Source organism: Rhodanobacter panaciterrae (assembly GCF_014651895.1).
GTDB classification, from domain to species: domain Bacteria; phylum Pseudomonadota; class Gammaproteobacteria; order Xanthomonadales; family Rhodanobacteraceae; genus Rhodanobacter; species Rhodanobacter panaciterrae.
Genome location: NZ_BMXT01000001.1, coordinates 1,539,767 through 1,596,281 on the forward strand (window position 1 = coordinate 1,539,767; position 56,515 = coordinate 1,596,281).

General features: G+C 63.5%; 57 protein-coding genes and 1 pseudogene (2 of these 58 cut by a window edge). 22 read left to right on the top strand and 36 right to left on the bottom strand.

Going from position 1 to position 56,515, the window contains the following annotated elements; translation table 11 throughout:
* The 5 genes from folC to IE071_RS07155 all read right to left on the bottom strand — a co-directional run.
* Positions 1–811 carry the 5' portion of a bifunctional tetrahydrofolate synthase/dihydrofolate synthase gene (gene folC / locus IE071_RS07135; protein WP_189440381.1) on the bottom strand. Its footprint begins 485 nt before the window's first position, so 811 of the gene's 1,296 nt are visible here — the first part of the coding sequence; the start codon lies at positions 809–811; its stop codon lies off the left edge, out of view.
* Between the two features lie 80 nt (positions 812–891).
* A complete protein-coding gene (locus IE071_RS07140; RefSeq protein ID WP_189440382.1) occupies positions 892–1,056 on the bottom strand; it encodes a hypothetical protein in 165 nt (54 codons plus the stop codon).
* A 322-nt stretch (positions 1,057–1,378) separates the two neighbouring features.
* Positions 1,379–3,967, bottom strand: a complete 2,589-nt coding sequence (locus IE071_RS07145; RefSeq protein WP_189440383.1) for a heavy metal translocating P-type ATPase — start codon at positions 3,965–3,967, stop codon at positions 1,379–1,381.
* Entirely contained in the window at positions 3,967–4,389 is a 423-nt protein-coding gene (locus IE071_RS07150; RefSeq protein WP_189440384.1) for a MerR family transcriptional regulator, read from the bottom strand. Before IE071_RS07150 ends, IE071_RS07145 begins: the two co-directional genes overlap by 1 nt.
* Positions 4,390–4,485: 96 nt before the next feature.
* Positions 4,486–5,457, bottom strand: a complete 972-nt coding sequence (locus tag IE071_RS07155; RefSeq protein ID WP_189440385.1) for a transporter — start codon at positions 5,455–5,457, stop codon at positions 4,486–4,488.
* Positions 5,458–5,567: 110 nt separating this feature from the next.
* On the opposite strand from IE071_RS07155, the gene pdxR reads away from it, so the two are divergent.
* Complete coding sequence (pdxR, locus tag IE071_RS07160) at positions 5,568–7,049, top strand: MocR-like pyridoxine biosynthesis transcription factor PdxR (protein ID WP_189440386.1); 1,482 nt, start codon at positions 5,568–5,570, stop codon at positions 7,047–7,049.
* 21 nt (positions 7,050–7,070) lie between these two features.
* On the opposite strand, the gene IE071_RS07165 is transcribed toward pdxR, so the two are convergent.
* Positions 7,071–7,532 (bottom strand): GNAT family N-acetyltransferase, encoded by a 462-nt coding sequence (locus IE071_RS07165; RefSeq protein ID WP_189440387.1) that lies wholly within the window; start codon positions 7,530–7,532, stop codon positions 7,071–7,073.
* 97 nt (positions 7,533–7,629) lie between these two features.
* A complete protein-coding gene (locus IE071_RS07170; protein WP_189440939.1) occupies positions 7,630–9,471 on the bottom strand; it encodes an ABC transporter ATP-binding protein in 1,842 nt (613 codons plus the stop codon).
* Between the two features lie 183 nt (positions 9,472–9,654).
* Here IE071_RS07170 and IE071_RS07175 point away from each other — a divergent pair, with 183 nt between their 5' ends.
* Together IE071_RS07175 and IE071_RS07180 are read left to right on the top strand one after the other, a co-directional pair.
* Positions 9,655–12,066, top strand: coding sequence for a DUF3772 domain-containing protein (locus IE071_RS07175; RefSeq protein ID WP_189440389.1), 2,412 nt, complete (start codon positions 9,655–9,657; stop codon positions 12,064–12,066).
* Between the two features lie 38 nt (positions 12,067–12,104).
* A complete protein-coding gene (locus IE071_RS07180; protein WP_189440390.1) occupies positions 12,105–12,533 on the top strand; it encodes a VOC family protein in 429 nt (142 codons plus the stop codon).
* 59 nt (positions 12,534–12,592) lie between these two features.
* On the opposite strand, the gene IE071_RS07185 is transcribed toward IE071_RS07180, so the two are convergent.
* The 4 genes from IE071_RS07185 to IE071_RS07200 form a co-directional block, all read right to left on the bottom strand.
* A complete protein-coding gene (locus tag IE071_RS07185; RefSeq protein ID WP_189440391.1) occupies positions 12,593–13,093 on the bottom strand; it encodes a DUF3761 domain-containing protein in 501 nt (166 codons plus the stop codon).
* Between the two features lie 205 nt (positions 13,094–13,298).
* Positions 13,299–14,936 carry an alpha/beta hydrolase gene (locus tag IE071_RS07190; protein ID WP_189440393.1) on the bottom strand — a complete coding sequence of 546 codons (1,638 nt, stop codon included), beginning with the start codon at positions 14,934–14,936 and terminating at the stop codon, positions 13,299–13,301.
* Between the two features lie 77 nt (positions 14,937–15,013).
* A complete protein-coding gene (locus IE071_RS07195; RefSeq protein WP_189440394.1) occupies positions 15,014–15,751 on the bottom strand; it encodes a nuclear transport factor 2 family protein in 738 nt (245 codons plus the stop codon).
* Between the two features lie 93 nt (positions 15,752–15,844).
* Positions 15,845–17,521 (bottom strand): serine hydrolase, encoded by a 1,677-nt coding sequence (locus IE071_RS07200; protein WP_189440395.1) that lies wholly within the window; start codon positions 17,519–17,521, stop codon positions 15,845–15,847.
* A gap of 175 nt (positions 17,522–17,696) precedes the next feature.
* Here IE071_RS07200 and IE071_RS07205 point away from each other — a divergent pair, with 175 nt between their 5' ends.
* Both IE071_RS07205 and IE071_RS07210 read left to right on the top strand, forming a co-directional pair.
* The gene (locus IE071_RS07205; protein WP_189440396.1) at positions 17,697–18,509 is read left to right on the top strand and encodes a phosphatase PAP2 family protein; all 813 of its coding nucleotides are present in this window, start codon (positions 17,697–17,699) and stop codon (positions 18,507–18,509) included.
* Entirely contained in the window at positions 18,506–19,351 is an 846-nt protein-coding gene (locus IE071_RS07210) for a DUF72 domain-containing protein (protein WP_189440397.1), read from the top strand. Before IE071_RS07205 ends, IE071_RS07210 begins: the two co-directional genes overlap by 4 nt.
* Positions 19,352–19,374: 23 nt before the next feature.
* On the opposite strand, the gene IE071_RS07215 is transcribed toward IE071_RS07210, so the two are convergent.
* On the bottom strand, positions 19,375–19,743 hold the full coding sequence (locus IE071_RS07215; protein ID WP_189440399.1) for a VOC family protein: 369 nt from the start codon (positions 19,741–19,743) through the stop codon (positions 19,375–19,377).
* Between the two features lie 124 nt (positions 19,744–19,867).
* Between IE071_RS07215 and IE071_RS07220 the strand changes: the two genes are divergently transcribed.
* From IE071_RS07220 to IE071_RS07230, 3 genes are read left to right on the top strand one after another with little or no spacing between them, the layout of a single operon-like run.
* Complete coding sequence (locus tag IE071_RS07220; protein ID WP_189440400.1) at positions 19,868–20,302, top strand: guanyl-specific ribonuclease; 435 nt, start codon at positions 19,868–19,870, stop codon at positions 20,300–20,302.
* Positions 20,299–20,742, top strand: a complete 444-nt coding sequence (locus tag IE071_RS07225; protein WP_189440401.1) for a barstar family protein — start codon at positions 20,299–20,301, stop codon at positions 20,740–20,742. Before IE071_RS07220 ends, IE071_RS07225 begins: the two co-directional genes overlap by 4 nt.
* 41 nt (positions 20,743–20,783) lie before the next feature.
* Positions 20,784–21,011 carry an RNA-binding S4 domain-containing protein gene (locus IE071_RS07230; protein WP_189440403.1) on the top strand — a complete coding sequence of 76 codons (228 nt, stop codon included), beginning with the start codon at positions 20,784–20,786 and terminating at the stop codon, positions 21,009–21,011.
* Here IE071_RS07230 and IE071_RS07235 read toward each other — a convergent pair.
* Positions 21,008–21,835, bottom strand: a complete 828-nt coding sequence (locus tag IE071_RS07235; protein ID WP_189440404.1) for an arylamine N-acetyltransferase family protein — start codon at positions 21,833–21,835, stop codon at positions 21,008–21,010. The genes IE071_RS07230 and IE071_RS07235 overlap by 4 nt on opposite strands.
* A gap of 226 nt (positions 21,836–22,061) precedes the next feature.
* Here IE071_RS07235 and msrA point away from each other — a divergent pair, with 226 nt between their 5' ends.
* The 7 genes from msrA (at position 22,062) to IE071_RS07270 (ending at position 29,383) form a co-directional block, all read left to right on the top strand.
* Entirely contained in the window at positions 22,062–22,772 is a 711-nt protein-coding gene (msrA, locus tag IE071_RS07240; protein ID WP_189440406.1) for a peptide-methionine (S)-S-oxide reductase MsrA, read from the top strand.
* Between the two features lie 89 nt (positions 22,773–22,861).
* Positions 22,862–24,709, top strand: coding sequence for an ABC transporter ATP-binding protein (locus IE071_RS07245; protein ID WP_229792784.1), 1,848 nt, complete (start codon positions 22,862–22,864; stop codon positions 24,707–24,709).
* A 65-nt stretch (positions 24,710–24,774) separates the two neighbouring features.
* The gene (parE, locus tag IE071_RS07250) at positions 24,775–26,664 is read left to right on the top strand and encodes a DNA topoisomerase IV subunit B (RefSeq protein WP_189440407.1); all 1,890 of its coding nucleotides are present in this window, start codon (positions 24,775–24,777) and stop codon (positions 26,662–26,664) included.
* A gap of 95 nt (positions 26,665–26,759) precedes the next feature.
* Entirely contained in the window at positions 26,760–27,320 is a 561-nt protein-coding gene (locus IE071_RS07255; protein WP_189440408.1) for a sigma-70 family RNA polymerase sigma factor, read from the top strand.
* On the top strand, positions 27,317–28,042 hold the full coding sequence (locus IE071_RS07260) for an anti-sigma factor (protein ID WP_189440409.1): 726 nt from the start codon (positions 27,317–27,319) through the stop codon (positions 28,040–28,042). The genes IE071_RS07255 and IE071_RS07260 overlap by 4 nt, the downstream gene beginning before the upstream one ends.
* A 123-nt stretch (positions 28,043–28,165) precedes the next feature.
* Positions 28,166–28,750 carry a fasciclin domain-containing protein gene (locus IE071_RS07265; RefSeq protein ID WP_189440410.1) on the top strand — a complete coding sequence of 195 codons (585 nt, stop codon included), beginning with the start codon at positions 28,166–28,168 and terminating at the stop codon, positions 28,748–28,750.
* A 111-nt stretch (positions 28,751–28,861) separates the two neighbouring features.
* A complete protein-coding gene (locus IE071_RS07270; RefSeq protein ID WP_189440412.1) occupies positions 28,862–29,383 on the top strand; it encodes a 3-hydroxyanthranilate 3,4-dioxygenase in 522 nt (173 codons plus the stop codon).
* Here the strand turns inward: IE071_RS07270 and IE071_RS07275 are convergent.
* Complete coding sequence (locus tag IE071_RS07275; protein ID WP_229792785.1) at positions 29,380–29,895, bottom strand: NUDIX hydrolase; 516 nt, start codon at positions 29,893–29,895, stop codon at positions 29,380–29,382. The two genes, IE071_RS07270 and IE071_RS07275, sit on opposite strands and share 4 nt — an antisense overlap.
* A gap of 205 nt (positions 29,896–30,100) precedes the next feature.
* On the opposite strand from IE071_RS07275, the gene IE071_RS07280 reads away from it, so the two are divergent.
* Both IE071_RS07280 and IE071_RS07285 read left to right on the top strand, forming a co-directional pair.
* Complete coding sequence (locus tag IE071_RS07280) at positions 30,101–31,585, top strand: amino acid permease (RefSeq protein WP_189440414.1); 1,485 nt, start codon at positions 30,101–30,103, stop codon at positions 31,583–31,585.
* Positions 31,586–31,658: 73 nt separating this feature from the next.
* Positions 31,659–33,116: an amino acid permease gene (locus tag IE071_RS07285; protein ID WP_189440416.1), complete on the top strand. Its 1,458-nt coding sequence runs from the start codon at positions 31,659–31,661 to the stop codon at positions 33,114–33,116.
* Between the two features lie 464 nt (positions 33,117–33,580).
* On the opposite strand, the gene IE071_RS07290 is transcribed toward IE071_RS07285, so the two are convergent.
* Positions 33,581–33,913, bottom strand: a complete 333-nt coding sequence (locus tag IE071_RS07290; protein WP_189440417.1) for a high-potential iron-sulfur protein — start codon at positions 33,911–33,913, stop codon at positions 33,581–33,583.
* 167 nt (positions 33,914–34,080) lie between these two features.
* Here IE071_RS07290 and IE071_RS07295 point away from each other — a divergent pair, with 167 nt between their 5' ends.
* Genes IE071_RS07295 through IE071_RS07310 form a run of 4 tightly spaced genes read left to right on the top strand, consistent with a single transcriptional unit; the run spans position 34,081 to position 37,031 of the window.
* A complete protein-coding gene (locus IE071_RS07295; RefSeq protein WP_189440419.1) occupies positions 34,081–34,731 on the top strand; it encodes a methylthioribulose 1-phosphate dehydratase in 651 nt (216 codons plus the stop codon).
* Positions 34,728–35,291, top strand: a complete 564-nt coding sequence (locus IE071_RS07300) for a 1,2-dihydroxy-3-keto-5-methylthiopentene dioxygenase (protein ID WP_189440421.1) — start codon at positions 34,728–34,730, stop codon at positions 35,289–35,291. Before IE071_RS07295 ends, IE071_RS07300 begins: the two co-directional genes overlap by 4 nt.
* Positions 35,288–35,974, top strand: coding sequence for an acireductone synthase (mtnC, locus tag IE071_RS07305; RefSeq protein ID WP_189440422.1), 687 nt, complete (start codon positions 35,288–35,290; stop codon positions 35,972–35,974). The genes IE071_RS07300 and mtnC overlap by 4 nt, the downstream gene beginning before the upstream one ends.
* A 22-nt stretch (positions 35,975–35,996) precedes the next feature.
* The gene (locus IE071_RS07310; protein WP_189440423.1) at positions 35,997–37,031 is read left to right on the top strand and encodes a C13 family peptidase; all 1,035 of its coding nucleotides are present in this window, start codon (positions 35,997–35,999) and stop codon (positions 37,029–37,031) included.
* 22 nt (positions 37,032–37,053) lie between these two features.
* On the opposite strand, the gene IE071_RS07315 is transcribed toward IE071_RS07310, so the two are convergent.
* From IE071_RS07315 to gltX, 21 genes and pseudogenes are all read right to left on the bottom strand, one after another.
* Positions 37,054–37,710 carry a DUF2894 domain-containing protein gene (locus IE071_RS07315; RefSeq protein WP_189440425.1) on the bottom strand — a complete coding sequence of 219 codons (657 nt, stop codon included), beginning with the start codon at positions 37,708–37,710 and terminating at the stop codon, positions 37,054–37,056.
* Positions 37,703–38,350 carry an OmpA family protein gene (locus IE071_RS07320; protein WP_189440426.1) on the bottom strand — a complete coding sequence of 216 codons (648 nt, stop codon included), beginning with the start codon at positions 38,348–38,350 and terminating at the stop codon, positions 37,703–37,705. Before IE071_RS07320 ends, IE071_RS07315 begins: the two co-directional genes overlap by 8 nt.
* Positions 38,347–40,443 (bottom strand): DUF802 domain-containing protein, encoded by a 2,097-nt coding sequence (locus IE071_RS07325; RefSeq protein ID WP_189440427.1) that lies wholly within the window; start codon positions 40,441–40,443, stop codon positions 38,347–38,349. The genes IE071_RS07320 and IE071_RS07325 overlap by 4 nt, the downstream gene beginning before the upstream one ends.
* 10 nt (positions 40,444–40,453) lie before the next feature.
* Positions 40,454–41,197 (bottom strand): DUF3348 domain-containing protein, encoded by a 744-nt coding sequence (locus IE071_RS07330; RefSeq protein ID WP_189440429.1) that lies wholly within the window; start codon positions 41,195–41,197, stop codon positions 40,454–40,456.
* Positions 41,198–41,367: 170 nt separating this feature from the next.
* The gene (locus tag IE071_RS07335) at positions 41,368–42,630 is read right to left on the bottom strand and encodes an ABC transporter permease (RefSeq protein ID WP_229792786.1); all 1,263 of its coding nucleotides are present in this window, start codon (positions 42,628–42,630) and stop codon (positions 41,368–41,370) included.
* Positions 42,631–42,640: 10 nt separating this feature from the next.
* Positions 42,641–43,969, bottom strand: a complete 1,329-nt coding sequence (locus tag IE071_RS07340) for an ABC transporter permease (protein ID WP_189440430.1) — start codon at positions 43,967–43,969, stop codon at positions 42,641–42,643.
* Between the two features lie 193 nt (positions 43,970–44,162).
* A complete protein-coding gene (gene hisIE, locus IE071_RS07345) occupies positions 44,163–44,795 on the bottom strand; it encodes a bifunctional phosphoribosyl-AMP cyclohydrolase/phosphoribosyl-ATP diphosphatase HisIE (protein WP_189440432.1) in 633 nt (210 codons plus the stop codon).
* 20 nt (positions 44,796–44,815) lie between these two features.
* Positions 44,816–45,586: an imidazole glycerol phosphate synthase subunit HisF gene (hisF, locus tag IE071_RS07350; protein WP_189440434.1), complete on the bottom strand. Its 771-nt coding sequence runs from the start codon at positions 45,584–45,586 to the stop codon at positions 44,816–44,818.
* Between the two features lie 190 nt (positions 45,587–45,776).
* Complete coding sequence (gene hisA / locus IE071_RS07355; protein WP_189440436.1) at positions 45,777–46,505, bottom strand: 1-(5-phosphoribosyl)-5-[(5-phosphoribosylamino)methylideneamino]imidazole-4-carboxamide isomerase; 729 nt, start codon at positions 46,503–46,505, stop codon at positions 45,777–45,779.
* On the bottom strand, positions 46,502–47,092 hold the full coding sequence (gene hisH / locus IE071_RS07360; RefSeq protein ID WP_189440437.1) for an imidazole glycerol phosphate synthase subunit HisH: 591 nt from the start codon (positions 47,090–47,092) through the stop codon (positions 46,502–46,504). The genes hisA and hisH overlap by 4 nt, the downstream gene beginning before the upstream one ends.
* Positions 47,092–48,156, bottom strand: a complete 1,065-nt coding sequence (gene hisB, locus IE071_RS07365) for a bifunctional histidinol-phosphatase/imidazoleglycerol-phosphate dehydratase HisB (protein WP_189440438.1) — start codon at positions 48,154–48,156, stop codon at positions 47,092–47,094. Before hisB ends, hisH begins: the two co-directional genes overlap by 1 nt.
* Positions 48,153–49,265, bottom strand: coding sequence for a histidinol-phosphate transaminase (hisC, locus tag IE071_RS07370; RefSeq protein ID WP_189440440.1), 1,113 nt, complete (start codon positions 49,263–49,265; stop codon positions 48,153–48,155). Before hisC ends, hisB begins: the two co-directional genes overlap by 4 nt.
* Positions 49,262–50,535 (bottom strand): annotated as a pseudogene (gene hisD, locus IE071_RS07375) (histidinol dehydrogenase). The gene hisC and the pseudogene hisD overlap by 4 nt, the downstream one beginning before the upstream one ends.
* A 10-nt stretch (positions 50,536–50,545) precedes the next feature.
* Positions 50,546–51,439, bottom strand: a complete 894-nt coding sequence (hisG, locus tag IE071_RS07380) for an ATP phosphoribosyltransferase (RefSeq protein WP_158753384.1) — start codon at positions 51,437–51,439, stop codon at positions 50,546–50,548.
* Positions 51,436–51,774 (bottom strand): YerC/YecD family TrpR-related protein, encoded by a 339-nt coding sequence (locus IE071_RS07385; protein ID WP_189440441.1) that lies wholly within the window; start codon positions 51,772–51,774, stop codon positions 51,436–51,438. Before IE071_RS07385 ends, hisG begins: the two co-directional genes overlap by 4 nt.
* 316 nt (positions 51,775–52,090) lie before the next feature.
* Complete coding sequence (locus IE071_RS07390) at positions 52,091–52,252, bottom strand: 30S ribosomal protein THX (RefSeq protein ID WP_007805033.1); 162 nt, start codon at positions 52,250–52,252, stop codon at positions 52,091–52,093.
* A 65-nt stretch (positions 52,253–52,317) separates the two neighbouring features.
* Positions 52,318–53,262, bottom strand: coding sequence for a cation diffusion facilitator family transporter (locus IE071_RS07395; protein ID WP_189440443.1), 945 nt, complete (start codon positions 53,260–53,262; stop codon positions 52,318–52,320).
* 74 nt (positions 53,263–53,336) lie between these two features.
* Positions 53,337–53,771: a MerC domain-containing protein gene (locus IE071_RS07400; protein WP_189440445.1), complete on the bottom strand. Its 435-nt coding sequence runs from the start codon at positions 53,769–53,771 to the stop codon at positions 53,337–53,339.
* A 97-nt stretch (positions 53,772–53,868) separates the two neighbouring features.
* Positions 53,869–54,354: a transcriptional repressor gene (locus IE071_RS07405; RefSeq protein WP_189440447.1), complete on the bottom strand. Its 486-nt coding sequence runs from the start codon at positions 54,352–54,354 to the stop codon at positions 53,869–53,871.
* Positions 54,355–54,410: 56 nt separating this feature from the next.
* Positions 54,411–54,689: a hypothetical protein gene (locus IE071_RS07410; protein ID WP_189440448.1), complete on the bottom strand. Its 279-nt coding sequence runs from the start codon at positions 54,687–54,689 to the stop codon at positions 54,411–54,413.
* Positions 54,690–54,722: 33 nt separating this feature from the next.
* Positions 54,723–56,123 carry a glutamate--tRNA ligase gene (gene gltX, locus IE071_RS07415; protein WP_189440450.1) on the bottom strand — a complete coding sequence of 467 codons (1,401 nt, stop codon included), beginning with the start codon at positions 56,121–56,123 and terminating at the stop codon, positions 54,723–54,725.
* Between the two features lie 94 nt (positions 56,124–56,217).
* On the opposite strand from gltX, the gene IE071_RS07420 reads away from it, so the two are divergent.
* Positions 56,218–56,515 carry the 5' portion of a transporter gene (locus IE071_RS07420; protein ID WP_229792787.1) on the top strand. The gene runs 452 nt beyond the window's last position, so only the first 298 of its 750 coding nucleotides appear in the window; it begins with the start codon at positions 56,218–56,220; its stop codon lies beyond the right edge, outside the window.

Genomic DNA, 56,515 nt, shown 5'->3' on the forward strand with positions numbered 1-56,515 from the left:
CCCACAACGCGTGCAGGGCGGCAATCGCTGATGCCGCATTGGCAAACTGCACCGGTGCCGCCAGCGCGGGATCGGGCAGTTCCATCGCAGTGCCGTCGCGGTGTTGCCAGCGCCAGCCGTCGGCGTGGCGTTCAACGTGGAAATCGAGTCCGGCGCGCTCGACCCGCGCACCGCATGCTGCCAGCGCATCGAGCAAGCCCGCCGGCGGATCGAGCTCGCCCACGATCACAGGCCGCCCGGCGCGGGCGATGCCGGCCTTCTCGCGACCGATGCTGTCCCGGTCCGGCCCCAGCCAGTCCATGTGATCCAGATCCACTGTGGTCACGATCGCCACGTCGGCATCGATGATGTTGACTGCGTCCAGCCGCCCACCGAGCCCCACTTCCAGCACGGCCACGTCCAGTCCATTCCGATCAGAGTCAGCACGCGCAAACAGATCCAGCGCCGCCAGCGTGCCGAATTCGAAATAGGTCAGCGGAATCGCTTTGCGCGCGGCCTCGATCCGCTCGAACGAAGCGATCAGCGCCGCGTCATCGGCATTTTTGCCGTCGATCCGTACGCGCTCGTTGTAGTCGAGCAGATGTGGCGAGGTGAATGCGCCGATGCGCAGGCCAGCGGCTGTCAGCATCGCCTCGAGCAGGGCCACGGTGGAACCCTTGCCATTGGTGCCGCCGACCGTGATCACCTTTTTCGCGGGAGCAGGCGCACCCATGCGTTGCCACACCTCGCGCACGCGATCGAGCCCCAGCTCGATGCTGTGCACGTTGACATGTTCCTGGTACGCCAGCCATTCGGCGAGATTGCGGGTCATGCAGTGACTTTGTGCCTGTGGAGCGGAACGGCGTCCGCACAACCGCGCGGACGAACGAGCGCAAAGTCTAAAGCATCACCTCAGCCAAACAGATGAACACCGCTGTAGTGCAATGCCATGTACATGCCGAACACGGTCCAAAATGTTTTCTTCAACGCCTTGCCGGCCAGAAAGGCCACCAGCAGGCCAAGCAGCAACGGCATGTGTTTTTCCAGCGTACTGCGGGTGTCATTGACGACGTTCATGAGCGTTCTCCGGCAGCAAAAGTGGCGCAGAGCGCCTGCTGCAATGGGTGGTGGGTGAGTGAGCTGTGCGGATCCGTGCTCAACCGTGCAACGACGCACTGGCATACAGCGACCAGCAGAAGCCGAACACGATCGAAGCGGTGGTCAACGTGGCGAGCAACGCCGGCATGTACTTTTCCATGGCCGCGTACTTGATGAAGGTATTTATGTCAGTTCTCCCTGCACCGTCTTGGTGTGGGAGAAATGATCCTTCGATGGCGCCAACGAAAGCAGAGGCAGTCGTCAAGCATCGCCGGTGACAATCGTCACCAGTGCAGTCGTCTCACAACCGCGCATGCCGCAACCGCAGCGCATTGCTCACCACCGACACCGAACTCAGGCTCATCGCCAGCGCGGCGATCATTGGCGATAGCGTGATGCCAAACCACGGATACAGCGCACCCGCCGCCAGCGGCACGCCAACCGCGTTGTAGACGAAGGCGAAGAACAGGTTCTGGCGGATATTGCGCACCGTCGCCTGCGACAGCTTGCGTGCGCGCACGATCGCACCCAGCTCGCCTTTCACCAGGGTCACCTGCGCGCTTTCCATCGCCACGTCGGTGCCGCTGCCCATCGCGATGCCGATGTCGGCCGCGGCCAGTGCGGGCGCGTCGTTGATGCCATCGCCGGCCATCGCCACGCGGCGACCTGCGGCACGCAAGGCATTCACCACCGCAGCCTTGTCAGCCGGCGACACATCCGCATGCACCTCGTCGATGCCCAGCTCGCGCGCCACCGCTTGCGCAGTGGTGGCGTTGTCGCCGGTCAGCATCACGATGCGCAAACCAGCCGCGTGCAGCGCCTTGAGCGCCGCCGGCGTGTCAGGTTTGATCCGGTCGGCCACCACCAGCAACGCAGCGAGCGCGCCATCGATGGCCAGGAACATCACGGTGGCACCCTGCCCGCGCCGTTGTTCGGCGCGTGCACTCGCATCGTCGTTGATCGCAACGTGCGATTCCTCCATCAGCTTCGGATTGCCCAGTGCCACGATGCTGCCATTCACCGTTGCGCTGACACCACGACCGGTCAACGAACGGAAGCCCGTGGCCGCCAGCATCGGCACACGCTCTGCTACCGCCGCGATCACGATCGCTCGCGCCAGCGGATGTTCACTCGGCCGCTCCAGCGCAGCAGCCAGCGCCAGCAGATGCTCGCGTGGTTGGCCATCGAGGCTTATCAGCTCGGTCAGCGCCGGCTTGCCCATGGTCAGCGTGCCGGTCTTGTCCACCACCAGCGTGTCTATCCCGCGCATGGCCTCAATCGCACTGGCATCCTTGAACAGCACGCCGTTCTGCGCGCCACGACCACTGGCGACCATGATCGAGATCGGCGTGGCCAGGCCCAGCGCACACGGACAGGCGATGATCAGCACCGACACCGCCGCGATCAACGCGTGCGTAAACTGCGGCGACGGTCCCAGCAGTGCCCATAGCGCAAACGCCAGCAGCGCGATCGCCACCACCGTCGGCACGAACCACGCCGCCACCCGATCGGCTACGCGCTGCAGCGGCGCCTTGCTGCGTTGCGCCTGTGCCACCAGCGCCACGATCTGCGCCAGCATGGTCGCGCCGCCAACCTTCTGCGCATGCATGGTCAGCGCGCCGTCCTGATTCACCGTGCCTCCGGTGAGCGCATCGTCCTTCGCCTTGGCCACCGGCATCGGCTCGCCGGTGAGCATCGACTCGTCGACATGACTCTCGCCATCCAGCACCACGCCATCGACCGGCACCTTCTCGCCGGGGCGCACGCGCAACACGTCGCCAGCATGCACTTGATCCAGCGGCACATCAGCTTCGCTGCCGTCGGCGGCAATCCGCCACGCGGTCTTCGGTGCCAGGCCTAACAACGCTTTCAATGCCGCACCGGTACGGCGACGCGCGCGCAGCTCCAGGAAATCGCCCAGCGTGACCAGGGTGACGATCACCGCCGCCGATTCGAAATACACCGCGACGTTGCCGTGCATGTCGCGGAAGCCTGGCGGGAAGATCCCCGGCAACACGAACGCCACCGCGCTGTATAGCCAAGCCACGCCGGTACCCAGTGCGATCAGCGTGTACATGTTCGGATGCCATGGATGCAACGAACGCCAGCCGCGCGCGAAGAACGGCAGGCCGCCCCACAGGACCACGACCGTTGCCAGCAAGGCCTCGACCCAACCAGCCATGCCGTCCCACGGCATCGGCAGATGCCAGCCAAACAGATGCGGCCCCATCGCCAGCACGAACACCGGCAGCGTCAACGTCAGCAGCGTCCAGAAACGCCGCGTCATCGACGACAGCTCACCACCGTCGTCCTCATCCAGGCTCGGCATCATCGGCTCCAGCGCCATGCCGCACTTCGGGCAATCACCGGGGCCGAGCTGCTGCACTTCAGGGTGCATCGGACAGGTGTAGATCGCGCCGGGCTCTGCTACAGGCGGAGTCACGCGACCTTCCAGATAAGCAGACGGCTCGGCCACGAACTTCTCGCGGCAACGTGCGGAACAGAAGTGGTACGCACGACCGTCGTGTTCGGCGTGATGCTGCGTGGTATGCGGGTCCACCGTCATGCCGCAAACCGGATCCTTCACTGTGTGCGTGTGGTCGTGATGCGGATGATCGAGATGAACGTGCGCATGATCGTGGGCCGCCGCAGGCTTCGCGGCACAGCAGCCTGCCGATGCCACCTCCAAGCCCGATACGCTCAGATATGTCGCCGGTGTCGCCTCGAACTTCACCTTGCAACCGGCGCAACAGAAATGGAACACCTGCCCATCGTGCGTGGCCTGATGTTTCGACGTGGCCGTATTCACCTGCATGCCGCAGACCGGATCAGTCGCCATCGCACCCTGCATTTTGTCGTTGCCTTGGCAGCAGGAGGCGCGCTCGTCCATCACGACACCGCCTCATCGCTCAGCGCGCGCAGGATCGGGCATTCCTCTGGCTTGCCATGTCCCGGGCAGGACTCGACCAGCTGCGCCAGCCCATCGCGCACGCGCTGCAGTTCAGTGATGCGCAGCTCGATCGCCGCCAGCCGCTGCTGCGCCCGCTGCTTCACCGCCTTTACCCCGCGCTGTCGATCCGCTGACAACGTCAGCAATTCACGGATCTCCTCCAACGTGAAACCCAGATCCTTGGCGCGACGGATGAAGCGCAGCTGCGCGACCGTGCCCTCGCCATAACTGCGATAGCCCGAGGCACGCCGCACCGGCTCAGGCAGCAGGCCCTCGCGCTCGTAGTAACGGATCGTGTCGATCGCCACGCCGACGCGCTTGGCGACGGCACCGATGGTAAGTGAGCTGATTTGTGTGTTCATGCGACAAGTCTAGACCCATGATCTAGGTCCAGAGTCAAGCACTGATGGCCGTCAAGGCTCGGCAAGTTCAGGATCCGCCCTCACTCGCCGGATCGCTCAGAACACCATGTTGAGCGCGACAACTGGGGCGGTCGAGGCGGTGCTGTTGTGGCCGCCCCGGATCAGGCGGACTCCGAGCAGTACGCCCATGTTGGGGTTCCAGCTGTATTCGATCGCCGGTGCGAGAGCGAACGCCGTGCTGGAGCCGGAGCTCAGCCGTACCGCCTCCGGCGCGTAGCCGGTCACTCGGGTGTTGCTGTTGTGGCTGTAGGTCAGATCCAGTGCCAGCGCCCAGCTGCGGGTCAGGCTGTATTCCCAAGACAAGCCGGCGTACAAGGTGCTGCCCGGTTTCGCCGTTCCGCGAAATCCCGAGTCCGTGCCATAGACGCTGACATCTTCGAGGGTCGCGTGGCTGGAAAAGGATTGCGACAGATTGAGCCGCATGCGCAGGATGCGGCCATTCGGCAACCAGGCATATGTCTGGGCGTTGAGCTGCAAGGTCGTCGTATACGCACCACTGCCCAGACCGTCCGCAGGCCGATCGCCCAGACGATCGTATTTCCCTGTCGGCAGCGTCTCCTGCACTTCCACGGAGATCGTCGGCAGCCAGCTGCCTTCGTGGAACTGGGTGAGCTGGTATTGGGCGAGCAAGGTCCAGTCGCCCAAGCCCACGTGCGAGCTGTCCGGCCCGGTGCTGACCGTGTTGTAGCCCAGCACGGGGATCACGCCGACCGTCAAGCGGTTGGCGAGCCCATACAGCACGTAGGTGCGCGATCCGTAGCTGTCCGAATGTTTGCTGGAGATGTCGTACAGATAAGGCTCGACCAGGAAATGTCCGGGCGGCAGCGTGCCCGCCGAATTCGCCAGCATCGGACCCGTCCACCAGGCATCGTCCTGCGACTGGCGGATGGGTGCGGGCGAAGCGGTTTGTGCCCATGCCGGAGCGGACGGCAGCAGGCAGCCAAGCATGCACATCAGGAACGCGAGGCGCGCATGGCGCCACGGAATCTTGCAGGGTGACGACATCATTCGCTCCGTTCCTCGGGCCATGCGGCATGCAAGGAAACTAAGTCACGCAGTGGTTCGCTGAAATAACCACTTCGACGAGATACGCTATAGCCACTTAGAGGAGTACCGGCATGCGGCGCATCCCTGCCAGCTTCCTGCCCCCGATCACGCTCGATGCCGCCAGCGGCGTACCGATGCATCGCCAGCTGTCCGAATGGTTCCGGCGGGCAATCGTCGACGGCCGGTTGCGATCGGGACAGCGCGTGCCGTCAAGCAGAAGCCTCGCCAGTGAACTGAAGATCTCCCGCATACCGGTGCTGAGCGCGTACGAGCAGCTGTACGCCGAAGGCTATCTGGAGACGTTCGTCGGCGCCGGTACCTGCATTGCGCGATCGATACCCGATGCGGGCCTGAAGTCGGCAGACGCGACACCACACAGCGCGCCGTTGCGGATCGCCGCCCATGCAGCGCCACGCAAGATTTCCAGACGATCGGCATCGATGCGTGAGCCGGCGCCGACCTGGCTGGACAGCCAGGGTGCGTTTCGCATCGGCGTACCGGCGCTCGATCATTTTCCGATGGGCGTGTGGTCGAAACTGGTGAACCGGCACGCACGAAAGCCGGCCATCGACATGATGGTTTATGGCGATCCGATGGGCTACCTGCCGCTGCGCGAGGCTATCGCGGAATATCTGAATACCGTGCGCGCCGTCCGCTGCGATGCGTCGCAGATCGTGATGACGACCGGCTCGCAGCAAGGCCTGCAGATCTGTGCCCATGTGTTGCTGGATCCGGGCGAGCGGGTCTGGGTCGAAGAGCCTGGCTATCCCGGTGCGCGCCAGGCGTTGATGACGGTCGGGGCGAAACCTGTTCCGGTACCTGTCGATCAGGAGGGCCTGAACGTGATGGCAGGCATCCGCCACAGTCGCGGCGCGCACGCCGCCTACGTCACGCCGTCGCACCAGTTCCCTTTGGGCATGACGATGAGCGCCACACGGCGCATGCAGCTGCTGAACTGGGCGACGCGCAACGGCGCATGGATCATCGAGGACGACTACGACAGTGAGTACCGTTTCGGCGGCCAGCCGATCACGTCGTTGCAGGGGCTGGATACGGATGGGCGAGTCATCTATGTCGGCACCTTCAGCAAGGTCGTGTTCCCTGCCTTGCGCTTGGGCTACGTGGTGGTTCCGAAAGACCTGGTGCCTGCCTTTTACGATGCGCGCAATGCCACCGACACGTTCTGCGCCACCCTGTACCAGGTCGTCATGACCGATTTCATCCGCGAAGGACATTTCGCGCGACATATCCGCCGCATGCGAACGCTCTATATGGAGCGACGAACGGCGCTGCTGGTGGCTATCGGCAAACACCTGGGCGACCAGCTCGAGGTCATCGGCGCCGAAGCGGGAATGCAACTGGTGGCCTTGCTGCCACCGGGCGTCGACGACGTGGCGGTGTCGCGAAAGGCGGCCGGCCTGGGCATTTCAGTCAGGCCGCTGTCACCTTGCTACGCGAATCCGCCCGTCAGAGGTGGCCTGATCCTCGGTTACGGCGGCGCCGGCGTACGCGAGATCCAGGACGGTATACGCAAGCTCAAGTCATGCATTTAATAAAAGGATGCGTGAGGCGTCCTATAGCGACTTCCGGTACACGATGAAGCCGGACTTCTCGGCGACCTGGTCGTAGAGCAGCATGGCCGTTGCATTCGTCTCATGGGTTTGCCAATAGACCCGCGGTGAACCCGCCTGCTCCGCACGTTCGTAAACGGCGTTGATCAGCGCGCGACCGACGCCCTTGCCTCGGGCTGCTGCAACCGTGAACAAGTCCTGCATATAGCAGCTCGGGGCGAGCTGTATGGTGCTGCGGTGATAGAGAAAGTGCGCCAGCCCCAGCAGCTCGCCGGCACGCTCGGCGACGATGGCATGCACCGGTTCGTCGGCATCGAAGAAGCGCGACCAGGTCGTCTGCGTGATTTCGTCCGGTAGCGCGGTGGGTCCGCTGCGACCGTAGAAGGTGTTGTAACCATCCCAGAGGACTTTCCAGGCGGCAAAGTCCTCACGTCGCACCGGTCGTATCACGATTTGATGATTCACAAGAACACCTTGGGACCGTCACGAACAGAACGCCGCGAAGCTGCACAGGCTGGGTTATCTGCCACCGGGACTCAACACGACTGACGACACTGCACCGTCAGACTAGCGCGTCTTCCGCCGCCACGAAGCCACCGGTCTGCCGCTTCCACAAGCGCGCATACAAACCCTCGTGCGCGATCAGCTCGGCATGCGTGCCGGTTTCCACGATGTGGCCCTTGTCCAGCACCACCAGCCGGTCCATCCGGGCGATGGTGGACAGGCGGTGCGCGATGGCGATCACCGTCTTGCCCTGCATCAGGATGTCGAGGCTGTCCTGGATCGCCGCTTCGGCCTCGGAGTCGAGTGCCGAGGTGGCTTCGTCAAGCACCAGGATCGGCGCGTCCTTCAGCAGCACCCGGGCGATCGCGATGCGCTGGCGCTGGCCACCGCTGAGTTTCACACCGCGCTCGCCGACGAGTGCTTCGTAGCCGATGCGGCCCTCGCCATCGACCAGTTGCGGAATGAATTCGTCGGCGCGTGCCTTGCGCACGGCCTCGAGGATCTGCGCTTCACTGGCATCGGGCCGGCCGTACAGCAGGTTGTCGCGAATCGAGCGGTGCAGCAGCGAGGTGTCCTGGGTGACCACGCCAATCTGCGAGCGCAGGCTTTCCTGGGTGACGTTGGCGACGTCCTGGCCGTCAATCAGAATGCGCCCATCTTCGAGGTCGTACAGCCGCAGCAGCACGTTGACCAGGGTGGACTTGCCGGCGCCGGACGGACCGACCACGCCGATCTTCTCGCCCGCGCGCACGGCCAGGTCGAGCCCGGCGATCACGCCGCCCTGCTTGCCGTAGTGGAAGTGGATGTGCTCGAAACGCACCGCGCCGTTGGTTACTTCCAACGGCATCGCGCCCTCACGATCCTGCACCGCACGCGGTTGCGAGATCGTGGTGATGCCGTCCTGCACGGTGCCGACGTCCTCGAAGATGCCGTTGACCACCCACATGATCCAGCCGGACATGTTGTTGATGCGGATCACCAGTCCGGTCGACAACGCGATCGCGCCTACCGTCACCCGGCCCTCGCTCCACAACCACAGCGCCAGCGCCGAGGTGCCCACGATCAGGAAGCCGTTGAGCGAGGTGATGCTGGCGTCCATCGCGGTGGTGACGCGAGTCATCCAGCGCAACTTGTCGGTCTGCTCGGCCATCGCGTCGGCGACATAGGCTTCCTCGCGATGGGTATGCGCGAACAACTTCAGGGTCAGCACATTGCTGTAACCGTCGACGATGCGACCCATCAGTTTCGAGCGCGCCTCCGAGGCTTTCCACGAGCGCTGCTTGACGCGCGGAATGAAAACCGCCAACAGGCCGACATAGGCGAACACCCACGCGACCAACGGCGCGGCCAGCCAGAAATCCGCCTTGGCAAACAGCACGATGGCGCTGCCGGTGTAGATGGTGACGTACCAGATTGCGTCGACGATCTGCACCGCCGAGGCGCGCAGCGAACCACCGGTCTGCATGATGCGGTTGGCGATGCGCCCGGCGTAGTCGTTCTGGAAGAAGCCCAGGCTCTGGCGGATCACATAGCGATGGTTCTGCCAGCGGATGCGATTGGTCAGGCTGGGCACGATCGCCTGGTTCACCAGCAGATCGTGCAGGCTGCCCAGCACCGGTCGCGCGATCAACGCCACGAAACCCATCCACAGCAGGGTGCGTCCATGCTCGTGGAAGAACGCCGTACCCGGCGCGCCCTTGGCCATGTCGACGATGCTGCCGATGAAACCGAACAGCGACACCTCGACGATCGCCACCGCAAAACCCACCACGATCGCCGCAACAAACACCGGCCACACCTGGCGCAGGTAGAACGCGTAAAAGCGCCACACCGACTTCGGCGGCATGCTGTCGACCGGGTCCTTGAACGCATCGATGAGGGATTCGAACCAACGGAAGATCATCAGGTGTTCCCGGGCTTGCGTGTACCGTTATTGTGCTTGAAGCTCGGCCAGAGCGCTTTGACACTCGCATCTCGCCATGCGCCGCAGGCGCTCATGAGCGAGCAGTTCAATACTGAACGCGAGCATCGAAACCCGATCAGCATGATTGACCGCTCGCATCCGCACTCCGATCATGCCCGGATGCCTACTCTGATCCGCTATCTCTTCATTCTGTTGCTGACGGTTTCCTGCGGCAGCGTCCTGGCGCAAGACACCCCGGATGCCACGGCACCGACTGCGGCAGCGGCGCCCACGCCGGCACAGACGCTGACCTTGCTGCGCGCCCAGCTGGACGACATCAAGGCGGCGGTGGATTCCAAGAAGACCGATGTGCCGCTGGGCGACCTGCGCAACCGCGCGCTGGACGTGCAGCAGCAGGCCGAACAACTGACATCCACGCTGTCGCCGCAATCGGCCAGCCTGCAGGCACGACTCGACGTGCTCGGCCCCGCACCGGTCAAGGACGCCCCGCCCGAATCGCCACAGCTGAGCATGCAACGCAAGCAGCTGAGCAAGGCCAAGAATGACCTGGAAGGCCAGATCAAGCAGGCCAATTCGTTGGGCACCGAAGCCACCCAGCTGGCCGCCCACGTCGCCGAGCTGCGACGCGACCAATTCCAGACCCAGCTCACCTCGCGCACGGCGACACCGTTCAGTCGCGCATTCTGGGTCGATCCGGCCAAGGCATTCCCCGACGACATGCATCGGGCGAAACAGCTTGGCAGTGATGCGTTGTCGAGCATTCGGCAGGCCTGGCAACCACCCAACCGCACGCCGTTCGTACTGTGCCTGATCACGGCCATCTTGCTGCTCAGCGTGGGACGCTGGCTGATTGAGCGCATGCTGGTGCGAGTAACCACCCAACATATGCCGACGGGTCGGCTGCGACGCAGTGCGCTGGCGGTGGCGCTGACGCTGGCCTACACCCTGGCGATCGGCTTGGCGGCGCGTTCCGCCTATCTCGCGCTGAACTGGAACGATCTGCTGGATAACGATCTGGACGATCTGACGAAGCGGCTGGTGCGGCTGGTGACCTTCGCCGCCTTCATGACCGGCCTTGGTCGCGCGATGCTCTCCAGCAAGCGCCCTTCCTGGCGACTGTCCGACCTGTCCGACGATGCCGCACATCGACTGCGCGCGTTCCCGTGGCTGCTCGGCGGCGCCGCCTTGCTGCTTGGTGTAATCGAAAGCATCAACAATGCAATCGGCGCCAGCCTGGCGATCACCGTGACAACACGCGGGCTGCTCGCCGTATTGATCGGCCTGCTGGTGGGAAGCGCGCTGATGCGGCTGGGCCAGTCGCGGCGCGCCACGCTGGCCGCTGGCGAACTGACGACACCGCGCCCGGTCTGGATCGGCCTGGTGGTCGCGGCGGCGTTCGTTGGTGTCGGCATCGTGCTGCTCGGCGTGATCACCGGCTATATCGCCTTTGCCTTCTTCATCGCGCGGCAGATGTTGTGGGTCGGCGTGATCCTCACCGCGCTGTACTTGCTGATGCATCTGATCGACGACATCTTCGACACCGTGTTCGACCCCGAGGGCCGCAGCGGTACGCGCCTGCAGAGCAGCTTCGGACTGGCTCCCAGCGCGCTCGAACAGACTGGCACCCTGTTGTCCGGCATCACCCGCGCCGTACTGTTGATCCTGGCGGTGGCGATCGTGCTGGCGCCATTCGGTGCCGACCCGCAGGAACTCGCCGGACGCATCGGCACGCTGCTGTCCGGTGGCTCGTTTGGCTCGCTCAAGATCGTGCCCAGCAACATCTTCGATGCCGTGCTGGTATTCGTGCTCGGTCTGATCGTGCTGCGCGTGATCAAGCGCTGGCTGAGCAACCAGCTGCTGCCGAAGACCTCACTCGACCTCGGCATGCAGAACTCGATGCTGACCCTGCTCGGCTATGTCGGCGGCGTGCTGGTGTTCGTGCTGGCGCTGGTCGCGTTGAAGGTCGACCTGCAGGGCATCGCCTGGATGGCCAGCGCGCTCTCGGTCGGTATCGGCTTCGGCTTGCAGGCGATCGTGCAGAACTTCATCTCCGGTTTGATCCTGCTGGCCGAACGACCGGTGAAGGTGGGCGACTGGGTCGCCATCGGCGGCGTCGAGGGCGACATCCGCCGCATCAACGTGCGCGCCACCGAGATCCAGATGAGCGACCGCTCCACCATGATCGTGCCGAACTCGCAGTTCATCACGCAGAACGTGCGCAATGTGACCCTGGCCAATGCCCAGGGCCGCGTGCAGATCAAACTACCGATGCCGCTGGACACCGACGCGAGCAAGGCACGCGAGCTGATCCTGGAGGTGCTTCGGGCGCACCCGGGCACGCTCAGCACGCCGGCACCGAGCGTGCAGCTGGACAATCTCGATGGTGGCTCGATGCTGTTCAGCTGTACGGCCTACGTCAACAGTCCGCGCGAGGTCAGCGGCGTGAAGAGCGACCTGCTGTTCGAGACCCTCGAACGCCTGCGCAGTGCCAAGCTGCCGATGACGAGCCCGCAGAGCATGGTGCTGCGCCGGTTGCCGCCGGTTGCCGATGACCATGACGATCGGGATTGATCCGGCATCAGCAACATCCCACCCATGGAGTCAGCCACATGTCTGCATCCAACCAAACCGGCAGCACCATCATTCCCTGCCTGCGTTACCGCGACGCGCATGCCGCGATCGACTGGCTGTGCAAGGCATTCGGCTTCACCAAGAATGCCGTGTACGAAAACGAGCAAGGCGGCGTGGAGCACGCCCAGCTGACCTGGGGCAACGGCATGGTCATGCTCGGCGAAGTGCGTGACAACGAGTTCGGCCGGCACATCGCCCAGCCCGATGAGATCGGCGGCCGTGAAACGCAGTGCGCCTGCGTGATCGTCGCCAACTGCAAGTCGCACTACCAGCAGGCCAAGGCCGCCGGTGCAGTGATCGTCGACGACTATGCCGAGAAGGCATACGGCGGTGCTGGCTACAGTTGCCACGACCCGGAAGGCCACCTGTGGTATTTCGGCAGCTACGATCCGTGGCAACCTGAGTAACCCCATAAAAGAAGGCCGGCTTGCGCCGGCCTTCTGCTTGAGCAAACGGCGGCTCGGCGTTACGGCGTACAGGCCTTGCCATGCTCTGCATGGTTGCCCTTGGCCTTGGCGTCAGCCTCGCTCATGTACTCGCCGTGCTTGGTCTTGCCGTACCACTTGTCGCTCGGGCAGTGGTAGACCTTGCTGCTGTCGTTGACCCAGACCATGCCTGCGCCACCGCCCGGAGCAGCCGCCGCGGCCGGTGCCGGCATCGCGTGGGACTTCATGGCGTTGTTCGCGGCCGGTGCAGCCGGAGCAGCGGCAGGTGCTGCTGCCGCAGGTGCAGCTGGTGCAGCGGCTGCGGCGGGTGCTGCAGCGGCAGCTGCCGCACCGGCGGCGGCGTACCATTCCTTCACACCCTTGTGACCCTTGCACGCACCCTTCTTGGTGGCCTGACTGGAATAGCTGCCGTCCTTGCACTGGCCGGTGGAACCGGCGGGTGCGGACGCCTGTTGTGCATAAACGGCCGGTACGGCCAACAGACAAGCCAATGCAATGACCATCAGATTTGACGATTTCATTCGGACTCCCTCCAAGGTGATTTCGCGGCGACACTCCCAAGCACGCGCAACGACGGTGCCTGCAACGCGACTATGCCGCAAAACCATGACCGTAGAACACAACGGCTGTACAACATTCATCCACTAGCCGGCTGTTTCGAATGAACTTGCGAATCAGCCCCGGACAATGCCATCCGGCATCCTGCGTCTTGCCACACCCTCGCCGTTACGGCGCAGCGGCGGCTGGCTTGAGTTTGGAGTCCGGCCGCGCCACCGCATACATCTCCCAGCTGAATTGATTGAGCAGACCCTGACGATCCTTGCCCTCGACGTACAGGTCGAAGTGGGTGCGATCGGGCCGGAAACGGAAGTCGGCCTTGGCGTGCAGGCTGTCCAGCACCGCCTTCAACCTGTGTGCCGCACCGTCCAGATAGAACGTGTCGGCGGTGCCCACGGCCACATGGATCTTGCCGTCGAGATCGGGTTTCAACTGCGGCCAGTTCGCCTGCAGCAAATGCGCGATGTCGTAGTGGTCACGCCAATAGGCGACCACCGCCGGATCGACCGCGCCAGTATCGCGATTGAACATCGGCACCGGCCGACCGTCCGCGCCACGCGGCGAGAACACCCAGTCGAACGAGGCCATCTGGCCACCGTATTCGCCCAGCACGCGTTCAAGCCTGGCGAACGTCTCGAAGCTGGCAATCACCTTGCCCTTGTCGCGCACCAGCGGATAGGCCGAACCGTCCGGTCGGTGGTAGACGTTTGCGTTGGACGCATACAGATCCACACCGGTGAAATCGTGGAAGTCGCTGGGATCGGGCGAGGTCGACCAGGTGCCGCCGAAAATTTTCGGATAACGCATCTGCAACCACAACGTGGCCCAGCCGCCGGAGGAATGACCATTGAGGAATCGGCCATTCGGCCTGCCGTCCATGCGGTAGGTGGCTTCCAGCTGCGGAATCAGTTCCGTGGTGAGCGCCTGACCCCACGGACCGTTGTTGACCGAGTCGACAAACTCGTGCGTGCCGGTGGGGCTCGACTCATCGAGCAGCACCCAGATCATCGGCGGCATCGCCTTGCTCGCCATCTTTCCGTAAACCATCGCAGCCACAGCCGTCAGCGAGGTGGCACTGCCGCCGTAGCCGTGGGTGTAATACACCGTCGGATAGGTGGTGCTGGCCTTTGCATCATAACCGGGCGGTGCCACGACCCACCCGCGCATCGCAATCGGTCGGCCCCAGAATGCGGTGAGCGCCGGGCTAGTGAAGTCGATCGGTTGCGTGTGGACCTTGGCCTCGTCGAGATATTTCATCGAAGTGGCGCTCATCGCGCTCGAAGGAAAGGTCCACGGTGCGCGCGCCGGCAGCTGCTTCACCAGGGTCAGCGCAGGCATGTCCGCGGCAGGCAGATGCACCTTGACCACGTCGCTGACCAGGTCGCCGGCACCGCGACCGGAATAGTTGTAGCTGTGATCGACATCGAGCACAGCCTGTACCAGGTAATCGCCTGGCGGCAGTTGCGAGTAGCCGGCCGGAAACGCCAGCGTATCCGCATCGATATCCACGCCCTGCCCCGGTGCCAGACGACTCACTTCACGCGCGGCCACCGAGGTCTGTTCGGGACTGAACGGGCTGGTGTCCACCTCGTCGACCTTGCCGTCCTTCGCTGCAGCGATCGCTGCCTTGGCGTCAGTGGCGAACAGCAGTAGCCGGCCCGAAGCAGGCTGTGCGCTGGCGGCACCGAGTTGAATATGGAAGAGGCGATGCGCGGGAACAACTGGCGCATCCTGACGTGCAAGGGCAACGCCGGACAGCAGTCCCAGGCACAGCAAGCTGGCGACAATATGACGACAACGATGCATCACGAATCCCCTTCTATGATCGAGTGTTCCAGCGCGCACAAACCGCTTCAGCGATCATGCACCGTTTTTTTCGCAGCTCAGCTTGTCCGCTTCAGCACCAACGCATCAAGGCCATCGCGCCGGGTGATGATGCCGATGACCTTGCCACCGGCATCGCGCTGCACCAGCCGCCGCAGCCGCGGCTGGCCCGGCGTGAACAGCACATCCTTGAGCTCCACCTTGATCGCGTAGGGCTTGCCGCCGTTCACCATCCCCGTGAGCTCGTCACCATGACGGGCGATCACGAAGGTGACGTCGGTGCCGGCCTTGTAGGTGCCCGCATACTCATTCAGCAGCTTGACCGGCAACGTCGCTGCTGGCGGATCCTGCGGCACGGCGGTGGTCTGGCTCGAGATCATGCGCCAGCCACTCGCCTCCTGCTGCCATACCTCGGTCGAGCGGTAGGTGGCATGCGATATCTGTCCATGTGCGTGCACGGTGGACTGGTCCGTGAAACTGGTAACTGCCACCGGACCATAGACCTGGACGTGGAAGTCGGCCTGCACGAGATGGTTCGAGATGCCCTTGGGCGAAGGCCCCGCGCTGGCGAGAATGTCGTGCTTGGTGACCACGCTGCCGTCCTCGATCATGAAGGTCACCCGATCATCGAGATAGCGATCGAGCACGGCCGCGTCGCCGCTGGCCGAAGCATCGGAGAACTCCTGCGACTGCCGCTTGATCAGCGCGGCAACATCCTCGGTGGCGGCAAACGCAGGCAGGCACACAACCAGCAACGCCAACAGCACGACTTTCGGAACCGTTCGATGACACGACATGAACACTCTCCCTGCCATTGATAGTGAAATCACCACACCGAATCGCGGACAAACTTGCTGGTTACCTGACAACCGGCGGCAGCCCCGCCATCGTCACTCTTCCCCGGCAACTGACTTGAGCGGAGCCAACCGCAGATCCTGGAAGTCGAAACTGAAGTCGGTCAGTGGCGAGATCGGCTGCATGCGTGCCTCGGTGATATGGCCGTCCATATCCAGCGTGAAGGTCACGAACGCGTCGGCGTTGAGCGAGCGGTCGTCCCAGCGCACGGTGAAGGTGTCGTTCTGCCACGGCGTCATGGTGCCGACCAGCTGCGCGGTCTTGGAGAAGCGCAGGCGCAGCTTGCCGTTCTCGTTGCTGACGATGACATCGCCGTACCACGGATCGCGGTAAGTGCCGGCATATTTCGCCAGCGGCAATGACGGCTTGTTGTTCTTGTTACGCGCCGCCGCGTGCTTGGCGTAGCTGTCGTCGGAGTTCGCTTCGGCTTTCTTGACCGCCTTGTCGTAGACCGCGACCCAGTCGGTCTTCTGCTCCGGATTGAGGTAGGCATCGAGCGCGCGATAGGTCACTGCGTTGAACGCAGCGCCGGATTCGGCATTGGTCAGCACCACCACGCCCAGATGCAATTCCGGCACCAGGGTCACCCGCGAAACCATGCCCGGCCAGCCGCCGGTGTGCCAGACCAGCCGCTGGTTGCGGTAGTCGGACAGGAACCAGCTTTCGCCGTAGCCGTAGAAGTGCGGAGTCAGCGGCGCCAGTTCCGGAATCGGCGGTTTGCCGATCTTGATCGGGGTCAGCATGCTCCACATCTCGCGCTGGCTGTCCTCGGAAAACAGCCGTGCCGGCTTGCCGTCCGTGCCCTTCGTCGGCAAAGCGCCGCCGGCCAGCTGCACGTTCATCCACTTGGCCAGGTCATGCACGCTGGCGTAGATGCCGCCGGCGCCGGGATCGTTGAGCCACGCCATCGGCGGCACCGGCTTGAGATCCTTGAAGTCGGATTTGGCGTGGCCCATCGCCACATCCATGCCGGGCTTGAGGAAGGTCATGTCGATCAGCGATTCGTCCATGCCGACCGGCTTGAAAATGTGGTCGCGCACGTAGTCGGCGTAGCTCTGGCCAGACGCCTGCTCGATCACCAGCGTGGCCACCGCGAACAGGATGTTGTCGTAGGCATAACCGCTGCGGAAGCCGTTCTTGATCGGCACATCGCGCAGCCGTTCAACCACTTCCTTCGTGCTGTACGAGGTCGGCGGCCAGTACAGCAGATCGCCCGCGCCCAGCGAGAGCCCGCTGCGATGCGCCAGCAGGTCGCGGATGCGCATCTCGTGCGTCACGTACGGATCGGACATGCGAAACCACGGCAGGTGATCGATCACCCGATCGTCCATCTTCAGCTTGCCCTGCTCGGCCAGCTGTTGCAGCGCCGCGGCGGTGAATGCCTTGGTGTTGGACGCGATCGCGAACAGCGTGCGCGCGTCGACCGGCTCTGGCTTGCCGATCTCGCGCAGGCCGAAGCCCTGCTCCATCACCACCTGGCCGTCCTTGACGATCGCCACCGCGATGCCGGGCACGTCGAAAGTCTTGCGCGCGTTGTCGACGTAGGCGCCGAAATCCTGCAGCTGTGCCGGCAGCAACGGCTGCACGGTGTCGTGTATCGACACCGGTGGCGGCGATGGCTGCGCGACGGGTGTCTGCGCCCAGGCGCCGGAGGCGACGACGAACAGGGCACAGCAACCCGCCAGGCGCGGGGAAAAGAATCGCAGGGACATCGCAGGCTCCGCTGGTGGCAATTTCCCAACTATCACGGCAAACCTGATGCAAGACCAGCGCTGGAAGTCATGGGCCGCAACGCAGCCTCTCGACTCGTCTAGCGTCAGCACCGATCATTCACTCTTTATCGCGATACGCAACCTGCCCGTCGTGCACCGAGAATCAAAGACCGAGATGAATACCCTTGTGGATTGGCTCGCCGCCCATGCACTGCTGCTGTGGATATTGCTGCCGCTGCTGGCTGTGCTGGCCAACGACTTGGCCTGGCGACACAGCGCACGCCAGCGCATGGCCACTGTGCTTGATAGCCACCTGCCGGGCGTGATGCAGCCACGCACTGCGTCCACAACGGGCGCACTGGCAGCCGTGCTGTTCGCTGCCATCGCTTTCGCCATCGGTACCGGCGAGCCCGGTGCACTGGTGCATTTCGACACCACCCTTGCCGCCGGCATCCACACTCAGCTGCCGCCATCTGCCTTGCCCGTGCTTGCCAGCGTCAGCCTGCTCGCCAGCACGCCATGGGTGGTCACAGCATCCACGCTGATGCTGCTCATGCTGTTGCTGCGCCGGCAATGGAGCCTGTCGGCTTGCTGGGCCATGGCGCAAATCGGCATCCTGCCCATCGCCCACGGCATCAAGGCGTGCTTTCAGCGCACACGCCCGCCACATGATCCCCGCTTCGTCACCGATCTCGGCTGGAGCTTTCCGAGCGGTCACGCGATCAGTTCTGCCGTGCTCTACGGCATGCTCGCCTACGTGCTGCTGCGCCTGCTGCCAGCGTACTGGCATCGTCTGGTGATCGCCGTCACCCTGCTGCTGGCCGGCCTGATTGGTCTGAGCCGCATCCTGTTGCAGGCACACTATTTCAGCGACGTTGTCGCTGGCTATGCCTGCGGCCTGGCGTGGCTGATGCTGTGCATCGGACTGGCAGAACATCTACGTAAACGCGACATGATGCGAAGCCTTGCCGGGAAACTGCGCCAATGAGCCCATCGAGCGGCGACCTGTTCGCCCCACCTCCTTCCAGTGGTCCGCATATCCGCATCGGCATAGGTGGCTGGAACTATGCACCGTGGCGCAACAACTTCTATCCGGCCGGACTGGTGCAGCGGCGCGAGCTGGAATTCGCCAGCCGCCAGCTGCGCACGATCGAGATCAACGGCACCTACTACGGCGCGCAGAAGGCAGCGACCTACGCGAAGTGGGCCGCGGAGACGCCGAGTGGTTTCATGTTCTCGCTGAAGGCGCCGCGCTATATCACCGAAGACAAACGACTCGCAGATGTCGGCAAGGGCATCGGCAGCTTCGTGCATGGCGGCCTGGCAGAAATGGGCGAGCGGCTGGGACCGATCCTGTGGCAGCTGCCGCCGTCGCGGCCGTTCGATGCGAGCGACCTTGGCGCGTTTCTGGAAGCGTTGCCGCGCGCATTGAATGGCCAACCCTTACGACACGTGCTGGAAGTGCGTCACCCCAGTTTCATGGACGAGCATTACGTGGCACTGGCACGCATGCATGCGGTGCCCACCGTGTTCACCGATTCGCCCGACTATCCCTCGTTGGCCGATCTCACCGGCGATTTCACCTATGCGCGGTTGATGCGCAGCGCCGACGGGATTCCCACTGGCTATGCGCCGGATGAACTGGATCGCTGGGCCACGCGTGCGTGCAGCTGGGCCGCAGGCAACGACATCGGCGAACTGCCGCACGCGGCGCCGTTATTGCCCGGAAATAAGCCGCGTGACGTATTCATGTTCTTCATCAGCAGCGCCAAACACCGCAACCCGGCGGCGGCGATGGCGCTGCAAGCGCGGGTCGATGGCCAGCACTGACCCGCGCTTCCGGCAGCGCTGCCTCAACCGATGCAGAACACGTTGAGCTTGTGCCCTTCGATATCGCGGAAATAACCGGCATAGAAACCGCCACCGCGGTCGCCCGGCGCACCCTCGTCGCTGCCGCCAAGCGCCAGCGCCTTGGCATGCAGGCGGTCGACCTTGTCGCGGGCATTCACCACCAGCGCCACCATGTTGCCGTTGCCGATCGCGGCCGGCTCGCCGTCGAACGGTTTGATCACGCACAGGCTCGGCTGCTGCATCGAGACGCCCCAGAAGATGTAGCGCTCGGTCTCCATCAGTCGCTTGGCGCCCAGCTCGTCCAGCAAGGCGTCGTAATAGGCCGCCGCGCGCGGCAAGTCGTTGGTACCCAGCGTGACGTAACCGATCATGACGAACCCCTGTGATGAATGAAGGTGCGCCAGCATCCTGCAATCGCCGGCACCTGTCATCTACCGGTTTATCGGCGGGCTCGACCGCACTAAGCTCACCCCATTCCACATCCTGCGAATCCCCATGCGTCGACTCAATCACGTGATCCTGCTCGCCGCGCTGGTCTTCGCCGTGATGCTGTGGCAGCGGCACACAGCTGCGCCGGCTGGCATGCCCAATCCCACTTCGACGCCCCCCACCAGCCAAGGCACGACACCTGCGAGTCAGGACACATCGGCCGCACTGCCGGACTTCCTGCCACCGGAGGCACGCACCACGCTGGACGCGATCACCCGCGGCGGCCCGTTCGAACACAGCCAGGACGGCGTGGTATTCGGCAACTATGAAGGCCTGCTGCCGCAGCAGCCACGCGGCTATTACCACGAGTACACGGTGGAAACGCCCGGCGCGCGAACTCGTGGCACACGACGCATCATCACCGGCGGTACGCCGCCGGTGGTCTGGTACTACACCGACGATCACTACCGCAGCTTCCGCCGCTTCGAGATGAACCGATGAGCGCGCACGGTTTCGACCTGGATCTGACCAAGCCGACGCAGAGCGGCGTGTATTTCGTCGGCGTCAACGATATCGACCGTCTCGCCAGAAACGCCGCCCGCGACGAACTGCAGGTGTGCCGCACCGATTTGGCCGGCTGCCACGACAAGGACGAACTGCTGCGGCGTCTCGCCGTATCGCTACAGTTGCCGGCCACGTTCGGCCAAAACTGGGACGCACTGGCCGACTGCCTGCGCGACCTCGGCTGGATGCCCGCCTGGGGTTACGTGCTGCTGTTCGAGCACGCCGACGAGTTGCGCCAGACTGCCGAGGCGGACTTCAACATCCTGCTCGGCATCCTCGATGACGCGGCCACCTTCGGCAACGACAACGACATGCCGTGGTTCGCTTTTCTGGCGCTGCCCGACAGCGCATTCGACGACGGCCACGTGCCCGCCTGAAAAGCGTGTCACCCTTGTCAGCCCCTTTATCCCGGATTCCCATGCAAACCATCGATTTTGAACTGGAAGGCACCTACGTCGAGCTCAACATGCTGTTGAAGCTGACCGGCCTGTGCGACAGCGGCGGCGCCGGCAAGGCCATCGTGGCGACGGGTGCGGTGAAAGTCGACGGCGTCACCGAGCTGCGCAAGACCAACAAGGTCCACGCAGGCCAGGTCGTCACCATCGACGACGTGGAAATTCACGTACTGGCCGATCCGGATGCCTAAACAGGTATGTTGTCCGGCAGGCTGTCCAGTCGCTGATCGAGCTGCGGGTGCGCCGGCAGCCTGATCAGGAATTGCTGCTCCAATGTCTGGCGGATCTCGGCGACGCTGCCCAGCGTGCGCCGCTCGGGTTCACGCCCCATGCGCCGCACGGTGAATTCGCGATTGCGCAAACCCAACCGACCATCCGAGGTCGTGCGCGCCGCAATCAAGTTGTTGACGAACACCGAGTCAGGATGCGTCGACACATAGTGATTGGCCACGATGTAGTCGATCAGCGGCACCGGACGCAGGTCGAAGCGATACAACGACAACCACTGCCCGCGCACCAGTGACTGCATGCGCCAGTCGCCATCCATCTGCACCAGCCGGAACGGTTCCAGCGGGGTCGCCTGCTCGATGTCCGCCTGCAGCCGCAACGCTCCGACCAGGTTCTGCCCGCCGAAGCCAACGTCCACCAGCCAGCTCTCGCCGGCCAACTCGACGCGCAGCAGCATGTGAGTCTGTGGCGTGACCGCATCCTCGGGCCGCGTCCACAGCACACGTGCGATCAATCCCGACACCTCGAAACCGATCGTCCGCAACACCGCCGCGAACAGCAGGTTTTGCTCGAAGCAGTAACCACCGCGACCGTCCTGCACCAGCTTGCGCTGCAGCGCGGCCAACTCCAGATCGACGGGCAGGCCAAGCAGCGGATTGAGATTCTCGAACGGAATCGCTGCCACATGGGCGATCGCCAGCGCGCGCAGGGTCGACCATTGGGGAGCGACGGCATCTGCGTGGGCAATGCGCCGAAGGTAAGCCGCCAGGTCAATGGATTCACTCATGCTAAATATCCACAGGCTCAATATTCGGAAGTCGGGACCACGATAGTACCCGTCCGCTGATGGTCGTCATCCAGGTAACCGGAGCCGCCTGACCAGCGAAGAGACAGTATCCGACGCATGCAACGGCATGCTCCCTGTCGATCGTTGCATCTGTTGCAGGCGCTTGAACGTAACTGCATGGACCGCAGGTCGGCCCGATACAAAACCACTGTCAGCGAGGCACACCATGATTCGTCGAACTGCCTTTCACGTTATCCCGCTAGTCGCCGCCTTGGTGGTGGCCGGGCTGAGCGCCTGCCAGCCCGCTGCGGCCAACGATGCGCAGGCTCTTCCCGCGCCCACCGTGGATGCGCCAAAGAGCGCCGCCGCAGGCGAGCAGACCGCGGTATTGGCCGGCGGCTGCTTCTGGGGCATCGAGGCCGTGTTCGAACACGTCAAGGGCGTGCACAAGGTGGTAGCCGGCTTCTCCGGTGGCGTCGCCAACACGGCGCACTACGACGAAGTCAGCGAGGGCAATACCCGTCATGCGGAGTCGGTCCGAGTGCAGTACGACCCCGCCAAAGTCAGCTACGGCCAGTTGCTGCAGGTGTTCTTCTCGGTCGCGCTCGATCCCACCGAACTCAACCGGCAGGGTCCGGATACCGGCACCCAATACCGCTCGGTAATCTTCTACGGCAACGACGAACAGAAGAAGATCGCCACCGATTACATCGCCCAGCTGACCGCAGCGAAGTCCTTCTCAGCACCGATCGTGACCGAGGTCGTGCCGCTCAAGGCGTTCTACCCAGCCGAGGCCTATCACCAGCACTACTTCAGCGAGCACCCGTACAACCCGTACATCGTCATCAACGATGCACCCAAAGTCGCGAATCTGCAGAAGCTGTTTCCGACGCTGTATCAGCCTGAGCAGCAAGTCGTGGATGTCCAGCTGCACTGAGCTGGGTCAACTTGACTTGCATGAGGCGGCACGAACCCCATGTCTGGACTTCCGCGCCCCTCACGCGCCTGCCCTGACCTGCTGCTCACGTGCCGCCTCACGCTCATTCATCGCCGGCTGAATCCACTGAACTCACCCGCAGCTTCCTGGGTGTGTTCCGCTACAGCGGGCGTGCGCTGCAACTGGTCTGGAGCACCAGCCGCCCGTTGACCATCGCGCTGGCACTGCTGACGCTGATTGCCGGTCTGCTGCCGGCCGGCGTGGCGTACGTCGGTGCGCATATCGTCGATGCGGTGGTGACGGCCAGCCGTCAGTGGGCAAGCAGTGGTCATGCGCCACTGATATCGGTGTTCAAGTGGGTGGCACTGGAAGGCCTCCTGGTGGCGGCCCTCGCCGGCGCACAGCGCGGCCTGTCGATGTGCCAGTCGCTACTGCGCGCGCAGCTGGGGCAGCGCGTCAACGTGATGATCCTGGAGAAGGCGCTGACCCTGGAGCTGGCGCACTTCGAGGATTCCGAGTTCTACGACAAGCTCACCCGTGCGCGACGCGAAGCGTCTACCCGGCCGCTGTCGCTGGTCACCCGTACGTTCGGCCTCGGCCAGAACGCGATCTCGCTGATCAGCTACGGCACCTTGCTGTTCCACTTCTCGCCGTGGGCGGTGGCGGTCTTGCTGTTGGCCGGGCTGCCCTCGTTCCTGTCCGAAACCAAGTTTTCCGGCGATGCGTTCCGGCTGTTCCGCTGGCGTTCGCCGGAAACGCGCATGCAGCTGTATCTGGAAACCGTGCTGGCCCGCGAGGACCACGCCAAGGAGGTCAAGCTGTACGAGCTCGGCCCGCTGCTGCTGGATCGCTACCGCGACATTTTCAACAAACTCTATGGCGAGGACCGCGACCTGACCGTCCGCCGCGAAAGCTGGGGCTTCGGGCTTGGCCTGCTCGGCACGGTCACGCTGTACGGCGCCTATGCGTGGATCGCCATGACCACGGTAATCGGCCGCATCACGCTCGGCCAGATGACCATGTATCTGTCGCTGTTCCGGCAGGGCCAGTCGGCGGTATCGGCGATGCTGTCGGCGATCGGTGGCATGTACGAGGACAACCTGTATCTGTCGACCCTGTACGAATATCTTGAAACACCGGTGCCGCCGTCGCAGGGCACGGCCCAGCGCGGCGCGAAATCGGACGACGGAATCCGCTTCGAGCAGGTCAGCTTCACCTATCCCGGCGCCAGCGAGCCGGCACTGCACGACATCAACCTGCATATCCGTCCTGGTGAATCGCTGGCCCTGGTCGGTCAGAACGGTTCCGGCAAGACCACCCTGATCAAGCTGCTGACGCGGCTGTACTCGCCCGACAGCGGCCGCATCCTGCTCGACGGCACCGACCTGCGCGAGTGGGACGAAAGCACCCTGCTGCAGCGCATCGGCGTGATCTTCCAGGACTTCGCGCGCTACCAGATGCGCGTGGGCGAGAACGTCGGTGCCGGCGACGTTAGCCATTTCGAGGACGAGGCGCGCTGGCGCGAGGCCAGCGACAAGGGCATGGCCAGCGAATTCATCGACGGCCTGCCCGCAGGCTTCAACACCCAGCTCGGCAAGTGGTTCCGCGAGGGGCGCGAACTGTCCGGCGGGCAATGGCAGAAGATCGCGCTGGCACGCGCCTTCATGCGTTCGCGCGCAGACATCCTGGTGCTGGACGAACCCACCGCCGCGATGGATGCCCAGGCCGAGGCGAGCATCTTCGCGCATTTCCGCGAGCTGGCTGGCAACCGCATCGCGATCCTGATCTCGCACCGCTTCTCCACCGTGCGCATGGCCGACCAGATCATCGTGATCCAGGACGGCCGCATCATCGAGCACGGCAGCCACGAACAGCTGATGGCGCAGGACGGCCACTATGCACACCTGTTCTCGTTGCAGGCGCAGGGTTACCGCTGATCGGCTTGACCCTGGCCGCCCGCGCGCCCCATGCTTCGCCGTCTTGAACCATCCGAAACACACGCATGAGCAGTCGCTACAACGCCGCCGACATCGAAGTCCTCTCCGGCCTGGATCCGGTCAAACGCCGCCCCGGCATGTATACCGACACCACCCGCCCGAATCATCTGGTGCAGGAGGTGGTCGACAACTCGGTGGACGAGGCGCTGGCCGGTCACGCCAGCTCGATCGAGGTGATGCTGTACAACGACGGCTCGGTGGAAGTCAGTGACGACGGCCGCGGCATGCCAGTGGACATCCATCCCGAGGAAGGCGTCTCCGGCGTCGAGCTGATCATGACCCGGCTGCACGCGGGCGGTAAGTTCAGTGGCAAGAACTACAACTTCTCCGGCGGCCTGCACGGCGTCGGCGTCTCGGTGGTCAATGCGCTGTCCGACCGGGTCGAGGTGAACATCCGTCGCGATGGCTCCGAATACCAGATGGTGTTCGCCCACGGTGACAAGATCAGCCCGCTGGAAGTGATCGGCACGGTGCCGAAGAAGCGCAGCGGCACCACCTTGCGCTTCTGGCCGGAAGCGAAGTATTTCGACTCGCCGAAGATCTCCCTGTCGAAACTCAAACACCTGCTGCGCGCCAAGGCCGTGCTGTGCGCCGGCCTCAACGTGAAGCTCACCGACGAAGCCAGCGGCGAAACGATCGAGTGGCATTACGAGGACGGCCTGCGCGATTACCTGCGTGGCGAACTCGACGGCAGCGAGGCCTTGCCGAACGAGCTGTTCGTGCACCACATGGCGCGTGACGTGGAAGGTCTGGAAGTGGCGCTGGCCTGGTTGCCGGAAGGTGAACTGGTGCAGGAAAGCTACGTCAACCTGATCCCCACCGCCCAGGGCGGCACCCACGTCAACGGCCTGCGCACCGGCCTCACCACGGCGATCCGCGAATTCTGCGAGATCCGCAACCTGCTGCCACGCGGCGTCAAGCTGGCACCGGAAGATGTATGGGAACGGCTCGCCTTCGTGCTGTCGGCCAAGCTGCAGGACCCGCAGTTCGCCGGCCAGACCAAGGAACGGCTGTCCTCGCGACAAACCGCCGGCATGGTCGAGAACGTCATCCACGACGCCTTCAGTCTATGGCTCAACCAGAACGTGGAGATGGGCGAGCGCATCGCCCAGTTGGCGATCGAGCGTGCCAGCGCGCGTCTGAAAGCGGCCAAGCAGATCGTCCGCAAGAAGATCACCCAAGGCCCGCAACTGCCCGGCAAGCTGGCCGACTGCACCGCCACCGATCTCACCCGCACGGAATTATTTCTGGTCGAGGGCGATTCCGCCGGCGGCAGCGCCAAGCAGGCGCGCGACAAGGAGTTCCAGGCGATCCTGCCGTTGCGCGGCAAGATCCTCAACACCTGGGAAGTCGAATCGACTTCGGTGCTCGCCTCGGAAGAAGTGCACAACCTCGCCGTGGCGATCGGTTGCGACCCGGGCAAGGACGATCTGTCCAGCCTGCGCTACGGCAAGGTCATCATCCTTGCCGACGCCGACTCCGACGGCCTGCACATCGCCACCTTGCTGGCGGCACTGTTTCTGCGGCATTTCCCGAAGCTGGTCAGCGAAGGACACGTGTTCGTGGCAATGCCGCCGCTGTTCCGCGTTGACGTGGGCAAGCAGGTGTTCTACTGCCTCGACGAAAGCGAGAAGCAGGCGATGCTGCAGCGGATCGAACGCGAGAAGATGAAGGGCGCCGTCAGCACCACCCGCTTCAAGGGTCTCGGCGAAATGAATCCGCCACAGTTGCGTGAGTCGACCATCCATCCGGACACGCGCCGACTGGTGCAGCTGACCATCGGCGACGACGACGGCACCGCCAAGTTGATGGACATGCTGCTTGCGAAGAAGCGCGCCAGCGATCGAAAAGCATGGCTGGAAGAGAAAGGCGATCTGGCGACGCTGGAAGTCTGAATGATCGGGTTGCTTGCCGCCGCGCAACGCAACCTGCATGCTGATGCCATGTGCATGCTAGCGCCCTACTCTCGCGAAATCGGGATCACCAGCCGGTGAGCTTCAGCAACCCGGCCGAGCGTGAGGAACTGACCAACCTGTTGATCCGCACAGGTCGCAGCGACCAGCAGGCATTTGCCGAACTCTACCAACGCACTTCGTCGAAGCTGTTCGGCGTATGTCTGCGCATGCTGCGCGAACGCAGCGAAGCTGAAGAAGTGCTGCAAGAAACCTACATCACCGTGTGGCGCCGCGCTGCGAGTTTTGATGCCGGCAAGGCAAGCGCCATTACCTGGCTGGTGACACTGGCACGCAACAAGGCGATCGACCGGTTGCGCCAGCACCGCGAAGAACAACTTGACGATCCGCTCCGACTGGAAGAAACCGCCGACATGCGGCCTACACCTGCCGCCGACGCCGAAACCAGCCAGGAACACCAGCGCCTGCAGCGATGTCTGGATCAGCTGGAACCACCGCAACGCGCTGCCGTGCGTGAAGCCTTTTTCACCGGCGCGACGTATAACGAATTGGCGGGTCGCTGCAAGGTACCGCTGGGCACCATGAAAAGCTGGATCCGCCGCAGCCTGCTGCAATTGCGTAACTGTCTGGAACAATGAACACACCTGCCGACCATCGCCATGACGACCTGCGCTACGCCGAGTACGTGCTCGGTGTGCTGGACGCCGATGCACGCGCGGCGGTGGAGCAGGAGATTCAGGTCAGTCCGCAGGCCGCCGCGGCAGTCGCACTGTGGCAACGTCATTTGACACCACTGACTGACGATATCGGCGACATGGCTGCGGCACCGTATGTCTGGGCACGCATCCACGATGCACTGCAATTGGCCGCACCGGCAGCACCGCAGCCGCGCGCCAGCCTGTGGGACAACCTGCGTCTGTGGCGCTGGCTCGGCATTAGTGCCAGCGTGGCGGCCGCGGCCTGCGTAGTGGTCATATTTACGCTGCCCCGCCCGGCAATCACACCATCGACGGCCAGCACTGCCTATATGGCCGCCACCATCACGCAGGACAATGGCGTCACCGGCTGGACTGCCACGATGGATCTGCAACATGCCCGGATGATCGTGGTGCCCGCCACGCCGGCCGCTTTTGCGCCGGGACGTGCGCCTGAGCTGTGGCTGATCCCGCCGGGTGAAAAGCCCATCTCGTTGGGCGTGATCGCACGTGACAAGCCCACCACCATCACCTTGCGCACTGAGCTGCTGACGCGCCTGAGTGCCCAGGCTTTGCTCGCTGTATCGGTGGAACCAGCCGGCGGCTCGCCCACTGGCCAGCCCACCGGCCCAGTGATGGCCAAGGGAGCAATCAGCGGCGCCTGACCAGCATGCTGCATCGCCAGATCTGGCCGCTGATTTTTTTCGTCTCATCTGCATCCGTTATCGCATCTGCTGCGTATCTCCTCCCGCTTCCGACCCGCGAAGCGGACATCACTGGAGAACGAGATGAAGATCAATCAGCACATGCGCAACCTTGCTCTTGGCCTTTCCCTGGCCTTGGCCACGCTGGCTGCTGCACCGCTTGCCATGGCCGGCCCGATGAGCATGGAAAAAACCGTGATGGTTGGTGACGCGGCGATGTACCCGTCGAAGAACATCATCCAGAACGCGGTTAACTCGAAGGATCACACCACTCTGGTTGCCGCGGTCAAGGCTGCCGGACTGGTCGATACGCTGTCAGGTCCTGGTCCGTTCACCGTGTTCGCGCCGACCAACGAGGCATTTGCCGCGCTGCCTGCAGGCACGGTCGACAATCTGGTGAAGCCGGAAAACAAGGCCACGCTAACCAAGATCCTTACCTATCATGTGGTGGCCGGAAAGATGACCTCGCATGACCTCGAAAAGGCAGTCATGGCGGGCGGTGGCAAGGCCGTACTGAAGACTGTCGAGGGCGATTCCATCACGGTCGCGAAAAGCGGCAGCGCCTGGACCGTCACCGACGACAAGGGCAACGTGGCCAACATCACCATTGCTGACGTGATGCAGTCGAACGGCGTGATCTTCGTGATCGACAAGGTGCTGATGCCGTAATTCGTTCGCACGCCTGAGTATCGACAGCCGCCCCGACTCCCTCATCGGGGCAGCTGTTTTTGTGGCGAGGTCGGCGTTATGGTGTCCACTGGTTTTTCGTGGGCAACTCGCATGGCCTTGCTACCACCGCTCGACCTCCAGCGCTGGATCGACGAACACCGCCATCTGCTGAAACCGCCGGTCGGCAACAAGTGCATTGTCGACGGCGACTTCATCATCATGATCGTCGGCGGCCCGAATGCGCGCACCGACTATCACCACGATGAAGGCCCGGAGTTCTTCTACCAGCTCGAAGGCGAGATGGTGCTGAAGGTGCAGGACGACGGGCAGGCCCGCGATATTCCGATACGGGCGGGCGAGATGTTTTACCTGCCGCCGCGGGTACCTCATTCGCCGCAGCGTATGCCGGCATCGATCGGACTGGTGATCGAACGCCGCCGCGTCAGCGGCGAGAAAGATGGCCTGCTGTGGTTCTGCGAACGCTGCAACCACAAGTTGTTCGAGGAATATTTCGTGCTCGACAGCATCGAACGCGATTTTCCGCCGGTGTTCGACCGCTTCTACGGTTCGCGCGAGGCGCGCACCTGCGACGCATGCGGCCACCTGAATCCGGCGCCGGCGAAATACGGCTAGACACTGAGGCCATCACGCGCCAGCCACTTGCGCGCCATCCGTCGCAGCGAGGCATCGAAGCTGCTGTCAGCCGCCACGTCGACCACCGGCCGCCACGCCAGCGCCCGTGATTCCTCGTTGATCACGAAGCGATCGTCCGCACCGGCACGCAATACATAGCGCACGTCGTAATGCCAATGTTCCGGCTCTTTCGCACGCGCCGGAATGCGATGCCGATCGATATCGAAGATGCCGCCTTCGATGCGCAGGTCGATCACGCCGGTTTCCTCCTGCGCCTCGCGCAATGCCACCCGCGCCAGATCGGTATCACCATCGGCGTGACCGCCCGGCTGCAGCCACCTGTCCAGCTTGCGGTGATGCATCAGCAGCACCCGCGCGCTATCCGCACTGACCAGCCATGCCGAGCCAGTGAAATGCCCTGGCGAGTGCGCGCGTTCGAACGTCGCCGAATGGGAGTTCAGGAAATCCGTGAATATCGAGACTGCACCAGCCTCTTCCAGATGGCGGGACATATAGCCCCGAAGATCGACCAATATTCGCGAAACTTCTGATTGCATGACTTGTGGCACGGTGCAGTTGGAAATGCACATCATAGCTGCGTCGCAGCTTGTTCCCCTTCCCCTGCTCCGTTATGGTTGCGCGTCACGTCGGCTCGTCGCGTCATACTCGTCGCGGTCTCGGACGAGCGTGGTATTTGTTTTTACGGGGAGTCACCAAATGCTTTTCAAGCGCGTCAAGTCGCTCGACCAGATTCTCGCTACTGCCGAAAAGAAAGGCCTCACAAGGCAGCTTGGCCCCTTCCAGCTCACCATGCTCGGCATCGGTGCCATCGTCGGCACCGGTATTTTCGTGCTGACCGCCGAGGCAGGCCAGAAGGCAGGTCCCGGCATGATGATCGCCTTCGTGATCGCGGCCGTGGTCTGCGCACTCGCCGCGCTGGCCTATGCCGAGCTGGCCTCGATGATTCCGGTGGCCGGATCGGCCTATACGTATACCTACGGCGTGCTAGGCGAAGGCATTGCCTGGATAGTCGGCTGGGCACTGGTGCTGGAGTACACCATCGCCGCCAGTACGGTGTGTGCCGGCTGGGCGGGCTACGTCAACGGCTTGCTGACACATGCCGGATTCGGCTTGCCGCACTTCCTGCAGGCAGGCCCGATGGATGGTGGCAGCTTCAACCTGCTCGCCTGCCTGATCGGCCTGGCGATTACCCTTCTGCTGGTGTTGGGCACCTCGAAATCGGCCAAGGTCAACACCGTACTGGTGCTGGTCAAGATTTCTGCCCTCATCGCCTTCATCTTCGTCGCGCTACCGGCGGTGAAGGATCAGAACTTCACACCTTTCGTGCCCAACGGCTGGGGTAGCCCAATGGGCGGCATCGGCGTACTTGGTGCGGCAGCCTCCATCGTGTTCGCCTACATCGGCTTCGACGCCATCTCCACTGCCGCCGAGGAAACCAAGAACCCGAACCGCAACATCCCGATCGCCTTGATCGGCTCGCTGAGCGTATGCACCATCTTCTATCTGCTGGTGAGCTACGCCGCTGTGGGCTCGGTGGGTGCGCAACCCATGCTGGGCCCGGACGGGCTGGCTCTTGAGCCGGGTACACCGGCATTTGCCGCGGCCTGCCAGGGTTCGCAGGCACTGGTTTGCAGCAAGGAGGCGTTGGCCCATGTGGTCCGCCTGCTTGACCACAACAACATTGGCTCCTTCATCGCCTTCGCCGCCGGCATCGCGTTGCCGTCGGTGATCCTGACGATGACCTACGGCCAGACCCGCATTTTCTTCACCATGTCGCGCGATGGCCTGCTACCCAGCAAGCTGGCCAAGATCCATCCACGCTTCCACACGCCGCACGTCATCACGCTGATCACTGGCAGCTTTGTCGCATTGTTCGGCGCGCTGTTCCCGGTGGGCATCCTCGCCGACATCACCAATTCGGGCACGCTGTTCGCATTCATCATGGTGGCGTTAGGCGTCCTGATCCTGCGCCGCACCCAGCCCGATCGCCCGCGTCCGTTCCGTACCCCGCTGCCATGGCTGGTCTGCCCGCTGGCGGTGATCGGCTGCCTGCTGCTGTTCCTCAACCTGTCGAAGGAAGCCAAGATCACCTTCTTCGTATGGGGCGCGATCGGCCTGGTGGTGTACTACCTTTATGGTTACCGCAAGAGCCATCTGGCCAATGGCACTGAGCCGAGCTGAAACAAGATCGTTTTTCGCCTGACCTATCAGCCGGCACGGTAATACCGTGCCGGTGTCATATTCGGAACGCCCCATGCTCAAGCAGTTGCTAGCTCGCAAGACCGATTTCTCGAACGCCGACAATGTCGATGGCCCCGGCCTGAAACGAACACTGGGCCCGTGGGGCCTTACCGCGCTGGGCATCGGGGCGGTGATCGGCGGCGGCATCTTCGTAATCACCGGCCAGGCCGCTGCCGAGCATGCGGGTCCGGCGATCATCCTCGCCTTCGTGATCGCGGCCATCTGCTGCAGCTTCACTGCCCTGTGCTATGCCGAATTCGCCACGCTGATCCCGATGTCGGGCAGCTCGTACTCCTACGCCTATGCCACGCTGGGCGAGCTGATGGCCTGGTTCATCGGCTGGAACATGGTGCTTGAATACGGCGTATCCGCCTCGGCGGTCGCGGTCAGCTGGACCGGTTATTTCGTCAGCCTGCTGGATCATGTCGGCATCCATCTGCCGACGGTGTTGACCAACGCACCGCTGGCCTACACCAACGGCCACCTGGTGACCACCGGCGCGCTGTTCAACCTGCCCGCGGTCGCCATCGTGCTGGCGCTGACCTGGTTGTGCTACGTCGGCATCAAGGAGTCCAGTGGCGCGAATCTGGCCATGGTGATCCTCAAGGTCAGCCTGATCGTGATCGTGATCGTCGCCGGCTGGAACTACGTGAACCCGGACTACTGGCACCCGTTCATTCCAGCGAGTCAGGGGCCGGAGAAGTATGGCTGGTCGGGCATCATGCGTGCGGCCACGCTGGTGTTCTTCGCTTATATCGGATTTGAGGCGACATCGACGGCCGCGCAGGAAGCCAAGAACCCACAGCGCGATCTGCCGATCGCCACGCTGGCCTCGCTGGCCATTTGTACTGTTCTGTACATCGGCATCGCCGCGGTGATCACCGGGCTGCTGCCTTTCGACCAGCTCGGCACCAGCGAACCCGTCGTGACCGCAGTCAGGGCGCATCCCGAACTCGGCTGGCTGCGCTGGGTGGTCGAAGTCGGCGCGCTGATCGGTTTGTCGTCGGTAATCCTGGTCATGGTCATTGCGCAACCGCGCATCTTCATGATCATGGGTCGCGATGGCCTGCTGCCGCCGGTGTTCGCCAAGATTCATCCGCGCTATCACACACCGCACATCAACACCGTCATCACCGGCGTAGGCATCGCGGCGCTGGCAGCGGTGTTCCCGCTCGACGTACTTGGCGATCTCGTTTCGATGGGCACCCTTATCGCCTTCGTCGCCGTCTGCGCAGGCGTGCTGATCCTGCGCAAGACGCGACCCGAGTTGCCGCGCACATTCCGCGTGCCCTGGGCACCAGTCACCTGTGTACTCGGCGTGCTCAGCTGCCTCACGTTGCTGTATTGGGAAAACTGGTACCAGTGGCTGCTGCTCGGCATCTGGACCGTGATCGGCATGGCCATTTATTTCGGCTACGGACGCCGACACAGTCGCTTGCGTCTGCAAACTGAATCAGTCAAAGCCCCCTGAACACCGGACATATTCGCCGAAATTCAGCAAACATCGACAAAATTTGTATATCTTCGTTTAAATCACCCACTTACCAAGCTGAGAGCGGGCAAGTGACGTACCTCTCACAAAATCTCATAATTTCAATAGCAACCAATTGATATTGTTGAATTTAACGAGTTTTTTGCGAGAGAAAATCGACGCACCATCATCCATTCGCCGATCGCGGGAGTATCATCCTCAGTCCGCGGGTTGATCACTTGGCAGTGGGCCCCGGATCGTGGCCCGGCGTGTCAGGTGGGTAAGCTCCTCAGCCTGTCGCGCCGGGCCGCACTTTTCTCGCAGCGTCCCTGCCCGCGCCCCCCATCTCCTTCCTTCAACGCAGATTTGTCGCGCAGCGCGTGGCGCATTGGGCGTGCATCAACGCAAAAGGCCGGCGATGAGCCGGCCTTTGTGATGAACACATGCGTTGGATCGTTACGCGATCAGGCCTTCTTCGGCGTGTGCGACACGCACCAGCCTTTCGCATTCACCGACTTGCCCGGGAACAACTGGCACGGGCCGCGACCGGTGGCGCCTCCGCTATAGAACTGGCAATTGGCGCAATCATCGCCAGCCTTGTGCTTCGCGTCAGCCGTCTTGCTGGCGTCTTCCACGTAACCCAGAGCCTTGGCTGTCGGATCCGCCTCAGTCACTGGCGGCAGATCGGCCGCACGCGCAAAACGCGGCAGACCACCAATGACGACCGCAGCCACCGTGGTGCCAGCGGCCACCTTGAGGAATCGGCGACGCGATTCGGTATCTTGTTCGTTCGACATGGGCAAGCCTCCGTCAGTGATCTATCCGGCACGCCCTGCGCCAGATTCTCCTCGGATGGTACGCCCGTCTCTGCAATCTTTCCTGACTTGCGAGAATGGCTCTCATTCCAGCCAGGTGCCCGTCTGGCACATGGTATAGTTGATGCTCATTTGGACGTCCAAACACCATGAGTCAAACCCTGCCCGCCACGATTCCCGCCAGCCTGTTCGAGGCATGCGCCGACAGCATTGCAGATACCGCGCGTGAGCTGTCCGCACTCGGCTGGACACCCGCGACCAGCAGCAATTTCTCCATGCGGATCGATGCGGAGCATGCGGCGATCACCGTCTCCGGCCGGCACAAGGGCCGCCTCGGTCGCGACGACATCATGCTGATCGACCTGGATGGTCATGCCGTCGGCACCGAGGCCAGGCCCAGCGCCGAAACGGCACTGCACACGCAGATCTACCGGCGCTGGCCGGAAATGCGCGCGGTGCTGCACACCCACTCGCGCACGCAAAGTGTGGCCTCGCGCCTGTTCGCCGGCGACGGCGTCATCCGCCTGCAGGGCTGGGAATTGCAGAAGGCGATCACCGGCTATCACACGCACGAGAGCACACTGGAGATCCCGGTGTTTCCGAATACCCAGCACATGCCCGAACTGGTCGCCCAGATCGATGCGTGGCTGGACGCAGGCAAGCCATTGCATGCGTATCTGATCGACGGCCACGGCATCTATACCTGGGGTCGCGACATGGCCGAGACCCAGCGTCACCTGGAAGCGCTGGAGTTTCTGCTCGGCTGCGAACTGGATCTGAAAAAACTGAGGGCATCATGAGCCGCCTGCGCATCTTCGACGAATCCCAGCCGTTATCGCCGCTGACGGAGCATCACGAACACTCTGCGATTGCCCGTGAGTTGGGTCTGGTCGGCGTTCGCTTCGAGCAATGGGAAGCCAGCCAGCCGATCGTGCCCGGCGCCAGCCAGGACGAAGTGATCGCCGCCTACCGCAGCGACATCGATCGGCTGAAGCAAGAGAAAGGCTATCAGGCGGTCGACGTAATCAGCCTCACGCCCGATCATCCCGAGCGCGCCGCACTGCGCCAGAAATTCCTCAGCGAGCACACCCACAGCGAGGACGAGGTGCGCTTCTTCGTCGCCGGCTCGGGCCAGTTCACCCTGCACATCGCCGGCAAGGTCTACGACATTCTGTGCGAACAGGGCGACCTGATCGGCGTGCCGGACGGCACCCGGCACTGGTTCGACATGAGCGAATCACCCTACTTCGTGGCGATCCGGCTGTTCACCAATAAAGAGGGCTGGGTCGCCCAATTCACCGGCGACGACATCGCCCAGCGCTTTCCGCGGATGCAGCCGCGCCAGATGGCAACGTCATGATCGAAATCCGCGCCATCGTCACCGACATCGAGGGCACCACCAGCTCGATCAGCTTCGTCCGCGACGTGTTGTTTCCGTATGCGCGCAAGCGCCTGCCGGCCTTCATCGAAACCCATGGCGACCGCCCCGAAGTGCAGCACTGGTTGCATGAAGCGGCCAAGGAGGCCGGTCTGGTCGAGGCCGCCCGCCAGGAAATCATCGAGTTGCTGCTGCAATGGATCGATGAAGATCGCAAATCCACCGCACTGAAAGCGTTGCAGGGCATGATCTGGAAAGACGGCTACGCCGCCGGCGACTATCGTGCCCACATGTACCCGGAAGTCGCCGCGCGACTCCGCGACTGGCGCGCTGACGGACTGCGCCTGTATGTCTATTCGTCCGGCTCGGTGCCTGCGCAACAGCTGCTTTTCCGTTACAGCGAAGCCGGCGACCTGACTGCGCTGTTTGCCGGCTACTTTGACACCGAGACCGGCCCCAAGCGCGAGACCGAATCCTACCGGCGCATCGCCGCGGCGATCGACGAGCAGCCACGGCACATCCTGTTCCTGTCCGATATCGTGGAAGAACTCGACGCGGCGCAGGCCGCCGGCTTCCACACCGGCTGGCTGATCCGCGAACCGCTGGCGTGGCCGGTCGAACCGCGTCATCGCGCTTATCGCGATTTCGACGCGATCACTCCCTGAACTCCAGGCGCGAATCCCGCCCATGCGCACCCTTCTGACTGCCCTGCTTGCCTTCGCTGCTGGTGTGCTGCTGATGCTGTGGCTGTCCGGACATCCCGCCCTGCCATCAATCGCCAACCAACCCGCGCCCTCCATCGCCCCCGCCACGGCTTCCACCAGCAGCGCGCCGAACGAGACCTCATCAACCGAAGCCAATGCCGATAACGGCGATGACTGGCCCAACGCCGGACCGACCCCGGAACAGGTGCTCTACGCGCAGCCACGGATGATCCGCGATGCGCTGGCACAGCTGACCCCGCGCGTGGCCGGCAAGCCGAATCTGTACCTGCTGACGTTTGCCGGCGACGCTGGCGAGGACGTATTCCGCAACGAAGCCGAATATGCCGCACAGTTGTTCGGCAAACGCTTCGGTGCCACCGCGCACAGCCTGGTGCTGGAAAACAATCCCGCTAGTCTCGCCACTCATCCGTTGGCCAGTTGGAGCAACCTGGAAGCCGCGCTCGACGGCCTGGGCAAGGTGATGCAACCGGATCAGGACATCCTGCTGCTCTATGTCACCAGTCACGGCAGCGAGGACCACACCCTGCTGGTCGACATGGACCCGCTGCCACTGGATCAGATCGGCGCACCGGATCTGGCTGGCATCCTGGCCAACCACCGGTTCAAGTGGAAAGTCGTTGTCGTCAACGCCTGCTACTCGGGCGGCTTCGTTCCACCACTGCACGGACCCGGCACCCTGGTACTGACCGCCGCCCGCGCCGATCGCAGCTCGTTCGGCTGCGGCAGCGATTCGGACATCACCTACTTCGGCAAGGCATGGCTGGTCGACGCACTGAATCGCACGCCGGATTTCGTCGAGGCATTCAAGCAGGCCAGCGGCGAAATCAGCCAGTGGGAGCAGAAGGACAAGCTCACTGCGTCGGAACCGCAGATCGATATCGGCAGCGGCATCGCGGATCAGCTCGCGCTGTGGCGCAAGGGCTTCACGCCCGGCCCCGCGGTGGCGTTCAAGCCTGCCGCACCGGCGCCAGCCAGTACGACGGTGATAGCGCAGTAGCCTGCTTGCAAGGCGGCCCACTTCACCCGCGTGGTTTAGCCCGCGCGCGCTTTCTGGCACTCGCGGCTCGGGGTGCATCCATGGCCGTCGAAGCTCCGCCGCTGCTCATCTGTTCCATCCACGACAAAGTGTCGACGTACGCCAGGAACTGCTGGAGATACCCCGGCGAAAGTTCACGCATGAGGGTGAGCGACCGGTGTACGAGGCTGCCCGAATTGAGCGGACCGGCATTGGCGGGCACTTGCTCCAGCGACTGCCGTACCTGGCTGTCCGTGCGGACCTCGGACCAGATTTTCCTGAACTCATCGAGCGCGTCCAAGGTTGGCAAGGCGGCAGACTTGAGCGCCGCGTCACTCGCGACATGATCGTCGCCGTGCGCCGTCCTGGTCTTGGCGATGTGATCGATCAGTTCGGCCAGCGCGCCATGAGCGGGCGCGCATGACGTCGATACGCTGTCGGTAGCGTCGACGTTGGATGTCGCGATTTCGAGATCGTCCGCATAGGCCTCGATCAGCTTGAACAGCCTGTTGTCCAGCAGTCGTCGCGCCTCGCCGTCATGACTTGCCGCGCGCCGCTCCAGCACCTCGATGAAATGAAATCGCAGAGGATTCAGGCGATCGGCGCCCTGCTCGCGCCACGTATCAAGTATCGCCCGGGCGCGTGTCCCGCTATTACTCATGAGGCGCCACGGTGGAGGTCGGCTGCTTCGGGATGGGTGAGATTTCCACGCGCCGGTTCCGCGCCCGCCCCTCGTCATCGGCATTCGAGCTCACCGGCTGCTCGGCACCGAACGCGGCGGCAAATACCGAGGAGGCCGGGAGGCCATCAGCGATCAACGCACGGGTCACGGTCAACGCGCGCTCGGCTGACAACTCCCAGTTGTCGGCGAACTGCCGGTTGCCATCGCGCACTTGCCGGTCGTCGGTGAAGCCGCTCACCATCAGGATTTCGTCGCGAGACTTGAGGTAGTCGGCGAGCGGGGCCGCCAGGCTCTTCAATACGTCGCGCCCTTCGGGCTGAAGCTGATCGGAGTTCAGCGCGAACAACACGCTGCCGCGAATACCGATGCGCCCATCGACGAGCGTCACCCGGCCAGCCGCCAGCGGGACCGCCAGCGCCTGCTCCAGCGTCATGCGGCGTTGCGCCTCGACCTGTCGCTGTTTGACCGCTTCATCCAGCTTGTTCGAAAGCTGCAACTGCACGCCGATCACGCCCACCAAGATCAGCACGAATACACCCAGCAGCACCGACATCAGGTCGCCGAAGGCAGCCCAGATCGGTGCCGTCGATTCCTCGACGCCATCAAGTTCGTCGCTCATGCCATTTCGGCCCCAGCGAGTGCCCGTTGGCTGGCGAGCTGCTGCATTTCCTCGATGATCTGCTGCTGCGACAGCATGCTCAGGTCGATCACCTCCCTCGCCTGCGCGACGTAATAGGCCAGCTGCTCGTCACTGCGTGCGAGCGACTTGTCCAGCGCGGCTTCGATGCGCTGCAGGTGATCCATCAACAGGCCGTTCGACTCACCGAACGTCTGTACGGCCACACCGAATACTTCACCCAGGCTTGCCACCTCGACCGCGCTGCCGGTGACTTGCGCGGCCACCGCGCCGAGCTTGCCGGTTTCAGCCTCGATATGGTCAGTGAACCGGGTGCCGACACGGTCAAGCAGATCCGCCGATGTGGCCACCAGCGCATCGACCGCCAGGCGTTGTTCGGTGGACGCGTGGTTCACGGCATCAAGCAAGGTATCGAGCGTGGCCATCAGACGGCTACGTTCCTCCAGCATCGCGGTGTCGCGGACCATGCTGTCGGAGAGTTTCTGGCGCAGCTCGGCGACGACTTCGGCCGCCGCCTTGGGCGCTTCGGACGCGGCTTCCACCAGCCGGGAAATCTCGGCGATCGTGTCGCTGGCGTGGGCTTGGGTCTGTGCCGAAATGTCGTGCGCGGTCTTCGCGAGCGTGTCGCAAATCGCCTGCTGCCGGCTCGCGGTGTCCGCGCCGGCTTGTTCCAGGTACTTGCTCAGCGCAGCGATCATCGAAGCCAGCGTCTCCGACCAGGTGGCCAGTCGTTGCTGGTCCTGCGATGCCAGCGCTGTCTGCAAGTCCGTGTGCGATTGGTCGATGGTGCGGACCAGCGACGCCGCGTGCTGTTCAAAGGTGGCCGCAGCCACCGAGAGAGCCTGCTGATTGTGGGCAGCGAATTTCTCGTTGACGCCGGCTTGCTGTGACAGCGCATGATTCCACGCATCGGCCACGTTGCCCGCCGTAGTGTCGAGGCGTGCAGAGACACCGTCCAATAGACCAGCCGAGCGTTGCTCGAAGGTTTCGGTGAATCGTTCCAGCGAGCTGCGCAAATCTTGAACAAGCGTCTCGCTCGATCGCTGCTGCCCAACCAGTGCCTGGTTCCAGATATCGGCCACGGTGGTGGTGGTCGCCTCGAAACCCGCCGACAGCCCTTCCAACTGCCGTTGCACGGCGTGGGTAATGGTGTCGTGCAGTGCGGTCGTCTCGCGTGTGAGCCCAGCCATCGTGGCCTGTATGACGGGCAGCAGCGCGGCCCCGGCGGCACGTGCGCTCTCGGCGACGCTCTCCTTCAACGACAGCTCGACGGAGGCGGCCAGGCGCGTGTAGCTGGCCTCGGTCTTGCCGTGGAATGCGTCCTGGTTGGCGATCTGTCGTTCGTTCGCGGCCATGCTTTGTTGTTCGATGGTCGCCATCATCGTCTGCAGACGATCGACCAAGGTCGGCATCAGTTCGGTCTGCTGCTGCAGGAGCTTGAACGATTCCTCGCGCTGATGACTCTGTGAGTAGATGCGCAACGTCGTCGCGATTTCCACGTCCAGCAACTGCACTGCCTGCAGCCGCTCGCGCCGGCATAGCGCAGAAAGCAGCCCGAGCATTGCGGAACTGGCCACGCCCGCGATCGAGGTGCCGAACGCAAACCCCAGCCCTTTGACCGGTGCGGCGAGCGATCCGCGGATAGCCTCCAAATCCGTCGCGCTTTCCAGCGCCATGCCGGTGCCGCGCAGGGTCGCCATCATGCCCAGCAACGTGCCCAGCATGCCCAGCAAGACGAGCAAACCCACCAGATACGGCGTCAGCGCCGGCACCGGCAACGCCACGCGCTCACCCTCGATGCGCAAGCGTGTCGCGTTGCGCAGGCTGGGATGCAGGCGGGCGAGCCAGTCACTCAGGCTGGTCGGCGCGGCGGACAAATCCGTCACGGCGCGCGTCAGCGTGAACGTGGCTTGCCGATACCGGTGCAGCTCAAGGCCGCCGGCCAGGTAGCACGCACCAATCACCATCGTGACGGCCGTCGCCAGCGGATTCGATCCGACGTAGCCGGCGCCGATCCAGCACACCGCGACCAGACCTGTGAAAAACACCGCGAGATTAAGAAGATTTCTGAACATGACGTCTCTATTAGTTGGTGCGAAGCGCTGCGAGCAGGCCTTCGACCGGGTGAAAACGAACGTCCAGTTCGGCGAGCAATACGCTCTGCACGTCCTGGCGAAACACATCCAGCCATGCCCCAGGCGCTATCGCCGGGGTGTCCTCCGATACTTGCGCGTCAGCCAGCGCCTTCTGCTCGGCCTGACGCAAACGTTCGAAGTGGTCCCCGAGTAGCGCGGGGACGTGGGCCAACAAAGTCTGCTCACGCGGACTCAGTGCGCGCTCCATGGCCGCATCCAAGGCCGCCAGCCGCGCCATGTCAGCCGTGCTCTGGGCGAGCATGTCCCGCAGACGACCTCGCAGGTTGCCGGTGGCCGCCTGCATCGAGCGCTGGATGGCGAGATAGCGCTGACGAAACACCGAGTAATCGACTGCCTCATTCGCGCCCTCTTCCGCGGCCAAGGCGTGCTCAGCCCCACGCTGCCTTGCGGTGGCGAATGTACGATCGCCCGCAATGGTGCTGACCAACGAGGTACGCACACGAGCGCACTCGCTCTCTTCGGCACTGCCAAAGGTCGGCACGTCTGAGGCCACCTCAGATGGCTTGCCGTCAAGCGAGGTGGACAGCGCAACCGCGTGCGTCCAGTCGAGCCATTGGCCCAGCCGGTCCGACAGCGATTGTCTGGATGGGGAAACGTCAACGTCCGTCAGGCGAGCGAGCAAGCGAATGAACGTCGGGCCACGGACACTGGTCCGTTGATGAGCTTGCAGCATATTTCTGGCTGAAAAACGGGCATTTTACACGCTAACGGGGTGATAGCTGCTGCCTGGCGGTTGGCGCGCAGTCGGCCGAGTCACCGGCCGGCACGCCAGTGGCGTCCGCTATCTACCCATTTTTTCCCTTCGCGGGACCAATGAATCAACGACATGACTTGGGCGATTCGTCACTCTGTGCGAATCGCGACCACGGGCGGCACCTTGGCGGCATATCGTGCCGGCCCCCATACGGCCAGCTGACCGAGCAACCACAACAGCAGCGCACCGAGCAGTGGCACGTACAGCGGCATGTGCGGCAGTGGATAGAAGACCTTCATCAGGCCGAGATTCGCCAGTACCGCGAGCACGACCCCGAGCACGATGCCACCGCCGACGATCAGGAAATTCTCGGCATGGAAGTAGCGCAGGATGTCGCCTGTTGTTGCGCCGAGCGAACGACGGATGCCGATCTGTTTGCGTCGCTGGCTGACCCAGAAACTGCTCAAGCCGACGATGCCGCCGGCGGTGGCCAACAGCAGCAATCCGCTGATGATGCCCATCAGCATGGCCAAACTTTGGTCGGTGGCATAAGCGCGCTCGCGAGCCTGAGCCATGGTAACGACGCCACCCTTGGGATCGAGGATGCGCACGCCACCACGCGCTTGCAGTGCCTTCAGTGCGGCAGCGATCACAGGCTTCATGTCGGTAGTGTCGGTACGCAGCAGATACCACACGACATCGGCAGGGTCGACATAATGTGCGGGGACCAGCAGGCTGTCGCCATCTGAAGATCGGGTCACGCTGATGGGCCCCTGCAAGCTGGCAAGGACACCGATGATGGGGACCGGCCCGCCCGGGAAGTAAACCGTCTTGCCCAGGGCCGAACCCTCGGGAAACAGCTTGTCGGCTAGGCTGCGGGTGACGATGATGCCGGACGGGGAAATCTTGTCGTTGGGGCCGATGGTAGTGATTTCCTCGGGGCGAAAATTGCGGCCCGCCACCAGCGAAACGCTCAGCGTATCGATCGTATGCTCGTCGGCCGCATAGATCTGGGCCCATTGCCCGCGCGTGGTCTGGTCAGGCTTGAGCTTGATTCTTACCGACAGATAGCTGCCATCGCCATCGTTTCCCAGTGGAAACCCGTAACTGGAAAATGCATCGCGCACGCCCGGCACGTGCCGCAGGGCATCGAGGTCGGCGCGGATGTTCGCATCGATCTGGGTGGCGTTCTGACCGATCGTCCAGCCGTTGCGGATCACGAAAAGATGTGCCTCGTCCGTGCCGGTTGGGCGGGACAGGTGCACGATGCGCGTGGCCACGATGAACAGTGCGTTGGATGTCACCGCCAGCGTCAACGCCACCTGCAGCACGATGAGCGCGGTAGCCACCTTGTGTCGAGCCAGCGCAGCCAAGATGGGGCGCAGTTGCATGCATGCCTTGATGAATGCCATGGCGGAAACCTCAGCTGTTGATCTTGATTTGCCAGGCAGGCTGGGTCTGCGCTGCCCGCCATGTGGGGTACAGCGCGGAAACTACGGTGGCCACCACCGCCAACAGCACGGTCAGCGCGATCAGTGAGGCATCGACATGCACGAGGCGTGCAATCTTCGGCTCGAAAAGTCCCCCGGCGCCCCACAGACCAAGCAGCGTCAGCGCCACACCCACCAGGCCACCGACAAAACCCATGGTGGCCCCTTCGATCAGGAACTGCCGATAGATGGCTGATCGCGAGGCCCCGAGCGCGCGGCGAATGCCGATCTCGGGCGTTCGCCGCATGAACTGGGCCAGCATCAGCCCGACCACGTTGACCAGCACGATCAGCAGAAAGCTGGCCGAGATCAGCATGGACAAGCTCGATGCCCGGGGAGTGATCTCCATATACGCCATCCAGTCCATCAGATTGCGCAGGCGTACGTTGGGCCCCCACGAGAAGCGTCCGAGGCGTTGCTGCTGCCCGGCATAGTTGTTCAGGAACTCGCGGTAGCGAGCCACCTCGGCAGGCGTTGCAAGCTCCACCCAGGCATCGATCCAGGCGCATTCGCTGGTGAGGCGGGCATCCCAGCGGGAGGTATCGTAAACCCCCGACTCCGTGGGGCAGCCGTTGTAGGTTGTGCTGTCCTTCTGCATGGCGATCCCGCGGGTGAACGGGATATAGATATCCCCTGCATCATCGAACGCCTTGTTGAAAAAAGTACCGAGGTCAAAGAACCGGGGCTTCGGGTTCCAGTCCTCCAGCACGCCAGCGATCCTGAAGACATGGCCGTCCAGCCGGATCGCCTTCCCGACACTGTTTTGTCCGCCAAACAGCTTGTCGTTCAAGCGCCGACTGATGACCACCACGGTGGCGCGCTGCTCATCGTCATTCGCCGCCCATCCACTGCCGAAGCGAAAGGGCACATCGAACATGGCAAAAAAATCGGCGGTTACCGCATCGCCCCCCAGCGACATGGCGGGAGTGGATCCATCATCCGATTCCATCTGCCATATGGCGGGATAGAGCAACGTTTGCCGGCTGGCTTTGTGTGCCTGCCACAACACCATCGCATCGGTGTAGCTGAGCGTGTAAGGCGGTTCGTTCTGCCAGGTATGGGACGGACCAAAATTGTCGACCTGCGGCACATAAAGCCGGGAAGACTTGGCGGGGAGCGGATCGCTCGTGGTCGCGCGGAACACGGCATAGCTCACCATGCAGGCCGACACCCCGAACGCCAGCAGCACGATCACCAGCGCGGTCAAAGCCTTGCTTCGCCCGCTGCTTCGCAGCGCCAACGCGACGTAATACCCCCACATAACGCTCCCCTGTGACGCATTCGACAATCGGCAAATGTTTGGTCCGTCGATCCAAAGAATACCTGATCGATGAAGTCACCCGGCGATGAAGAAAAAGAGCAGGAGAATGCTGACGGTTCTGCTCAAGGCACACGTTCAAAAACGTACCTAACCAAATTCGTCGAATCGCAGTCGCAACCTTTTGAAGTTTTTCTCAATGTCCGCTGCGCACGTTGTGCCGCTTGGCCAGCAACGCCGAAACATCGCTCAGCGATAGTCCACGCGCACGCAGCACCACCGTGAGATGAAAGATCAGATCAGCCGACTCACCCAGCAGTTCAGCATCATCTTGGGCTACCGCCGCCAACGCCGTCTCGACACCTTCTTCGCCGACTTTCTGCGCCATTCGGCGAATACCGCCTTCAAACAGACTGGTGGTGTAACTCCCCTCAGGACGTTCGGCATGGCGTTGTGCTACTAGTGCATCGAGTTCGGCGAGGAACCCGAGTGGTGGCTGCACCGCGTCACCGAAGCAGCTGGACGTACCCAGATGGCAGGTCGGTCCATGCGGCGCGGCTTGCACCAGCAAGGTGTCGGCGTCGCAGTCGATGCGGATACCCTTCAGTACAAGGACGTGGCCGGAGCTTTCGCCCTTGGTCCACAGGCGTTGCTTGCTGCGGCTGTAGAACGTGACCTTGCCGCTGGCCCGCGTCTGCGCCAGCGCTTCGGCATTCATGTAGCCGAGCATCAGCACCTCGCCGCTCAGCCAGTGCTGCAGGATCGCCGGCAGCAGGCCGTCGCCCTTGGCCCAGTCGAGGCAGCTGAAGTCGGTAGTGGAATCGCTCATCGCTGCTTGTCCTTGGATGTTCACAGGCGCACCGCTATGCCCTGCCCGTGGAGATAGTGCTTCAGTGCGGGTATCGCGATTGCGCCGGAATGGAATACGCTGGCGGCCAGCGCGCCGTCCACATCAGCCTCAGTGAACGCCTCACGGAAATGCTCCGACGCACCGGCACCGCCGGAGGCGATCAGCGGCACCTGGCAGAGCGCGCGAGCTTTCGACAGTTGTTCCAGATCGTAGCCCTGGCGTACACCATCACTGCCCATGCAGTTGAGCACGATCTCGCCGGCGCCGCGCTGCTGCGCCTCGATCATCCAATCCATGGTCTTGCGTGCCAGCGCCTGCGTCTTGCCAGGATCGCCGGTGTACTGGCGTACACGCCATGCGCCGTCCGCATCGCGCAGCGAGTCGATGCCGACCACCACGCACTGCACACCGAAGGCGGCGGCCAGTTCGTCGATCAGTGCAGGACGTTCCAGGGCTGGCGAGTTGACCGAGATCTTGTCGGCGCCGGCATGCAGCACCGCGCGCGCCTCGTCCACCGAACGGATACCGCCGGCGACGCAGAACGGGATGTCGATCACCCGTGCCACCCGCTCGACCCAGCCGCGATCCACACTGCGCCCTTCCGGGCTGGCGGTGATGTCATAGAACACCAACTCATCGGCGCCCTCGTCACGATAACGCAGCGCGAGATCCACGATCTCGCCCATCACCACGTGATCGCGGAAACGCACGCCCTTGACCACCTTGCCGTCGCGCACGTCCAGGCAGGGAATGATGCGGCGGCTCAGCATGGCATCTCTCCCTTGCTCACCTGCGAGATGCGCAGGAGCGATGCCGAAATCGTGCTCCCTCCCCTGCTTGCAGGGGAGGGCTGGGGAGGGGTTGTTCTTGATTTTGATGTCAAGGTCAAAAGCTTTACCCCCTCCCAACCTCCCCCTGCAAGCAGGGGGAGGAGCAGAGCTGGCAAGCACGCGCTGATACTCATGCAATCAAGGCCTCCTGCACAGTGAAACGCCCTTCCAGCAAGGCACGCCCAAGTATCACGCCCTGCGCACCAGCCTCACGCGCCGCACGGATATCGTCCAGCGAACGCACGCCGCCGGAAGCCTGCACGGCCAGCTGCGGCACGCGGTCGGCGAGATGGCGATACAGCTCCAGATTGAAACCGGCCAGCATGCCGTCGCGGTCGATATCGGTGCACAGCAGATGGCGCGCGCCACGCGCGGCGTACCACGGCGCGAGTTCGTCCAGTGTGCGTGCCTCGACTTCGGTCCAGCCGGCACTGGGCAACGCCCAGCGGCCGTCGATACGACGCGTATCGAGCGCGATGGTCAGCCGCTCGGCACCGTACTTGGCCAGCCAGCCGGCGACCAGGTCGGGATCGCGGATCGCCACGCTGCCCAGCACCACGCGACGCACACCGGCATCGAACAGACGCTGGAGATCGGTCTCCTCACGCACGCCACCACCGGCCTGGATCTGCATGCCGTCGGCAGCGATGGCCTGGATGACAGCCAGATTGTCGAGGTTGCCGGAACGGGCACCGTCCAGATCGACCAGATGCAGCCAGCGTGCACCGGCAGCGGCATAGCGCTGCGCCAGCTCACGAGGATCGGACGCGTAGGTAGTCTGCTGCGCGTAGTCGCCCTGCTTCAGGCGCACTACCTGGCCGCCACGCAGATCGATCGCGGGTATCACTTCACAGTTCATAACTTGAGAAAATTCTGCAGGAGCTTCGCGCCGACGGCGGCGGAACGCTCGGGGTGGAATTGCATGCCGTGGAAGTTGTCGCGAGCGATCACCGCCGAGAACGCCTCGCCGTAGTCGCTGGTGGCAAGACTCCAATCACCCACCGGCACCGCATAGCTGTGCACGAAATAGGCTTGATCGTCATCGCCCAGTCCGGCCAGAAGCGGGTGCGGTTGTTTCGCGCGCAGTTGATTCCAGCCCATGTGCGGCACGCGCAGGCCGGGAGCTTCGATGAAGCGGCGCACCGGCGCCGGTATCAGCCCGAGGCATGCGGTATCGCCCTCTTCCGAGTGCGCGCACAACAACTGCATGCCCAGGCATACGCCGAGCACCGGCTGGGTCAGCGAACGCATCAGTTCGACCAATCCCAGCTCACGCAATCGTGCCATGCCGGGGCCGGCCGCACCGACGCCAGGCAGGATCACCTTGTCGGCGGCGCGGATCGTGGCGGCATCCGCGGTCAGCGCAGCATCCACACCCAGCCGCTGCAACGCATAGCGCACTGAGCCGATATTGGTGCCACCCGCATCGACGAGGACCACGCTCATTACAGCGTGCCCTTGGTGCTTGGCAGCTCACTGCCCTCGCGTCGGATCGCCTGGCGCAACGTGCGCGCGACCACCTTGAAGCAGGCTTCGACCATGTGATGCGCATTGTCGCCTTGCACGGTCAGATGCAGGTTCGCGCCCAGCGTCTCGCACAGCGAACGGAAGAAATGCGGCACCAGTTCGGTCGGCACTTCGCCCACACGCTCGCGCGGGAAGCTGCCTTCGAACACGAAGTACGGGCGCCCGGACAGATCCAGCGCCGCGCTGGCCTGCGACTCATCCATCGGCAGGGTGAAACCGTAACGACCGATGCCGCGCTTGTCGCCCAGCGCCTGCTTCAACGCCTGCCCCAGCGCCAGCGCGCAGTCCTCGATAGTGTGGTGCTCGTCGATGTGGGTGTCACCGTCGCAATTCAGCTCCAGCGCGAAACCGCCGTGTTTGCCGATCTGTTCCAGCATGTGGTCGAAGAAGCCCAACCCGGTGTGCGCCTTCGGCTCGGCCACCTTGTCCAGATCCACGCTGACCGTGATGCGGGTTTCCTTGGTGTTGCGCACCACCGTCGCCGTGCGCGGCGCATCCAGTAACTGATGTGCCAGCTCATCCCAGCTCACACCGAGCGGGCCCACACGGAGGCCGCGCACGCCGAGGTTCGCTGCGAACTGCAGATCCGTCTCGCGATCACCGACCATCGCCGAGGCCACCCGGCTCCAGCCGTCGTCGGCAAGGTAATGGCGCAACATGCCGATGCCCGGCTTGCGGGTGTCCTTACCCTCGTGCGGGAAACTGCGGTCGATCAGCACCTCACGGAAACGCACTCCTTGCGAGGCGAGGATGCGCATCAGCAATTCGTGTGGTCCGGTGAAATGCGGCTCGGGAAAACTGTCCGTACCGAGGCCATCCTGGTTCGTCACCATCACCAGCTCGTAGCCTGCGGCGACGAAGCGCTGCAGTGCGGCGATCACGCCCGGCAACAACGCCAGCTTCTCGTAGCTGTCGATCTGCTGGTCGGCCGGTTCCTCGATCAGGCAACCGTCGCGATCGACGAAAAGAATCTTGCGGCTCATGCGTATTCACCTGATGCCGGTTTGCCGGTGACACCTCGACTACTCATGGCTGCCTTTTTCAACTCGTTCAGGACACGATCGTTTTCATCGGGCGTGCCGATGGTGATGCGCAGCGCGTCGCCAAGATTCGGATAGCGGCGTACATCGCGCACCACGATGCCAGCGCCGAGCAGCTGTTGATATACCGCCGCCGCATCGACGAAACGCACGGCCAGGAAATTGGCCTGCGACGGCAGCACCTCGCGCACACCTGGCAGTTGGCGCAACGCTTCCTGCATCCGCGCCCGTTGATTGCGCACGATGGCGACGTGATTGCGCGCGTTCACCTGACCCCAGCCGGACAACGCGATCAGCGCAGCTTCCACACACGGCAACGGCAGCGGATATGGCGGCATGATTCGCTTGAGCAACGCGATCACCTCGGCATTCGCCAGCAAGGTACCGATGCGCGCGCCGGCCAAGGCCCAGGCCTTCGACAAGGTGCGCAATACGGCGAGGTTGTCGTAGCGGTCGATCAGGTCGGCCACGCTGGCTTCGCCAGCATCGGTGAACTCCACATAGGCTTCGTCCACCACCAGCAAGGCACGGTCGGCCAGCGCCTGCGCGAGCTGCTCGACACTCGCACGCGGCACCAACTGGCCGGTGGGATTGTTCGGGGTGCAGATGAAGACCAGCTTCACCGCCGGCGTCACCGCGGCAAGTATAGTGTCTACATCCAGCGTGAAATCGGCTTGCAGCGCCACTTCGCTCACGCCGGCATTCTGGATCCGTGCGCATACCGCGTACATGCCGAAGGTCGGCGGCTGGATCAGGATCGCGTCTTCGCCGGCACGACAGAACGCACGCACCAGCAGATCGATCGCCTCGTCGCTGCCACGGCCCACCAGCAACTGTTCGCGACGCACACCGTAAAGCGTGGCCAACGCCTCGACCAAAGCCGCTGGCTGTGGTTCGGGATAGCGGTTGCAGCCGAGGCCGTCGTCGCCCACCGGCGGCCACGCCGATTCATTCGCGTTGAGGAATACCTGGCCACCGCTGGCCTCCATACGCGCCGAGGAATACGGCTGCATCGCGCGGATTTCCGGCCGTGCCAGATCGAGCACGCTCATGACTGCGCCTCCAGTGCTGCCAGACGCAGGGTCACGGCACGGCGGTGTGCCTCCAACTGTTCGGCTGCCGCCAGCGTCGCCGTGCACGGACCGATATTGCGCAAGCCCTCTTCACTCACTTCCTGCACCGTGATCTGTTTCTGGTAGCTCGCCACCGAGACGCCGCTGTAGCTGCGCGCGTAACCGTAAGTCGGCAACACGTGATTGCTGCCGCTGCAATAGTCGCCCACCGATTCGGGCGTCCATTGACCAAGGAAGATCGAGCCGGCGCTGTCGATGCCATCCAGCAAGGCGCGCGGCTCGGCCACCTGCAGGATCAGATGTTCGGGTGCATAGCGGTTGCTCACCGCGACCGCCTGCGCCAGCGAATCGACGGCGATCGAGCGGCTCTGTGCCAGCGCCTTCTTCGCGATGCCGCCACGCGGCAGTTCGGCACATTGCCGATCGACTTCGATCGCCACCTGGTCCAGCAGCGCCGTGGAAGGACGGCCTGTGACAACAGATCGGCGGCGACAAAGGCCGGATTGGCCTGTGCATCGGCAATCACCAGCACTTCGGATGGGCCGGCCGGCATGTCGATCGCCGCGCCGTCCGGATTGGCGGATACCTGCAGCTTCGCCTCGGTGACCCAAGCATTGCCGGGGCCAAACAGCTTGTCGCACTTCGGGACGCTCGTCGTGCCATATGCCATCGCCGCGATTGCCTGCGCACCGCCGAGCTTGAATACCTTGTGCACGCCGGTGACGCGCGCGGCATACAGCACCGCTTCGTCGCAGCGGCCATCGGCGCGCGCCGGCGAACACAACACCACTTGATGGCAGCCGGCGATCTGCGCCGGAATGCCGAGCATCAACGCGGTCGACGGCAGCGGCGCCGTGCCCGCCGGCACGTACAGGCCAACCCGGCTGATCGGACGCAGGATCCGTTCCACCCGCACGCCGGGAGCGGTATCCACGCCCATGGGTTGCGGCGCGGCGGCACGGTGGAACAGTTCAATACGCGCGGCCGCTTCGTGAATCGCGGCTTTCAGGGCCGGATCGAGCGAGGCTTCGGCCGCCGCAAACTCGGCTTCATCCACCTCGATCGCGTCCAGCGTGCAGCGATCGTATTTCGCGCTGAGTTCCCGCAGCGCGGCATCGCCGCGCTCACGCACGGCGGCGATGATCTGCTCCACACCACGGCGCAGCTCATCCGCACGCGATTGTGCCGGACGCGCCAATGCTTCGCCTCGCGCGGTCTCGTCCAACGCATTCCAGTCGATACGATTCATACGAGCCTGCTCATGCCAGCATCTTCTCCACCGGCAGCACGTACATCTCGCGCGCACCGGCTTTCTTGATCTCTTCCAGCTGTCGCCAGCTCACCTCGCCGGCGCACAGCGCCTGCAACATCAGTTGATCCGGCTGACCGGCGACCGACAGCAGGGTCGGCTGCGGGCCGCCCGGCAGCAGCCGGGTAACCGCTTCAAGCGTGGCCCGAGAGGTCTGCAGCAGCAGCAGGCGCGATTCGCGCACCTGGATCACGCCATCCAGCCGCTTCAGCAGCAGCTCCAGCATGTCACCACGCTCATCGACCGGCAGCGTCAACGGACCCGCCAGCACCGCCTCACTTTCCAGCAGCACCTCGGCCTCGCGCAGCTGATTCGCGACCAAGGTGCCGCCGCTCTGCACCAGATCGCAGATCGCGTCCGCGGTGCCCAGCTTCGGCGCAATCTCGACCGAGCCGGCCAGCATCACCACGCCGGCATTTACGGCATGCGTGCGCAGCCATTCGCCGAGCAGGCCGGGATACGAGGTGGCGATACGCCGACCTTCCAGCTGCTGCGGCCCGTGGTAATCCAGCTCCTGTGGCACCGCGATCGACAAGCGACAGCGACCGAAACCGAGCGGGCGCAGTTCACTGAGCGGCGCGAGCTCGCGGCCGGCGGTGAGCTGGAATTCGCTGAGCACATTGCGTCCGACGATGCCGAGGTCGCAAACACCTTGGGCGATCAAGCCGGGAATGTCGTCATCGCGCACCAGCAGCAGGTCGACCGGCTCGCCCTCACCGAAACAGAACAGCTTGTCGCGACTCTGCCGGAACGTGAGCCCGCAACGGGTGAGCAGTTCCAGCGCCGGCTCAGTGAGCCTGCCGGATTTCTGCATCGCAATACGCAAACGGTCACGCGTCTTCATGTCTTTGCCTTCTTCGCTGCCAGCGTCTGCCGCCGCGCCGCACGTGCTGCCGCGGCCAGATAGCCGCCATTGCCCTGATTGAGATAGCGCGCCACCCGCCCGATAGTGGTGATACTTACTGCGGTGCGCTCGTGAATCTCCCGATAGGCGATGCCTTCCAGCAGATACGGTACTACCCGCCAGCGGTCCACCAGCACCTCCAGCTCTGCCGGGGTGCACAGGTCACCCAGGAAGGCACCCATCTCGTCTGCGTTCTTCAGCGACAACAGCGCTTCGCACAGGCTCAGCTTGGCCGACTCGTCAGGGGTTTCTGGATCAAGTGATCGACGCTTCATAATGTACTAATGCATTAACACAGTGGATCGCATGATACATGGCATGCAGCGGCGCGGCAAACCTGCCGGCGACACGCGTCAATCATTATTCAGATTCCGCCGAACCTGGCGCATGACCGACCATGTCTGCGGCACAGATAAATCGAGGCGGCGGCAAAGCCCGGATTGCCCCGAGTCCAGTGATCACAGATCAGCAGAACCGCGAAGTCGCGACGCAAGGTCATGCTGCAAAGCCGCTCGGGCATCCGTCGTACCCGCCAACAAAAAACCCCGCCAAGGCGGGGTTCTTGTCAGTCCAGCCTGAGCCGGGACCGTATCAGGCCGATTTTTTCTTCGGCGCGGCCTTCTTGGCGGCAGCCGGCTTGGTCACGGTCGGCTTGGCGCCGACGACAGCCGGCAGCGCGCCGTGTGCACGGGTATTGCCGTAGCTGCCGCGATAGGTCTTGCCGCGACGGGTCTTGCGATCGCCCTTACCCATGGGAACTCCTTGATTCGTTAGATGAATGATCAAGCATCATAGCAGGTCAGCCGGAGTCACCATAGTCAGCCATGATTATGCCCGGCACAGCCCCTGGGCTGGTCCAGGCACTCGCCCGGATCTACCTGCACGGTCACATGCTGGATGTCGAAGCGCTCCAGCAGCATCTGCTTGATCGCCTGCAACGCCTTGGCGCTGTCGGCAGGCTCATGCAGCTCGGCATGCAGGGTGGCCATGCGCGAGCCTGAAGCGAGCTGCCAAACATGCAGGTGATGGATGTCGCGGATCGAGGCGTCGGCACCGCGCAGCGACGCTTCCACCTCGGCACTGTCCATGCCGTCGGGCACACCTTCCAGCAGGATGTGCGCAGACTGCCGCAGCAATCGCCATGCGCTGTTCAGGATAAGCAGCGACACCAGCATCGACAGCACCGGGTCGGCCCACAACCAGCCGAACCAGCGAATGGCCAGCGCAGCCAGCACTGCCGCCAGCGAACCGAGCAGATCGCCCAGCACATGCAGACTTGCACCGGCCAGGTTGACGTCGTCGTGCGCATGCCCGTGCAGGGTGCGCAGCACCAGCAGGTTTACCAGCAGGCCAATGACCGCCACCACCAGCATCACGCCAGACAGGATGGCTCCCGGATGCAGCAGGCGCAGTACCGCTTCGTAAATGATCCAGCCAACCAGCACGAACTGGCTCAAGGCATTGACGAAACCGACCAGTACTTCCATCCGGCCATAACCGTAACTGCGCCGCGCATCGGCCGGCCGGGTCGCCATCCATGCGCCGACCACGGCCAGCAGCAACGCCAGCGAATCGACCATCATGTGGCCGGCATCCGCCAGCAAGGCCAAAGAACCGGACCACGCACCGCCGATCACTTCGGCCACCATCATCAGGATGGTCAGTACTAATGCGAATACCAGCTTGCGACTGCGCCCGTCGCCGGAGCCTGCATGCTCGTGCGTGTGCGGATGGTCGTGCTGATGGTTGTGATGGGTACTCATGCGTGCATGCTAGGAACGGCGGCCGCCGTTACACAATCACCAGCGACCTGGACATGCCGTTCAATGCAGGCCATTCAATGCGCGCACTGCGGGCCATGCACATGGTCGTCGCTGTGGCGGCTGTCGCGGCGCAGATTGATGAAATGCGCGCTGGCCAGCAGCAAGCCACCGCAGGTCACCAGCACACTGTGCAGGATGATCGAATAGTTTTCGGCAAAGGTGACACCGAGCAGCAGCAGCGCCAGCCCTGGCGCCGCCAGCAACAATGGCAGCGGTTCCTGATGCCTGCGAAAACCACGCACCAGGGCAAACAGCGCCAGCGTGCAGGCAAACAGCACGAAACCACGCTCGAAGCGGTGGTCAGCGAGAAATTCCAGGCCCACGAACGGCAACAGCACCAACACGAACGGCAGCAGCGCGCAGTGGATCGCGCACAGGAAAGACGCCACCGCGCCGACGCGATCGGCAATACGCCACCAGCGGGTTTTGTTCGCCTGCTCGGAATCCATCAACCTGCCCTGGCGTCACCAAATGCGGTGACTCTGTATCCAGTGGCCATCATGTTACTTTATAACACTGACCAGCGCCACATCCGAAAACCGGTGTTCAGGCTTTGCGGCACTGCTTGCAGGTGCCATGCACTTCCAGCGTCTGCGCCTGCGGCTTGAAACCAAGCGCCTTGGCCTGCGCTTCGATCAGCTCGGCCACCCGCTCATCGCAGACCTCCTCCGCGCTGGAACAGGTATCGCAAATCAGGAACGGCACCTGATGCGCTTCCGTCGGGTGGTGGCAGGAGACGAAGGCATTGATCGACTCGAGCTTGTGGATGAAACCGTTCTCCAGCAGGAAGTCGAGCGCTCGATAGACCGTGGGCGGCGCCGCGTTGCCGTGCTTCTCACGCAGCTGATCCAGCAGGTCGTACGCCTTGACCGGCTTGTGCGCGGCAGCGATCAATTCCAGCACTTCCTTGCGCAACGGAGTCAGGCGCAGGCCGCGTTCCTCGCTGGCATGCTCCACAGCGCGCACGAATCCCTTGGCATCGTGATGATGCGGATGATGCGCGTGCGGACTGTGTGCGGCGTCGTGACTCAAGGGGTTCACCTCAACGGAAGATCATACACTGCGGTTCGTGACGACCTTGAGCAGGCTCAATGTCGAAGCGGCGGCGGCTCGGCGCGCGGCCTGGGCCGGGGCTTGGCGAGGATCACGACCCAACCGATCGGCCCCAGCACGAGCGCCCAGACGATGCCTTCCGCCGTCCGACCGCGCCACCAGCCAAGCAGTGCGCCGACGGCGACGAACAGCAGGTTCCACCAGAACATGGCGGCCCACGGCAGCATATTCAACAGATTGACGAAGATCTGCCAGAACGCGCCCGGTGCGTCGGGATCGACGCCCTGGGAGGCTCTGGCGATCAGTTCGTCCATGTCGAGCTCAGTGCGTCATCGACATGGTGAGGATCAACTCTGCGCCAGGGCGATTGCAGCGTCGACGCGCTTGAGCGCCTCGCTGCGACCGGCCAGATAGATCGTGTGCTCGATCGACGGTGACACCTGGGTGCCGGTCATCGCCACCCGCAACGGCTGGGCGATCTTGCCCATGCCCAGTTCCAGTTTCGCGGCAACCTGCTCGATCACCTGATGGATCGGCTCGGGTTTCCACTCGCACTCGGCCAGCAATGGCTTGGCCGCGTCGAGCACGGCCACCGCACAGTCGTTCTTCAGATGCTTGGCAACCGCCTTGTCGTCCCATTCGGCGATCGGCGCGTACCAGATCTTCGCGCGCTCGGCCATTTCCTTCAGCGTGTGCACACGATCGCGCAGCGCCACGATCACGTCGACCGGCGCCGGGCCTTTCGAGGTGTCGATACCGGCGCGCGTCAGATGCCATTCGAATTCTGCCGCCAGCGACTGCGCTTCGTCGGTCTTCAGATAATGCTGGTTGAGCCACGCCAGCTTCTCGGTATCGAAGCGCGAGGCCGCCTTGTTCACGTCAGCAATGTCGAACAGCGCAATCATCTGCTCGCGCGAGAAGATCTCCTGATCGCCATGTGACCAGCCCAGTCGCACCAGATAATTCAGCAGTGCATGCGGCACGAAGCCATCGGCACGGTAGTCCATTACGCTGACCGCGCTGGTGCGCTTGGACAGCTTCTTGCCCTCCTTGTCGAGGATCATCGGCAAGTGCGCGAACTCCGGCACCTTGGCACCGAGCGCGTGGTAGATGTTGATCTGGCGCGGCGTGTTGTTGACGTGGTCGTCGCCGCGGATCACCTCGGTGATGCCCATGTCGATGTCGTCGACCACCACGGCGAAGTTGTAGGTCGGCCAACCATCGGAGCGGAAGATCACCAGATCGTCCAGCTCGGTGTTGGCCCACTCGATCCGGCCCTTCACCTTGTCGTCGAATACCACCGAGCCTTCGCTCGGATTCCTGAAGCGGATCACACGATTCGGATCGTCGCGCAGGGGTTCGTTGCGGTCGCGGTAGTAGCCGTTGTAGCGCGGTTTCTCGCCCTTCGCCATCGCGGCCTCACGCATCGCCTCGATCTCGTCCTTGCTCTCGTAGGCGTAATACGCCTTGCCGGCGGCCACCAGCTCGTCGGCCACCTGCTTGTACCGCTCAAGCCGCCGGGTCTGGTAGAACGGACCTTCGTCGGCGTCGAGATCGAGCCAGTGCATCGCATCGATGATGGCTTTCACCGCCTCATCGGTCGAACGCTCGCGATCGGTATCCTCGATGCGCAGAATGAACTCGCCGCCGCGACGACGCGATTCCAGCCAGCAGTACAGTGCGGTGCGGGCACCGCCGATGTGCAGGAAACCGGTGGGGCTGGGGGCAAAGCGGGTGCGGACAGTCATGGATTTTCAAAGGATGCGGAGCGAAGCGATGGATTTTAGCCGATACCGGGGCACAAACCGCGGCCTCCCCGCGCATGCGCGACGCAGCATGCGCATGGCGGTATTCGCCACACTCATGCTGGGATTTGCCCTGCCCGCGCTGGCCGACAACCCGGGCTACGATCGCCCTGGCTACGGCTTCACGCCCGTCGTGCTTGGCGCCGGCGACATCACCGTCGAACAGGGGCTGCCGGACTGGAGCCGTAGTCGGCAGGATGGCATCACCAGCTCCCAGTACAGCGCCGACAGCCTGCTGCGCGTCGGTATCGGCGGCCCGCTGGAACTGCAGTTTGGCAGCTCGCCGTGGAATTCGCTGCGGCAGAGCGGTGCCGGGAGCGACGACCACAGCCAAG

Coding starts and splice junctions, on each gene's coding strand:
- IE071_RS07140 (WP_189440382.1), bottom strand. CDS start 1,056: ATGAACGTCGTCAATGACACCCGCAGTACGCTGGAAAAACACATGCCG.
- IE071_RS07145 (WP_189440383.1), bottom strand. CDS start 3,967: ATGGACGAGCGCGCCTCCTGCTGCCAAGGCAACGACAAAATGCAGGGT.
- IE071_RS07150 (WP_189440384.1), bottom strand. CDS start 4,389: ATGAACACACAAATCAGCTCACTTACCATCGGTGCCGTCGCCAAGCGC.
- IE071_RS07155 (WP_189440385.1), bottom strand. CDS start 5,457: ATGATGTCGTCACCCTGCAAGATTCCGTGGCGCCATGCGCGCCTCGCG.
- pdxR (WP_189440386.1), top strand. CDS start 5,568: ATGCGGCGCATCCCTGCCAGCTTCCTGCCCCCGATCACGCTCGATGCC.
- IE071_RS07175 (WP_189440389.1), top strand. CDS start 9,655: ATGCCTACTCTGATCCGCTATCTCTTCATTCTGTTGCTGACGGTTTCC.
- IE071_RS07180 (WP_189440390.1), top strand. CDS start 12,105: ATGTCTGCATCCAACCAAACCGGCAGCACCATCATTCCCTGCCTGCGT.
- IE071_RS07185 (WP_189440391.1), bottom strand. CDS start 13,093: ATGAAATCGTCAAATCTGATGGTCATTGCATTGGCTTGTCTGTTGGCC.
- IE071_RS07190 (WP_189440393.1), bottom strand. CDS start 14,936: ATGCATCGTTGTCGTCATATTGTCGCCAGCTTGCTGTGCCTGGGACTG.
- IE071_RS07195 (WP_189440394.1), bottom strand. CDS start 15,751: ATGTCGTGTCATCGAACGGTTCCGAAAGTCGTGCTGTTGGCGTTGCTG.
- IE071_RS07200 (WP_189440395.1), bottom strand. CDS start 17,521: ATGTCCCTGCGATTCTTTTCCCCGCGCCTGGCGGGTTGCTGTGCCCTG.
- IE071_RS07205 (WP_189440396.1), top strand. CDS start 17,697: ATGAATACCCTTGTGGATTGGCTCGCCGCCCATGCACTGCTGCTGTGG.
- IE071_RS07210 (WP_189440397.1), top strand. CDS start 18,506: ATGAGCCCATCGAGCGGCGACCTGTTCGCCCCACCTCCTTCCAGTGGT.
- IE071_RS07215 (WP_189440399.1), bottom strand. CDS start 19,743: ATGATCGGTTACGTCACGCTGGGTACCAACGACTTGCCGCGCGCGGCG.
- IE071_RS07220 (WP_189440400.1), top strand. CDS start 19,868: ATGCGTCGACTCAATCACGTGATCCTGCTCGCCGCGCTGGTCTTCGCC.
- IE071_RS07225 (WP_189440401.1), top strand. CDS start 20,299: ATGAGCGCGCACGGTTTCGACCTGGATCTGACCAAGCCGACGCAGAGC.
- IE071_RS07230 (WP_189440403.1), top strand. CDS start 20,784: ATGCAAACCATCGATTTTGAACTGGAAGGCACCTACGTCGAGCTCAAC.
- IE071_RS07235 (WP_189440404.1), bottom strand. CDS start 21,835: ATGAGTGAATCCATTGACCTGGCGGCTTACCTTCGGCGCATTGCCCAC.
- msrA (WP_189440406.1), top strand. CDS start 22,062: ATGATTCGTCGAACTGCCTTTCACGTTATCCCGCTAGTCGCCGCCTTG.
- parE (WP_189440407.1), top strand. CDS start 24,775: ATGAGCAGTCGCTACAACGCCGCCGACATCGAAGTCCTCTCCGGCCTG.
- IE071_RS07260 (WP_189440409.1), top strand. CDS start 27,317: ATGAACACACCTGCCGACCATCGCCATGACGACCTGCGCTACGCCGAG.
- IE071_RS07265 (WP_189440410.1), top strand. CDS start 28,166: ATGAAGATCAATCAGCACATGCGCAACCTTGCTCTTGGCCTTTCCCTG.
- IE071_RS07270 (WP_189440412.1), top strand. CDS start 28,862: ATGGCCTTGCTACCACCGCTCGACCTCCAGCGCTGGATCGACGAACAC.
- IE071_RS07275 (WP_229792785.1), bottom strand. CDS start 29,895: ATGTCCCGCCATCTGGAAGAGGCTGGTGCAGTCTCGATATTCACGGAT.
- IE071_RS07280 (WP_189440414.1), top strand. CDS start 30,101: ATGCTTTTCAAGCGCGTCAAGTCGCTCGACCAGATTCTCGCTACTGCC.
- IE071_RS07285 (WP_189440416.1), top strand. CDS start 31,659: ATGCTCAAGCAGTTGCTAGCTCGCAAGACCGATTTCTCGAACGCCGAC.
- IE071_RS07290 (WP_189440417.1), bottom strand. CDS start 33,913: ATGTCGAACGAACAAGATACCGAATCGCGTCGCCGATTCCTCAAGGTG.
- IE071_RS07295 (WP_189440419.1), top strand. CDS start 34,081: ATGAGTCAAACCCTGCCCGCCACGATTCCCGCCAGCCTGTTCGAGGCA.
- IE071_RS07300 (WP_189440421.1), top strand. CDS start 34,728: ATGAGCCGCCTGCGCATCTTCGACGAATCCCAGCCGTTATCGCCGCTG.
- mtnC (WP_189440422.1), top strand. CDS start 35,288: ATGATCGAAATCCGCGCCATCGTCACCGACATCGAGGGCACCACCAGC.
- IE071_RS07310 (WP_189440423.1), top strand. CDS start 35,997: ATGCGCACCCTTCTGACTGCCCTGCTTGCCTTCGCTGCTGGTGTGCTG.
- IE071_RS07315 (WP_189440425.1), bottom strand. CDS start 37,710: ATGAGTAATAGCGGGACACGCGCCCGGGCGATACTTGATACGTGGCGC.
- IE071_RS07320 (WP_189440426.1), bottom strand. CDS start 38,350: ATGAGCGACGAACTTGATGGCGTCGAGGAATCGACGGCACCGATCTGG.
- IE071_RS07325 (WP_189440427.1), bottom strand. CDS start 40,443: ATGTTCAGAAATCTTCTTAATCTCGCGGTGTTTTTCACAGGTCTGGTC.
- IE071_RS07330 (WP_189440429.1), bottom strand. CDS start 41,197: ATGCTGCAAGCTCATCAACGGACCAGTGTCCGTGGCCCGACGTTCATT.
- IE071_RS07335 (WP_229792786.1), bottom strand. CDS start 42,630: ATGGCATTCATCAAGGCATGCATGCAACTGCGCCCCATCTTGGCTGCG.
- IE071_RS07340 (WP_189440430.1), bottom strand. CDS start 43,969: ATGTGGGGGTATTACGTCGCGTTGGCGCTGCGAAGCAGCGGGCGAAGC.
- hisIE (WP_189440432.1), bottom strand. CDS start 44,795: ATGAGCGATTCCACTACCGACTTCAGCTGCCTCGACTGGGCCAAGGGC.
- hisF (WP_189440434.1), bottom strand. CDS start 45,586: ATGCTGAGCCGCCGCATCATTCCCTGCCTGGACGTGCGCGACGGCAAG.
- hisA (WP_189440436.1), bottom strand. CDS start 46,505: ATGAACTGTGAAGTGATACCCGCGATCGATCTGCGTGGCGGCCAGGTA.
- hisH (WP_189440437.1), bottom strand. CDS start 47,092: ATGAGCGTGGTCCTCGTCGATGCGGGTGGCACCAATATCGGCTCAGTG.
- hisB (WP_189440438.1), bottom strand. CDS start 48,156: ATGAGCCGCAAGATTCTTTTCGTCGATCGCGACGGTTGCCTGATCGAG.
- hisC (WP_189440440.1), bottom strand. CDS start 49,265: ATGAGCGTGCTCGATCTGGCACGGCCGGAAATCCGCGCGATGCAGCCG.
- hisG (WP_158753384.1), bottom strand. CDS start 51,439: ATGAAGACGCGTGACCGTTTGCGTATTGCGATGCAGAAATCCGGCAGG.
- IE071_RS07385 (WP_189440441.1), bottom strand. CDS start 51,774: ATGAAGCGTCGATCACTTGATCCAGAAACCCCTGACGAGTCGGCCAAG.
- IE071_RS07390 (WP_007805033.1), bottom strand. CDS start 52,252: ATGGGTAAGGGCGATCGCAAGACCCGTCGCGGCAAGACCTATCGCGGC.
- IE071_RS07395 (WP_189440443.1), bottom strand. CDS start 53,262: ATGAGTACCCATCACAACCATCAGCACGACCATCCGCACACGCACGAG.
- IE071_RS07400 (WP_189440445.1), bottom strand. CDS start 53,771: ATGGATTCCGAGCAGGCGAACAAAACCCGCTGGTGGCGTATTGCCGAT.
- IE071_RS07410 (WP_189440448.1), bottom strand. CDS start 54,689: ATGGACGAACTGATCGCCAGAGCCTCCCAGGGCGTCGATCCCGACGCA.
- gltX (WP_189440450.1), bottom strand. CDS start 56,123: ATGACTGTCCGCACCCGCTTTGCCCCCAGCCCCACCGGTTTCCTGCAC.